This is a genomic window from Pirellulales bacterium (genome assembly GCA_035546535.1).
Classification (GTDB): Bacteria; Planctomycetota; Planctomycetia; order Pirellulales; family JACPPG01; genus JACPPG01.
The window spans coordinates 1-57671 of sequence record DASZWQ010000194.1 but is presented as its reverse complement, the minus strand read 5'-3'; the positions used below and the strand labels follow the sequence as shown (position 1 = coordinate 57671).

The window sequence follows — 57671 nt, the reverse complement described above, 5'->3', positions numbered from 1 at the left end:
CACCCCACCCGGCGGTGCGGTGACGGTCGATCTGATTCACGATCGCGAACGCGCGAAAGCGGTCTTGATTGTTCGCGATACAGGCATGGGGATCCCGCCCGACGATTTGCCGCACGTGTTTGAGCGGTTCTATCGCGGCGACAAATCGCGGCATCGCGAGAATCAGCCCGGCGGCACCGGCCTAGGCCTGAGCATTTGCCAGTCGATCGTCCAGGCCCACGGCGGCCGCATCGACGTTCAAAGCGTTTTGGGACAGGGAACGACAGCCACCGTGCAACTGCCGGCCGTGCCGCACGACCAGAATGCCGGTTGGGCCGCCGCTTACGCCGCGTCGCAGGCGTAGCGCAAGAGGGTTTGCTAAGGGCTCCGCGCCCCTTAGCCACTCATTTTGCGTCTAAACCACCCGCTCCGCCGCGCGGTCGATCGCCTGCTCTTCGGGTGCTTGCTCGCCGGCGGTCGAGAACATTTCGGCGATTACTTCCTCCAGCGGCGGATCTTCGACCGTCACGTCCTCGATCGCATGCCGGGCGAGGATGCCGCTGAGCATTTCGGCCACGGCCCGCCGCTCGACGCGCAGCTTCACCTTGGGCGCCTGCTGCTCGACGACTTCGCCGTAACGGGCAAGATCGCTCGGCATGCGGTCGTCGGCGAACAAGAGGGTCACGACCTTATGATTGCTGAAACGGTCGATAATGCCTGACAGCGAGCCGTCGTAGATGATCCGGCCGTGCGCGATGATCACGACGCGCTTGCACAGCGCGGCCACGTCCTTCATGTAGTGGCTCGTGAGCAGGATCGTGATCCGCCGCAACTGCTGATAATGGCGGAGGAACTGTTGAATGTTGTGCTGTGCGATGACGTCCAGTCCGATCGTCGGCTCATCGAGGAATAATACCTCGGGCGAGTGCAGCAGGGCGGCGATCAACTCCATTTTCATGCGCTCGCCCAGCGACAATTCGCGCACCGGGCGGCCCAGCAAGCGACCGACTCCCAGCAGGTCGACCAGCTCGTCGCGCGTGCGGGCAAAACGCTCGGGCTCGATCATGTAGATCTGCTGGTGCAGACGGAACGACTCTTGCGCGGGCAGATCCCACCAGAGTTGATTCTTCTGCCCCATCACCAGGGCGAAGCGTCGGCGATAGGCATTCTCGCGTTTCCAGGGGACGTGTCCCATGACGCGTGCCGAGCCCCCGGTGGGCGTGATCACGCCCGAGAGCAGCTTGAGCGTGGTGGTCTTGCCGGCGCCGTTGGGCCCTAGGAAAGCGACGAACTCGCCTTGCTCGACCGCGAGGTCAATGCCGCGGACGGCCTCGACCGTGCGGTATTCGCGACGAAACAGCCCCCGCATCGAGGCCACCAGCCCCTCGCGCTTCTGATAAACCCGATAGGCCTTCGACAGCCCCTCTATTTCGATGATCGCCATGCGTGGGGATTATAGGGGGGAGAGAGCGCAAAATGAATCGCGGGCGACAGCGCCACGCGGCCACTACACGCGTTGCCGGGACGCCAGAGCGGCCGCCTGCTCGCGTTGTCCGGTTTCCGGGATTTGGCTATAATCCCCCACCTGCGACGGCTGCGCCCTTTCCCTTTCTAATGCTTGGAGTACGAGCCACGAGCGGCATGCGAGTCGGGATTGGCCACGACACCCATCGGCTCGTTCCCGGCGGCCCGCTGAGGCTCGGGGGAATCGACGTTCCGCACGACCAGGGGGCGTTCGGGCACAGCGATGCTGACGTGCTTTTGCACGCCGTGACCGACGCGTTGCTCGGTGCCTGTGCCCTGGGGGACATCGGCGAGCTGTTTCCCGATACGGATCCGGCCAATCGTGGGCGCGATTCGGCCGATATGCTCTCGGTGGCCTACCAGCGGGTACAGACGGCCGGCTATCGGATCGTGAACTTGGATTGCATCGTGTTCGCCCAGCGGCCTAAGCTCTCACCCTATAAGGAGACGATACGGCAGCGGCTGGCTTCCCTGCTCTCGATCCCCACGGATTGCGTGGGGCTGAAGGCCAAAACCGGCGAGGCCGTGGGGCCCGTCGGCCGGCAGGAAGCGATCATGGCCGAATGCGTCGTACTACTTGAGAAATGCTGACCAAGGACCCTATCCACACGCCCGCCCGGCCCCATTCGCCGACCCCGAACATGTCGATCCGCGTCTACAACACGCTGTCGAAGACCAAGGAACCGTTCGAGACCGTCGAGCCGGGCAAGGTGGGCATCTACCTGTGCGGTCCCACGGTTTATAAGCCCAGCCATATTGGACACATGGTTGGGCCGGTGATTTTCGACGCCGTGAAGCGTTACCTGGTCTATTGCGGCTACGAAGTTACCTGGGTCGTCAACATCACTGACGTCGATGACAAGCTGATCGCGGAATCGAACGCCCGCGGCATGTCGATGGCCGCCCTGGCCGAGGAGATGACGGCCGACTACATGGACAACTTGGACGCGATGGGGATCGACACGATCGACCACTTCCCGCGCGCCACGGCCACGATCGACGAAATCATCAAGATTACGCAGACGCTGGTCGACAAGGGCTTTGCCTACGCCGCCGACGGGGACGTCTATTTCGACGTTGCCCGCGACTCGGAATACGGCAAGCTCAGTAATCGCTCGATCGAATCGCTGCACGGTGACGGTGGCGATATGGCCGGCCGCAAGCGCGCCGCGGCGGACTTCGCCCTGTGGAAAAGCGCCAAGCCGGGCGAGCCCGCTTGGGACAGCCCCTGGGGTAAAGGTCGCCCTGGCTGGCACATCGAGTGCTCGGCCATGAGCCGCAAGCTGCTGGGCGAGACGTTCGACATTCACGGCGGCGGTCTGGACCTGGTCTTCCCACACCACGAGAACGAGATCGCGCAGAGCGAGTGCGCGCACGGCAAGCCGCAGGCCAAGTACTGGATGCACAACGGCCTGATGCAGGCTTCGAACGAAGTCGGCAAGGTCGGCGGCCGCAACACCCGCGAGCTCGACGCCGGAGATCAGGCCGCGCAAGAGTCAGGCAAGCTCGGCAAATCCAAAGGCGCAAGCGCGTTCCGCGATCTTTTGAAGAAGTTCGCCGGCGAGACGATTCGTTACTTCGTCCTCAACACACACTACCGCCGGCCGATCGACTTCAGCGAGGAACGCATCGCCGACGTCGAAAAAGGCCTGACCGCGTTCTATCGCTTTTTCCAGCGTTACGAACGGGTCACAGGCGAGAGCTTTTACAAGCTGTCGACCATCACCGCGCGCCCCGCGGGGGACGAAGCGGCGAGCGACCCGGCGGTTTCGGCCGAGGTTCGCACGTTCCGCGATCGCTTTCTGGCCTCGATGGACGACGATTTCAACACCGGCGGCGCGATCGGCGTATTGCAGCAACTGCTGACTTCGCTGAACCGCTTCGTGGAAACCGCCGACCTGGAAGGCGCCGGCAAGCAGAATACGGCCGCCGTGGCCAGTCTGAAGGCCGGCACCCGCGTGCTGCGCGAACTGGCCGGGACACTGGGGTTGTTCCGGGCACCGCCGAAATCGCCGGCCGCACTGGAGGATAGATCCGGACCAGGCGGTGGACTGACAGCCAAATTGCTGGAACTTTTGATCGCGCTGCGTGCCGAGGCGCGGAAGGCCAAGAACTTCGCTCTCTCGGATCAAATTCGCGACCGCCTGGCGGCACTCGGCGTAACGCTCGAAGATCGCCCCGACGGTACTGGTTGGACGATCCAGAAATAGCCGGCAGTAGGCAGCGGGCAGAGGGCAGTGAAATGCACGAAGACACTATTCGAGCCCGCCCTGTTATTCCTTTACTGCCATCTGCCTACTGCCCTCTGCCCGCTTCCTTTCCTTCACTGCCTGCTGCCCTCTGCCGGCTGTCTACTTCCTCATGACTACCACCCGCACAGCGCCGCGCGTTCTGGGGATTGATCCCGGGCTGAAGGTGACCGGGTACGCGGTACTGGAAGTGTCGCCGCGTGGTCCGCAACTGTGCGAGGCAGGTGTGATCCGTGGACGCACGCGTGATTCGCTGGCAGCGCGTGTCAACGAGATCTTCGACGGCGTCGCCGACGTGATCGCTTCGTTCTCGCCGTCGTGTATGGCCTTGGAAGAGCTCTTTTCGCATTACAAGCGGCCGCGCACGTCGATCTTGATGGGGCATGCGCGAGGAGTTATCTGCCTGGCCGCGGCGCGCGCCGGCATCCCTGTCACGAGCTATAGCGCGACGCGCATCAAAAAGACCCTCACGGGCAACGGTCAGGCCGCCAAGCCGCAAATGCAGCGGGCCGTAGCCCGCGAGCTTGGTCTCACCGAAGCGCCCGAGCCGCATGATGTGGCCGACGCCTTGGCCGCGGCTCTATGTCATTTCTACATGCAGCCCGACTGGGCCGCGGTCGCGCGCCGGCGGGCTTGAAACGCGGTTTGCACGGTACCACGACGGAGCGACATAAGACCCGTGATTACGAAGATTACCGGCAAGCTGCTTTCCGTGGCCGAAGATGTGGCCACGCTACGCTTTGGCGCTTTCGATTTCGAAGTGTTCATCCCTGAGTTCGCCCGCCGACAGTTGCAAAACCGACTCGGCGAGGAAATCAGCCTGCACACGATCGACTACCTGGAAGGAAACCCGATGCAGGGGCGGATGACGCCGCGGCTGATCGGGTTTTTGAGCGAAGTCGAGCGCGAGTTCTTCGAGTTGTTTTGCTCGGTCGACGGCGTGGGCGTAAAAAAGGCGCTGCGGGCCATGGTCCGCCCGGTGCGCGAGGTCGCCACGGCGATCGAAGAGCAAGACGCGAAGCTCTTGGCCAGCCTGCCCGGCGTCGGCCCCGCTACCTCGGAGCGAATCATTGCCAAGCTGCGTCGCAAAGTGCCGAAGTTTGCTCTACTCGTGGCGCGCGAAGAAGCGTTCGAGACGATCGAGGAACACGACCTGGTGCAGGAGACGTTCCAGGTTTTGCGCCAGCTGGGCCATTCCGAAGCCGAAGCGCGGCGCTTACTCGACACGGCCCTGGCCGGCAAGAAGAAATACGCCGACGTGCAAGCGCTGCTGCAGGCGATCTATCAGCAGAGGCAAGGGAAGTGAATGACAAATGTCGAAATTCAAATGTCTAAGGAAACCCCAAAACTCAAATGTCGACGTCGGGCGGATCATTCGACATTTGAGATTTCGTGCTTCTTTCGACATTTGGCTTTAGACATTCGACATTCCCGCACTGTCGCTGCGTTTTGGTATACTCCGTGATCATCACGGAGGTCGTTTAGCGTGCGTGAGCCGATTCTCAAACCTGGTGCCGCCTCGGCCGCCGCGCCGGTCGCGCGCGAGCGCTTCGACGACGATCCCGAGGATCGCGCCCTGCGCCCGCAGCGGATGCGCGACATGGTGGGGCAGCGCGAGGTTTGTGCCCGACTGGCCATCGCCGTCGATGCCTCGCAAAAGCGCGGCGAGACGCTCGGGCATATCCTGTTCGACGGCCCGCCCGGTCTGGGAAAGACCACGTTTGCCATGGTCATCCCGCGCGATCTGGGCGTTTCGGTGCAGATTGCCAGCGGCGCGGCGCTGATGGCCCCCAAGGACCTCGTGCCGTACCTCACCAACGCCGAAGAAGGCTCGGTCCTGTTCGTCGACGAGATTCACCGTCTGCCCAAAGCCGTCGAAGAGTTCCTCTATCCAGCGATGGAGGATTTTCGCATCGACATAACGCTGGGCGAAGGGGTCAACGCCCGCACGATCAACATGCCGCTCAAGCCGTTCACGCTGATCGGCGCGACAACGCGGACCGGCATGCTGTCGGCGCCGTTGCGCGATCGCTTCCAGATGCGCGAGCACCTCGATTTTTACTCGCTGGACGAGTTGGCCGAGATCGTGCGCCGCAGCGCCGCGAAACTGCGGGCCGAGATCGACGACCAGAGTGCCCACGAGATCGCCGTGCGCAGCCGGGGGACGCCGCGCCTGGCCAACAACCGTTTGCGCTGGGTGCGCGATTATGCCACGAGCAAAGCTGATGGCCGGATCACGCACCAGGTCGCGCAAGCGGCCCTCGACATGCAGGGGATCGACTATCGCGGGCTCGACGGGCAGGACCGCAAGTACCTGGAAACGATCATCCGCATCTTTCACGGTGGACCGGTCGGCGTCGAGGCCGTGGCCCACACAATGAACACCGCGACCGACACGCTGGAAGACGAAGTCGAGCCGTTTCTCTTGCGCGCGGGCCTGGTGGTCCGCACCCCGCGCGGCCGCAAAGCCACGCCCGACGCGTACGATCACCTCAAGCTCGACCGCCCCGAGCCCGAAGATAGCCAGCCGCGGCTGTTCTAGCCGCAGAGGCGATCTTTCATCCGGGTGCCGCGGCTGGTCCGCCATGCGATGGCGCAAGGTGCAGTGCAAGACCCTACCCCGTGCGGTGAGAGGGGTTCGGACGACGATCTAATTTCCTCTCCCTTCGGGAGAGGCGGGAGAGGTTAGGTGAGGGGCGCGGTTAACGACGCCAGGATGGCGTTAGTTCGAGACGAGCTAAAGGAAAACGAACGACGCCGCAATAATTCGCGACCCGGCGAGACAACAAAAAGCCCCTCACCCTGTCGTCTCCCGGAGGGCGAGGGGCTGTTAGCGAATCGTTGACCGAAGTCGGAGCACTACGTCAAGCTGACCGTCACCGTCTTCGTCTCGGTGTAGGCGTCCAGTCCGCGTTCGCCGAGTTCCCGGCCCATGCCTGACATCTTGAAGCCGCCGAACGGCGCGGCGGTGTCGAAAACGTCGTAGCAGTTGACCCACACGGTGCCGGCTCGCAGCTTGGCGGCGATGTGGTGTGCCTTGGCGATGTCGCGTGTCCACACGGCGGCGGCGAGACCATAGAACGTGTTATTGCCGCGCTCGATGATCTCGTCGACGTCCTTGAACTTCAGCACCGACAAGACCGGTCCGAAGATTTCGTCCTTGGCGATCGACATCTCGTCCTCGACGCCGGCGAACAAGGTCGGCTCGATGAAGTAGCCGCGGTCGCCGTGGCGCTTGCCGCCGGTCAGGCACTGCGCGCCCTCCTTCTTGCCCAGGTCGATGTAGTGCATGATCTTGTCGAACTGCGCCTGGTCGATTTGCGGGCCTTGCTCGGTCGCCGGGTCGAGCGGGTCGCCGACGTGGCGCGTCTTGTTCATCGCCGCGATCTTGTCGACCACCTTGTCATAGACTTTTTCCTGCACGAACAGCCGGCTGCCCGCACAGCAGCATTGCCCTTGGTTGAAGTACAAGCCGAAGTGCGCTCCGGCCGCCGCGGCGTCGAGATCGGCGTCGGCAAAGACGATGTTCGGGCTTTTGCCACCGAGTTCGAACGTCAGCCGCTTCAAGGTCTGGGAGGCGTCGGCCATGATGATTTGCGCCGTGCGATGCTCGCCGGTGAAGGCCACCTTATCCACGCCGCGATGCTTCACGATCGAAGCACCCGCGGTCGGCCCGTAACCGGGCACGACGTTGATTACGCCGTCGGGGATGCCGGCTTCCTGCGCCAGCTTGGCCATGCGCAGGCAGGTGAGCGGCGTCTGCTCGGCCGGCTTCATCACGATCGTGCAACCCGCGGCCAAGGCCGGCCCCCACTTCCAAGCCACCATCAGCATGGGGAAGTTCCAGGGAATGATCTGGCCGACGACGCCCACCGGCTCGCGCCGCGTGTAAGTGAAATAGTTGCCGCGCACCGGAATCGTCTGGCCGTGGATTTTGTCGGCGAAGCCGGCGTAGTAGCGCAGGCAATCGATCGTCAGCGGCAGGTCCGCGGCACGCGAATCGCGAATCGGCTTGCCATTATCGAGCGTTTCGAGCGCGGCCAGATCATTCAATTCTTCTTCGATCAAGTCGGCCAGCTTGTACATCAAGCGGCCGCGATCGCGGGCGTCCATCTTGCTCCACGGTCCGCGCTCGAGCGCTTCGCGTGCGGCGGCCACGGCCAGGTCAACATCGGCCGCGTCCCCTTCGGCTACATTGGCGATCACTTGCTCGGTCGCCGGGTTCACGGTTTCGAAGGTCTTGCCGCTCTTGGCCGGCTGCCACTTGCCCCCGATGAAGCATTCCGTTTGACGAATCTTGGGCTGTTTGATCGTTTCCGTAGTGGTGGCCATGATCGACCTCCTGGGCGTGGGAGTTTTATGGTCAAGGGTAATGTGCGGCACGTGGACTCAAGAATTGTATCCCTGCCCGCAAGCTGCAACCAGTCAAGGGGATAGCATGGCGGGCCGTCTGCCTGCCGTCGCTTGACAGACGCGGTTGGCCGCCGTCAAATTTGCCATGGGGTGTCGGAGAGATTTCGGGGCAAATTGTAGGAGTTCGAACCGCTTGAAAGAGATCGAATACGCGGCCGCTCACAGCGTCGACGAGGCGGTTGGCCTGTTGGCCGCACGCGGCGATAAAGCCAAGGTTCTGGCTGGCGGGACCGACATTTTGGTGCAGTTGCGCGAAGGGCTGCGCGATGCCGACCTGATCGTCGACATCAAGAAGATCCCCGAGCTGATGAACCTGTCGTTCAGCCCGCAAAAGGGGCTGCACCTAGGAGCCAGTGTTCCCTGTTACCGCGTTTACCGCGACGCGGCCGTGGCTGCGGCTTACCCGGCACTGGCAGATTCGGCCCGCATCATCGGCGGCTGGCAAATTCAAAGCCGCGGCTCGATTGGCGGGAACCTGTGCAATTCGTCACCGGCAGCCGATTCCATCCCCGCGCTGATCGCTCTCGACGCGAAGTGTTTGATCGCCGGCCCCGATGGCCGCCGCACGGTGCCAGTGGCCGAATTCTGCACCAGTCCTGGGCGCAACGTGCTCAAGCGTGGCGAACTATTGGTGGCGCTCGAATTCGCTCCTCCGGCAGCGCACGAAGGCTCGCGCTACCTGCGCTTCATTCCCCGCAACGAGATGGATATCGCGGTCGTGGGAGCGGGCGCCTGGCTGCGACTCAATGCCAAGGGAGATACGATCGAGGCGGCGCGCCTGGGCCTGGCGGCGGTGGCGCCGACTCCGCTCCCCGCGACCGACGTGGCCAAGTGGCTGGTTGGCAAACCGGCCACGGCCGAAACATTTGCCGAAGGGGGCAATCGCGCGCGATTGCTAGCCAAACCGATCAGCGACATGCGTGCCCCGGCCGAATACCGGTTGCACGTCGTGGGCGTCATGGCGACTCGTGCTCTAACCGGCGCCGCCGAACGAGCCCGTGGCGGACACGTCGGCCACTCGCCCAATGGCAAAAAGTATTGACGACGTTGAAACACTAACGAGGCCTGACGATCTAAATCCCTCTCCCTCCGGGAGAGGCGGGAGAGGTTAGGTTAGGGGCGCGGTTGACAGGCGATAATCGCGCTCTTCGACGATGAAGCCTTTGTGGGTAGACAAGACCCTCACCCCGGCCCTCTCCCGGAGGGAGAGGGTCACAGCCTCAAGCGACCGACCACAACTTACCGAGGGATAGCCGCCCGTGGTGAAGAAAGCACACGTCTCGACGACGATTAATGGCGAAGCGATCGAGTTTCTTTGCGAGCCGCGCCAAAGCTTGCTCGAGGTTTTGCGTGACACACTGGAGCTCACCGGCTCGAAGGAAGGCTGCAACAACGGCAACTGCGGCGCCTGCACCGTCATGCTCGATGGCGTGCCGGTCAACAGTTGCCTGGTGCTGGCCGTCGAGGCCGAGGGCGCCAAGATCGGCACGATCGAAGGAATGGCCGACCAGGCGCACCTGCACCCCTTGCAGCAATGCTTCCTGGAAGGGGCCGCGCTGCAATGCGGGATCTGCACGCCCGGCTTTCTGATGGCGGCCAAGGCGCTGCTCGACCATAATCCGCAGCCTACGGAGAAAGATATTCGTTTCGAGCTGGCGGGCAATCTGTGCCGCTGCACTGGCTACGACAAGATCGTCCGCGCCGTGCAAGAGGCCGCCGCGGCTTTACAGGAGAGTTCACGCTGATGGCCACTGATACGCCTCCGAAAAGCAAGTCGAAAGAACCGGCCGCCACGAATGGTGCTGCCGCCAGGTACAAAGTGATTGGCACCCGGCCGGTGCGCCACGACGGTGTCGACAAGGTAACCGGCCGCGCGATTTACGGCGCCGACGTGCAGATGGCGGGCCTGGTGCATGGCCGCATACTGCGCAGCCCTCACGCGCATGCCCGTATTAAGTCGATCGACACGAGCGCCGCCGAAAAGCTGCCCGGCGTCGTGGCCGTCGCCACAGGGCGCGACTTTCCCAACCTGAAGGACAAGATCGCCGACCTGGGCGAGGGCGCGGTCAACCTGGCCCACTTGAGCGCCAACTGCCTGGCGCATGACAAGGCGCTGTACCGGGGGCACGCCGTGGCGGCGGTTGCTGCCACGAGCCCGCATGTGGCCGAAGAAGCGATCAAACTGATCCGCATCGAATACGAGCCGCTGCCGGCGGTGACGTGGGTGCTCGACGCCATGAAAGACGATGCGCCGCTCTTGCACGATAACGTGTTCACCAACGAGATGGGCAAGATCGGCACGACGCCGACCAACGTCTCGATGCACCTGCACTTCGAAAAGGGAGATGTGGGAAAGGGCTTTGCCGAAGCCGACCTCGTGATCGAGCGCGAGTTCAAGACCGCCAGCGTCCACCAGGGCTACATCGAGCCGCATGTTTCGACGGCGCTGTGGAATCACGACGGGCATGTCACGATCTGGACCTCGACGCAAGGGGCGTTTAGCGCCCGGGCGCAAACCGCCGAGCTGCTGCAAATTCCTGTCTCGCAGGTCACCGTGGTGCCCTGCGAAATCGGCGGTGGCTTCGGCGGCAAGATCACGGTCTATCTCGAACCCGTGGCCGCCATTCTCAGCCGCAAATGCGGCCGGCCGGTAAAGATGATCATGTCGCGAGCCGACGTCTTCGAAGGGACCGGTCCCACGCCCGGATCTTTCATGCGTGTGAAGCTCGGCGCCAAGAAAGACGGCCGCCTGACCGCCGGCGAAGCGTGGCTGGCCTATGACGCGGGCGCTTATCCGGGCGGCATGATCGGCCCGGGCTGCATGTGCGTCTTTAGTTGTTATGAACTGGCCAACGCGCGCGTCGATGGTTACGACGTCGTGCTCAACAAGCCGAAAACCGCGGCCTATCGCGCGCCCGGCGCCACGCAGGCCGCCTTCGCCTGCGAATCGGTGATCGACGAGTTGGCCGAAAAGCTGAACATCGATCCGATCGAGATCCGCCTGAAAAACGCCGCCAAGGAAGGGACCCGCCGCGTCGATGGGCCGATCTATCCGCGGATTGGGTTTATCGAGACGCTCGAAGCGGCCAAGAACAGCGAGCATTGGCGCTCCAAGCTCACCGGCCCGCATCGCGGCCGCGGCATCGCCAGCGGATTCTGGTTCAATATCGGGTTGAAAAGCAGCGCCGCCGCCAATGTCAATTCCGACGGCACGGTAACGCTTATCGAAGGTTCCACCGACATCGGTGGCACGCGCACCAGCATCGCCATGCAACTGGCCGAAACGCTGGGCATCGCGGCCGAGGATGTCCATCCGCAAGTTGCTGACACCGACAGCGTCGGCTACACCGACGTCACCGGCGGCAGCCGCACGACGTTCGCCACCGGCCTGGCGGCCTACAATGTCGGCCTTGATCTGCGCGAGCAGATGGCCGCGCGGGCGGCACTCTTGTGGGAGTGCAAGCCGGCCGACGTGAAATGGGAAGACGGCAGCTTCCGCGGCCCCGGCGGCAAAGCAATCTCGTTCAAGGAACTGGCCGGAAAGCTGAATCAAACCGGCGGGCCCGTCGTCGGCCGCGCCACGGTCGATCCCGAAGGACCCAGCAACGGCTTCGGCACACACATCGTGGATGTCGAGGTCGACCCCGATACGGGCAAGGTCACGATCCTGCGATATACCGCCATCCAGGATGCCGGCAAGGCGATCCATCCCAGTTATGTCGAAGGGCAGATGCAAGGCGGCAGCGTGCAAGGGATCGGCTGGGCGCTGAACGAAGAATACTTCTACGACGACTCCGGGCGTATGCGCAACGCGAGCTACCTGGATTACCGCATGCCGACGGCGTTCGACCTGCCGATGATCGACACGATCATCGTCGAAGTGCCGAATCCCGCGCACCCGTACGGCGTGCGCGGCGTGGGCGAAACGCCCATCGTCGCCCCGCCGGCCGCGATCGCGAACGCCATTGCCCGTGCGATCGGACGTCGCTTGCAAGAGCTACCCATGTCGCCCCCGAAGGTATGGAAAGCGATGCAGGAGAAGAAGTAGTCGGTAGCCAGTAATCAGTAGTCGGTAAACGAAATGAAAGTGCGTTCTCGATTAACATTTAGCCGCCATGCTTGCCCGGCGGGAGTCCGCTGACTACTAGCTACTGACTACCGACTACTACTTCCATGGCCACCGTATTCTTTCCGCCGCAGATGCGTGATCTGACGGGCGGTGTCTCGCAGATGACCGCCAGTGGTGGGACGCTGCGCGAAGTGTTGCGGCAGCTCGACGGCGAGTGCCCCGGCTTGTTCGACCGCGTGGTGGTTAGCGACGCGATCGCGCCCGGCCTGGCCGTTTCGATCGATGGCTCGATGACCTCACGGCTCTTGACGCCCATCCGAGCGACGAGCGAAATTCATTTCCTGCCTGCCATCGGCGGCGGGTGAGGGAAATCCTCGCATGCCGTACAGCCATTCGCTGGCCGAACGCGTCCGGACCGCGCTTGTGCGCGAACGGGGCATTACCGAGCGGAGAATGTTCGGCGGCCTTGGCTTTCTCCTGCGTGGTAACATCTGCGTCGCGCTCTGGCGCGACGGCCTTGTTGTGCGGGTCGGGCCTGACGCTTATCACGAAGCGCTAGAGTCTCCCTTTGTCGCTGAGTTCGACGTCACCGGCCGGCCGATGACCGGCTGGGTCGTCGTCGCGGGTGATGGACTCGACGCCGAGCAGGATTTGCGCGACTGGATCAATCGCGGGCTGGGATTCGTACGGTCGTTGCCCGCGAAGAAATCTAAATAGGTTTCGTGATGAATCAGGGAATCGCGAATGAAGGCATGCGGCGGCTTGAGCGAAGAGATTTTCCGCGCGCCAAGGCGGTGCTAGGCCGCGCGTTTTGCGATTACAACCTGATGGTTTATGCGCAGCCACGTGACAAACGCCGTGGACCTGCGGTGGCGCATCTCTACGGTGCCCTCTTGTGGGATTGCCTCGCGCGCGGCGAGGCGTATGCGAATGCCGATTTCACAGGCATCACCGCCTGGCTGCGGCCAGGCACCGACATTCCCAACTTTTGGCAGCAAGTGCAGGCCGGCATGTTGCGGCTGCCCCTGGGATTCGGATTGCGCGGCTTCCGTCGACTGCTCGATTACGACGAAGTCGGTCGGCGGATGCACCACCAGTACGCCGCCGAGCCACATTGGTATCTGGCGGCCATCGGGGTCGAGCCCGGCCAGCAAGGCCGCGGCATCGGCAGCAGCTTGATGAGCCCCATGCTGGCCCAGGCCGACGCCCAAGGAGTAGCCTGCTGGCTCGACACGCATCAGGAACAGAACGTCCGGCTTTACGAGCGGCACGGCTTTCAGGTTGCCGAGCGCACGGCGCCGCGCGGGCACGACATCCCCGTTTATGGAATGCTCCGCCCGCCACAACCACGAGCGTAGACACTGACGTCCGCCGCGCGGCCTTACGTGTGCCGCACAGGCTAAGCTCACAACTCGTACGTGATCCGCCCGCGCTGCTGAGCGCGCGAGATACGGTCGGTCGCGTAGAGCCCGGCAAGCACGAATTCGACGCACGAGGCCCGCACCGCCGGATCACTCGACGCGTTGACCTCGAAAGCCTTGTCCCAGGCGGGCGGCACGCGCTGCAACCGCTGGGCGTAAGCGGCCGATGGGAGCATGTCGCCAACTTCGATCTTCACGCCGTCGCCGAAGATCTTGGCGATCTCCTCCAGTCCGTGCCGGTCGACGTATTGTTCGAAGACGTTGCGGATCGCCTCGGCCACGATGGCGTCGAGCACTTGCCGCTCGGACATTTGATGGCTCCCCATCATGTCGAGTTCCAGTTTGCCCAGTGACGACGAGTAGATGTGCCCCAGGTCGCTGATCCGGGGGACCGCGGGTCGCTCGCCCAGCCGGGCCCCGCGCTGCCGGGCGCTCGCGACCAGGGTGCGATAGTTCGCGATGCTGAACCGCGCGCTCACGCCTGATTGATGATCGACGTATTTCGAGCGCCGGGCGACGATGCTGATCTCCTCGATGATTTCGCGCATGAAGTACGGGACCACGACGGGGAAATCGCCCTCCAGGTCGATGCCCGCCTCTTGCTGCATGATCTGGATGCCCAGGTCGCGCTCGAGCGGATAGTGCGTGTGGATGACCGACCCGATGCGGTCCTTCAATTGCGGGATCACCTTGCCGCTGCGGTTGTACGTCGCCGGGTTGGCCGAGAAGAGAATCAGCACGTCGATATCGAACTTCACCGGAAAGCCGCGAATCTGCACGTCGCGCTCTTCCAGGATGTTAAACAGGCCCACCTGAACCAGCTCGTCCAGTTCGGGCAGTTCGTTCATGGCGAAGATGCCGCGGTGCATGCGCGGAATCAGCCCGAAGTGCAAAGCCTCTTCGGCCGACATGCTGGTACCGCCGGCGAGTTTCGCGGGATCGATTTCGCCGATGATGTCGGCGAACTTGGTGCCGGGCGCCAGTCGTTCGGCATAGCGCTCGCTGCGTGGCCACCAACCGATCGGCACGCGTCCTTCGGGCGTTTCGGCCAGAAAGCGTTTGCAAACGCCGCTGATCGGGTGAAACGGATCGTCGTGCAACGGCGCCTCGGGAATATCGATGTAGGGAATCTCGTCGTCGAGGAACCGTACCAGGGATCGCATCAGCCGGCTCTTGGCCTGTCCCTTTTCGCCCAGGAACAGCATGTCATGCTGCGCGATGAGGGCCAGGTTGATTTCGGGAACGACCGTGTTCTCGTAACCGACGATGCCGGGAAACAGCTCCTCGTCCTCGGCCAGCCGGGCCATGAAGTTATCGTAGATCTCGCGCTTGACGGTTTTCGAGACCCAGCCGCTCTCGCGCAGCTCGTGCAAGTTGGCGGGGCGGACAGTCGAGGTCGTCATAGAGGTCTTTGCTCTGTGTAGGAAGTCAAAATGCTTGTTGGTCGCGTTCGCTGCGGCGTGCAGGCCACGCTTGTCGAGCGCGGGGATCTACTTCGTCGCGGCCTTGTACAGATTGTACGTGATGTGCGCCTGCCCTTGGTGATGCGGTTCGTGCCAGGCGATCACCTGCAAGGCCGTCCGCAGCGACCAACCGCGCTCTTTCAGCAGGCCATCGGGGATCACGTCGAGCCCATTCTCATCGAGCTGCCCGAGGGTCGCTAGCAGTCGTTCGCGCGTTTCGCCCAGCACGCGGCGAATGAAATCGGGCGTTGGTACATCGTCGTCGGGAGTGCTGCCGCCTTTGAAACGCGCGAAGTATTCGGCGTAAGCCGGCGGCTTCGGTTTGCCCAGGCGGTCGCTGGCGAACAGCTCCTCGGTAATGCCAATATGCATCAGTTGCCACCCGATGTGTGCCCGGCCCGGCCCCGGGCGCCAGGCCAGAACGGAGCGAGGGTTCGGCTCCGCATCGACGGTGGATAGTGTCTTGAGGGTGCGATCGCGGTTGAACTTGATCGTTTCAATGACGGTCGACAGCGTGCTCATGCAATCCTCCCTGGAACCGATTGTCTGAGGGGCGCTGCAATAATACCGCGACGGGCAAGCGTGGGCGAGCGGCCTTGCGGCTTCGGAATCCTGTCTGCACCTCAAGCGGTAAATGGCATCCGGACACTTTGCCGAGTATGCTTGGGCGCGCAGAAACACTCGGTCGCCCGCCCCGAATCACGGAGTCTTGATGATGAATCGCCGCATTACTCGAGCGCTACTGTACCTGCTGGGGGCCTGTTTGCTTAGCTCTTCGGCGCGCGGCGCCGAAACCGTCAAACTCTTCGACGGCCGGACATTAACGGGCTGGGAAGGGAACCTGGAGATGTTCCGCGTCCAGGACGGTGCGATCGTCGGCGGCATGTTGGACAAGCGCATCCCGCGCAACGAATTTCTGTGTACCACGCGCGAATACCGCGATTTCGAACTCAATGCCAGGTTCAAGGTGTTGGGCAAGGGAGCCAATGCCGGCATCCAATTTCGTAGCAAGCGGGTTCCCAACCATCACGAGGTATCCGGCTATCAGGCCGACCTGGGCGACGGCTGGTGGGGCTCGCTATACGACGAGTCGCGCCGCAACAAGATTCTGGTAAAGGCCGACCTGGACGCCGTCGACAAAGTGCTCAAACGCGACGACTGGAACGACTACCGCATTCTGGCCGTCGGCAAGCGGATCCAACTGTGGATCAACGGCCTGGCCACGGTCGATTACACCGAGCCGGATGATTCGATCCCGCAAACCGGCGTTATCGGCCTGCAAATCCACGGCGGCCCGCCCAGCGAAGCCTGGTACAAGGACATCACGATCGTAGAGAAATGACGCTGGTCGCGCTCGCGGTGTTTAGGGCTGCGAAGGTCGTCATTCGCCCTCTTTAATGCGCAAGGGGGCGAATTTGTTACATGCAGAGCGAAAAAAGAAATCACGATGGGTCGCTCTGCGGCGTCCGACGGCCATCGACGACTTGGTCAGCGGTGAGGAGCGCCGGGCAAGCCCGGCGGCTAATGTCGATAGGCGAACGTGCCCGCTTACTGACTACTGACTACTAAGGACCGACTACCGCCCCTTGGTCGGTGCGCTTTTGCTGGGAGCGGTCGGCGCTTTGCCCGGAGCGGCCGGAGCCTTGTCCGGCGCCGTCCCCTGAATCTTTGCCAGGGCTTCGGTCGCTGTGCGGCGGACTTCCTCGTGCGGATCGTCGAGCATCTTTTTCAAGAGCGGCACAGCGTCGCGTGCTTCCGGACCGAGATCGCCCAGCGCGCCGGCGGCCTGCACGCGCAGGATTTCATCCTTGGCGGTCACGAGTTTCGTGAGAACCGGAAGCGCCGTGGGCGCGAGTGCCCGATTCGTTGGATCGATCCGCTTGATCGCCCACACGCTGGCGATCGCCAACATCGGCTCCTTGCTGATTTGCTTCTGTAGCGCCGGCACCGTGCTCTTGGCGGTCGGTCCGATGCGCCCCAGGGCCAGCACCGCGGCGTATCGGCAGCCTGGGTCATCCTTCGACAACAGTCCGGCGAGTGCCGGCACGGCCTTCGCGGAATCGGGGCCGATCGCGGCGAGCGCGAGCGCCGCGTCGCTGACCAACTCGTTATCCTTCTCGTTTAGCAGGGCCGTGAGGCCGGGCGCCGCGGCCTTTGCCTCGGGACCGATTTGTCCCAGGGCTCGGACGGCGGCACTGCGCGTCTTTTCATCGGTTAGAGCGGCGGTCAGAACTGGCACCGCTTCGGCACCGACCGTGGCCAGCGCCTCCATGACATGTTCGATGACCGTGGGGTCCATCTCGTCGAGCGCCGCCTTGATGGCCGGCGTGAGTGAAGCGCCCGAACCGTCGATCTCGGCCAAGGCCCGGGCCGCGGTGCGGCTCAGTTGCGGATCTTCGCTGCGGATCGCCTCGGCGATGGCTTCCATCGCGCTGCGCACGGCCGCGGGATCGTCGGGATGGATCCGCGCCATCGCCCACACGGCCACGAGCTTGAGCGTGGCGTCGTCCGACTTGGTCAGCTTATCGAGGGCATCGGCCGCTTCCTGGGCACGCAACTTACCTAGCGCGAAAGCCGCCCCGTAGCGCACGGCCGGCTCGGAATCCTGCAATGCGTCGATGATCGCCGGCACGGCGGTCTTCGCGGCCGCTCCGCCGATCTGGCCCAAGGCGATGATCGCCTGCATGCGGACTTCCGGTTCGGGGTCCTTGACCAGTCCCGTCAGGGCCGGCGCCGCATCGGCAGCCTTGGGTCCGATCTCGGCCAACACGACCGCAGCCCAATGGCGCGAGGTCTTGTTCGATAGCGAGTCGATCAGAGCCGGAACGGCCATCTCGCCCATGTCCGACAGCGCGGCCATCGCCGACATGGCGACGTCGGGCTGCGCGTCGTGCATGACCTGCAACAGGCTGGGAATAATCGCCTTGGGATCAGGCTTCAGACGTCGCAGCGCCTGGATCGCGGCACGCCGCACGTGCGGTTCGTCGTCGACGACGCATTTGCTCATCGCGGCAATGGACTTCTCATCCGAGGCGCCAATCTTGCCTAGGGCCGCCACGCATTGCGTCCGCATGGCAGCTTCCTTGTCGCTCAAATGCTTCGCGAGCGCTGGCACGGCCGACGACGCATCGCGGCCGATCGAGCCAAGGGCCCGGGCTGATCGCCAACGCACGTCGGCATTGGCATTGTCGAGCGCCTTGGTCAAGGCGGGCACGGCCGCTTTCGCGCGCGGTCCTAACCGCGCCAGGCCGTCTGCCGCTTGTTCCGCCGAAGCGCCGTCGAGCGCGGCGGTCAGCTTCGCCACGTCCGGCTCTTGCGCCGCCAGCAACTGCGGCCAGGTCGCCGCAAAACAGAGGCAGACAACGAGCCAAATCAGGCGGCGCATAGGGTCACTCCGGGCACGAAGTTCCGAGATTTGAAACGGGGGCCTGCGCAACATAAGGACTCGACGTCGTCGAGCTTGATGCACGCATTTTTCGAGTATAAACTTGGGTATTTGGGAAGTCTATTGGAATGGACCGCCGGTATTTCGGTCGATTTCGTGCTAGATTCCCGGCCCGCAGCGGAACCTGATATCGGCGGTCGTCGCTAAGATCAAGCATCGCGCCCGCGGTCGACTGCAGGAAGCCCTTTTCGATTTGTCTTGAGAGGAAACGAGAAATGCGCCAGCCGATTAACACGATTGTAGGGACGTTGCTAATCGTCGCGGCCTGTGGAGCACCATGGGCTCGAGCGCAAAACCAGCCGGCTGCTAACCCCGCCACCAACATCACCGTGCGCAACGGCGGAGGCGGTTTCGGCGGAGGGTTTCTACCCTACGGCGGATTCGGCTATGGCGGATTTGGAATGGCGGGCACACCACAGTCGGCGGCCGAATTCGGCTTTGCCAGCATGATCGCCGCTTCGGGCTACGCGAATCTGCAGAACTCAATGGCCGTGCAAAATTATACGCTCGCGCGCAGCCAGGACATCAGCAACCGCATTCAGTGGACTAACGCTTACTACCAGATGCGGCAGGCGCATCGCGCCTATATTGCCGATCACACCCGACTGTCGATGGACGAGATCACGAAGATCGCCCACGATGCGGCGCCCAAGCGACTGGACGCCGAGCAATTGGATCCGACGACCGGCAGAATCCACTGGCCCATCATCTTGCAAGATCCCAAGTACATCGATGTCTGCGACGAACTCGAAAATCTGTTCAAGTCGCGGGCCACGATCTCTGGCTTCATCGGCGCCGAGAGCTATCGCGACATCAACAAGGCTTGCGACCGGTTGATGGGTCTGCTGAAGAGTAACCTCGACGAATACAGCCCCAACGATTTCGAGCAGGCCAAGCACTTCGTAGACAGCCTGCGCTACGAATCGAAATTTCCCGCCTCGGGCTGAGTGATTTCGCTCCGTTGCATGTCGCGATTCTCAACCGGTCGCAGCTTTCTGCGCTCTCCAAAGCCGGGGCACAGCGGATCTGATTCACTGAGACGACTCTGTGACCCAGATCTTTTGTTCACAGTCCTTACTTTATCCCTGCGCGCAAAAAGATCCCTTCCGTCGTGAACCGGCCAGCCTCGTCAGACAACATAATGACAGGCATATGGCTGAACCTGCACATCAGGTACTGACGGAATTGCTGGTCCTCCGCGCTCAGGCAGGGCACGCTGACGCGATCGGCCTGCTCGTGCGCCTTTGGCACGAACGCCTGCTGTGGCATGCGCAACGGCTCGCAGGGCGTGACGACGACGCCGGCGACGTTCTACAGGATGCCTGGATGGACATCGCCCGTGGATTGAACGGCTTGGAGGATCCGGCCCGATTCGGCGCTTGGGCCTATCGAATTGTGACGCGGCGCTGCGCGTTGGGAATACGTCGGCAACAGCGGCGACGCGAAGTGGAGCGACAGGTAGCCGCTGCGGATGTGTCGACAAACGACTGCGCGGCGACCGTCGATGCCGTCGACGACGTTCGCGCCGCACTGCGGCAATTACCTGGGGAGCAGAAGGCCATTTTGGAATTGCGATACGTCGAGGATTTCAACATCAGTCAAATCGCCGAGGCGCTGGGCATCGCCGCCGGCACGGTCAAATCGCGCTTGTTCCACGCCCGCGAACACTTGCGCGCGATTCTTGCGAAGAAGGAGATTTCATGAGTAGCGAAGACAAAATCATAGCGGCCTTGAATCGGTTGGACGACGGCCAGGACGTGGATACGTTGAGCGGAGTGTTGGCCGACATGACGCGGCGCCAATCGTTTTTTTTACGCGCGGCTCCGGCCGTAGGAATATTGGCCTTCATGGGTCTGGCCATTTTCGCGGTCGCGCGGTTTTTCGCCGTCCAGGACGTGCAAGCGTGGATTGGCTACGCGACGCTGTTCGTCGCCAGCCTAATCGCAATGGCGCTCATGAAGCTTTGGCTGTACCTGGTGTGGGTGCGCAACTCGCTGATGCGCGAGATCAAGCGTCTCGAGCTGCGGAGTCTGTCGAGCAGATCTCTATGACGTGCAGATCGGCCGAGCAGAAAAAACTACTCGCCGGCGTCGCGCGGGATCAGCAGCCGGATCACGCCATCGAGAAATCTGGCCAGGCGGTCCGATGCCACAAGCGCGTCCTCTCTCAGCCTCAGCATGTCCTTGGCGCTTCCCGGTCGGCGAAACAATGTGCCCGCCGCGGCCCCCAGCCGGCCAGCCGTCGTTTTCTGGGTGATGAGGCTGTTCAGGTCCTCGGGCAGCTCGTCATCGACGGCGTCGCTGATCACGCGCACCGAGAGAAAGCGCACCTTGTCCTGCCGGCAGACCTCACCGACAGCCCATGATTCCATGTCGACGGCCAGTGCCTGGTGTGCTGCGCCGAGAGCTGCTTTCTCGGCCGGCTTGCAAATCAGTCGATCGACGGTCAGCAAGCGCCCGACGTGGACCGAACGCGAAGACTCCCTTTGCAAATCGATCGAAAGCCGTGCGCCCGAAATATCGAGAATCTCGTTGGCCATGACGATGTCGAAGCGCCGGAGCTGTGGCTGCAGACCACCAGCGAAGCCGGCCGACACGATCCATGCGGGGCGGTGCCCGCGAATGAGCGCTTGGGTGCCGCGCGCCGCGGCAGCACGTCCCGCGCCGGTCAGCACCACGGCGATGCGGCGGCCATCGAGCAAGCCCGAGCGCACCAGGAAGCCATCGCCTTTGGTGGTCACGACGGTTGCGAGCAAATCCTCGGTGCCGCCCGACTCGGCCGACAAGGCGAAGACGATGCCTACGTCGCACGGCAGATCATCTGCGTGGGCGGTCGCTTGGGCGCTAGCGCGTGCGGACAGCTCTTCTTGCACCGCGCCACGAACCCGATCGCGCAGGTTGGCCTGAGCTTGTTGAGCGAGCCAGCCACGCAAGAGCCAGGCGAGATTCACAGCGGGATTCCCTCGTAGCGGAGCAAAGAGTGCGCACGGTGCGCGCGACGAGAAAATCGTACCATAACCGCGCACGGCAAGCGCCCGGCGCGGCGGCTCGGCTGTTTACGTCAACTGCCAGAGGGCCATTTTCAGCGTGTCGCCCAGGCGCTTGTTCACGCCCAGCACGGCGGCCGGCTCGAAGCCGCAGTGGACCATGCAATGCTCGCAGCGCGGGTCGTTGCCCCGGCCGAGCTTGCTCCAATCGGTCAACTGCACCAGGTCGTCGTAGGTCTTATGGTGCGTGTCGGTAATCAGGTAGCAGGGGCCTTTCCAACCGCGGATATTGCGGGTGGGATTGGCCCAGGCGGCGCATTGCAATTCGCGCTCGCCGCGGAGGAATTCCAAATAGATCGGCGACGTGTTCAGCTTGAACCGCTTCAGCAACTGCTTGGCCTCGCGGAATTTCTTGTGGACGTCGTCGCGGGTCATGAAGATCTGTTGCGCGCCGTCAGGATTCGTGCGCTGCACGGCGTCATAGCCGTAGGCCGGCGACATCATGAAGCCGTCGACCCCCAACTCGGTCAGGTAAGCCAACAGAACGGCGATTTCGTTCATGTTGGTTTCCTTGTAGATCGTCGTGTTCGTACACACCAGGAAGCCGTGCTCCTTGGCCACCTTGATTCCGTCGACGGCTTCTTCGAAGACGCCCTTGCGCTCGACGGCCAAATCGTGCGATTCTTCCATGCCGTCCAGGTGGACGTTGAAGAAGAATCGCGGCGTCGGCTTGAAGCCGGCGATCTTCTTGCGGATGAACATGCCGTTGGTACACAAGTAGACGTGCTTCTTGCGCTCCAGGATCTTGGCCACCAGCTCCTCGATGGCCGGATAGATCATCGGCTCACCGCCGCAGATGCTGACGATCGGCGCGCCGCATTCGTCGACGCTGGCCAGGCACTCGTCGACCGTGAGCTTGTCCTTGATCGTGCTCACGTACTCGCGAATGCGTCCGCAGCCGGTACACGTCAGGTTGCAGGCGTGCAACGGCTCCAGCATCAGCACCAGCGGGTACTTGTCTGCGCCGGCCAAGCGCTTGCGCAGCAGGTACGACGCCATCGTGCGTGTCAGCGAAAGCGGAAACCGCATGGTGCACTCCTGATCGAAAGACGAAGTAGGTCGTTGCCACTCGCGGCGCTTGATTAAGCGGCGGCCGTCGCATTGAGCGACGGCAAGTCGACGCGCCCACTTGTGCCCATGGCCTTGGACCATTGCGCCAATGCCATGAGCGGGAAATAAATCGGATACCAGTGATAGCGCAAATAGAAAACCTGTGGAAAGCCAGTGCCGGTGTATTCCGGTTCATCCCAGGTGCCATCGTCACGTTGAGTCTCGATGAGGTAGCGAATGCCGCGCAGCACGGCTGGGTGATCGTGCAAGCCCGCTGCCACAAGGCCTGAAACGGCCCAAGCCGTTTGCGATGCCGTGACGACTCCCTGTCCACGCAGCGAGGGATCGGCGTAACTGTCGGGCGATTCGCCCCAGCCGCCGTTTTCTTGCTGATAAATCAAGAGCCAGCGGGCTCCGGCCTGCATGGCGGGGTCGTCGCCCGGCACGCCCACGGCGGCCATTCCGTTGAGCACCTGCCATGTGCCATAGATGTAATTCACGCCCCAGCGGCCGAACCAGGCACCGTCAGATTCCTGCGTCCTGCGCAGATAAGCTACGGCACGGTCCACGGCAGGCTGCCCTACGCGATGGCCGAGTTGACCGAGGGATTCCAAGACCCGCGCGCTCAGGTCGGGCGTGCTGGGGTCGATCATGGCGTTGTGGTCGGCAAACGGCACGTAGCACAGGAACTCGCGGTCGTTGTCGCGGTCGAAGGCTCCCCAGCCGCCATCGCGATTCTGCATCGCGACGACCCATTGGCTGCCGCGCTCGATCGCCGCGGTGGTTTCCTCCAACGTCGGACTGGCATCGTCGCGGCTCGAAGCTTTTTGCGATGCGAAACGTGTGCTCGCGACGCCACTGGTCGATGTCGGCAGCGAGGCGAACTGTTCCTCGAGCGCCATCAGCACCATCGCCGTATCGTCGAGGTCGGGATAATGCGAGTTGGCGTATTCAAAGCACCAGCCGCCTGGTTCGGCGCGCGTGGTTTTGGCCCAGTCACCTTCTTGTCGTATTTGTCGGTCGAGCAGCCAGCGAATGCCCGAGGTGAAAGCCTCGTGCTGTGCCGATAGCCCGCTGGCGGCCAAGGCACGCAGCGTGATCGACGTATCCCACACCGGCGACTTGCAGGGTTGCAGCCGGATCATGTCTCCTTCTTCGATCAACAGGCCATCGAGCCGCTCGTAGCAATACTTCAATTCCGGCGAATCATCCGTGTAGCCCAGGCAGCGTAGCGCCACGATGCTCCAGATCATGGGCGGAAAGATCGCGCCAAGCCCGTCGCTACCGTGAAAGCGTTCCAGCATCCATTGCTTCGCGGCTTCGAGAGCCTTCTTGCGCCGCGGCAACAAGTTCCAGCGCTGGCAAAAATGCATCGCCTTGTCGGTCAGGCGGAAGAAGCGGTCCCAGCTAAACAGGCCGGTACCCCCTTTCAGGCCGGGGCAGCGCACCGGAGGGAGATTTTCCGGGCCGTTCAGGAACAACTCGCGGATACCCAGTTCGGGATCCAGTTTCGCGACCGGTTGACAGGCCGACATCACCGACAGCGGCACGAGCATCGTCCGCGTCCAGGCGCTGACCGAGTACAGATTGATCGGGAACCAGCGCGGCAGCAGCATCACCTCGGGTGGCACGGCCGGGCACTCGTCGTAAGAGATCTGGCCCAAGAGCGCCAAGTAAAACCGCGTGAAGCTATTCACCGCATCGGCGCCGCCATTGGCGAGAATCGCCTTGCGGGCCCGCTGCATGTACTCCGCTTCCGGGTCGTGGCCGGTCATCTTCAGCGAGAAATAGGCCTTCACGCTGCCGCTGATGTCCATCCTGCCGCCGGGATACAGCGTCCAACCGCCACAGGGCAATTGCCGCGAGAGAATGTATTGGGCCGCCTTGCGCGCCACGGGCGTGCGGTGTCGGCCAAGATAGGCCAACACGCACAGGTATTCGCTTTCGAGGATCGTGTCCCCCTCGAGTTCGGCTACCCAGTGGCCGTCCGGGTGCTGCTGGTCGAGTAGCCAACCTTGCGTGCGCGACATGGCTTCGCGCAATTGCTCGGCGACGCCTTCGTAAGAAGTCAGCGGCTCGACGTCGTTTGCCGCCCGCCGCGCGTCAAATCCTGCCGTGTTACCTGTTCGAACGTTGAGGCTCGCTTCCATTCGATGCTGCTCTCGCTACCGGGCGATACTTCCATGATCCGCCGGACCGCTGACGCGGTTGAAGGGGCAGTCTACGTCACTGGAAAGCTCCGGACAATATCAGTGATGAGAGCGTCCTGGCGATGCGGGCAGGAGCGAAATCATTTGCCAGCACTGCTAGCAGCGGCCACCGGAAAGATCTGATAGCGCAAGGGGCGCTGCTGTTCGTCGACCAGCGGAAGCGCTTGGGCGAGCACACCGGTCCGCACCAATTCGTCGAAGAGCGACGGCCGTATGTAATCGGTAAATCCATAATTGCCGGGTGAACGATAGCGTTCGATTTCGTTCCACGCGACCGCGACATAAGTCACGCCAAGTTCGGCGAGGGCCAGGCGCCGCTCGTCGGTCGTGCGCCCGGTCATCAGCGTCTCGAAGCGGTCGCGATCAAAGACCGTGTTGTAGAGAACCGGCATCCGCAAATCGAACACCTCGGCGTCCGCCACGGTGAGAAGGACGTCATCTTTCGTCAGCTTGTCGTTCAAGAACTGATGTCCGACCTGCACGCGCTCGGGATCTTCGAGCAATCGTTTGGTGCTGACGAAGTAGGAAATGTCACCGGACCCACCGCCAACGATCAGGACTAAATCGAGCGCCAGGCAGCCGGCGATCACGGCCTTCACCGGCCATCGCCAGGGCACGACCGCTCCGGGGCTGACCGCCAGGCCGGCAAGGAAAGCCAGCACTGGCATCGCGGGAATCCAGAATCGATCGATGCGGTGCGTGAACAGCCACCAGACGGCGAGTATCACGAGCGCATACGCCGCCAGCCCGAGGCCCAAGCGCCGATAGCAGCTCGTGGCGACGCCCAGAATGGCCAGCGGCAGCATCAGCGGATTAAGCCAGGCACTGCGCCAAGCGATGTTGGCCGTCGACGCCATCAGTTGCCCAGGGGCAAAGCCGGGAGGGCGGTGAGCGCGCCGCCATTGGGCATCCAGCTCGGCGTCCCGCGTGCGACCGTCGAAAATGCGGAACGCCAGGGGATAGACCGGATTGTCCGCAAGCACCCAGTTTTTCACGAACCATGGTCCGCAGGCCAGGCAACCGGCGATCGCAAAGGCCGCGACGGGCCGAAGCCAGTCGAGCGGCGAGAGGCGTTCGGCGTCAGTAGTCGTAATGTTGCCGACCTGCACGCGCGCCTGCCGCCAGGCACGAACGGCCACTACGACGCCGGCCGGGATGAGAACGTACAGCACATTCGGATACTTACAGGCGGCCGCCGATCCGGCGAGGAACCCGGCCATCAACAGTCGTAAGGAATCGGCAGCGCGGTTCTCACGCCACCAGATGATGACCGCGTAGACGGTACCCCACAGATAGAGGGCCGAAAAACCTTCGACGAGCCCCAGCGTCGATACGCGAACGATCCAGGGGGTCGAGATGTACGTGAGCGCCGCGAGGACGCCGGCCGTCGTGCTGACGAAACGCTGACCAGCCGCAAACAGGCCCAGCATGGTCAGCGGGGCGGCAAGAGCGATCATGGCCTTGCCGACGAGTCCGCCGAACCACCAATCGCCGGTTACGACCATTGCCGCCAGCGGCAGCATTTCGCTTCCCAGCGGCATGTTGCCGTAGACGTTGTGCGGCAGAAAGGAAATCCGGCCCGACTGATAGAATTCTTTGGGAACCTGGAGATGGTATTCGCGGACGTCGAACTCGGTCGGCGTCAGGGCTCCGCCGATCGTGATTGCAATCACAAAGGGTGCTGCCCACCACAGCCAGCGCCGCGCGTCCGGGTCGACATCGACGTGGTTCGCGTCTTGCTGGCGAGCCGCGCGGAAAGGGCGCATCTGCCACAAGCGCATCAGCCCCCAGGCCGCGGCGCCAAGGATGGGCGCGAGAAACAGCGCTCGATAGGGCAGACCGCCGGCCAATCCTACCAGCAGCGTGTAGAGTGACACGATGCCACAGCCGGCGCAGGAGGAGAAATATGCCTGCTCCAGCTTCGTAAGACCGGCGAAAGCGCCAATCTTGTTCAGGACTGCAAAGCCCACAAGTGCGCATACGGATAGGAATACCGCGGCGGGCAACAGCACGCCCAGCCGATCGCCCAGGGCGAATTCGGCCGGCTCTCCAAACCACTCGGTGGCGGCCTCGTCGGGAAGCAGCAAGATGTGCAGAATAGCCTCGGCGCGCGAAGCGCCGCCCAGGTCGGGCAATCGCGCGAGAAAGAACAGCAACAGATAACCGACCACGAGCGCGATCGCGATCGTTGCGAGCCACCGGGCGCGCGGAGACACGTTTTCCGGTGCCCGACCGTCGCGCCGCCGGCGGCTGTCGCTCTTCGGCCTTGTCATATCGACGCCGGCACTATTTCTTCAAGTACCGGTCGAACCAGGCAGTTACCGCGTCATATTGATTCAGGATCCCGGGCCACCACGAATGGCCGCCGCCCGGCTGCACGATCAACTCGACCGGCAGGCCGACGGCTTCGCACTTCGCCTTGAAGATCTCGGACTGCTGCAAGGGTACGGTCTTATCCTTGTCGCCGTGGATTAACAGGATGGGCGGGTCATCGGTCGTGACGTGGTAAATGGGCGAGATCGAACGAAGCTGTTCTTCAGGCTCTTTCAACTCGCCGAACAAGCTCTTGAGAAAGCCGGGCCGCTTTTCTTCGATCTCCTTCCACCCGGCTTCGCTCCCCCAGTTGATCATGTCGGTGGGCGGGAACCAGGCGACGATCGCCTGGACACGACTGCTCTGCTGTTCGACGACGTCTTTGGAATCCTTCTTACCGTCATCGCCGGTCAGCCCGACCATCAACGCCAGGTGACCACCCGACGAGCCGCTGGTAATGCCCAGGCGCGCGGGATCGACGTGATAATCGGCCGCGTGCAATCGCACGAAGCGCACCGCGCGGCGGATGTCCTCGACCATCTCGGGCACGAAGTAGCGCGGCCCGCTGCCATGCCGGGTGACAAACAGCGTATGCCCTCCCTTGAGCAGTCCCTGCACCCAATGCTCGCGCTTGCGCGGTTCTTCTTCGGCCGGCACGTTCGATTTGCGCGATCTCCATCCGCCGCTGGAAATGAGGATGATGCCGATTCCCTTGGCATTTTCCTGCGGCGTTAGAACGTCCATCGTCAACGCCAAGCCATCCTTGTGGCCGTATACGACGTCCTCGATGGCCGTGCAGGGAACCGTCTTGGAATCTTCGGCCCACGAACGTCCGGCGAGCGAAAACAGGATCGCCAATGCGGCGACAAGCTGACTGCGAATCAAAGGTGACCTCCCAAAAGGTGACATTGCGTCACGAAAGTAAAGTGGCATATAGGAAACGGGTGGGCGATAGCGCCGGCGCGCTCAAAGTGTCTTCAGGTACTCCATGACGGCCTGCTTTTCGTCCTCGGCCAGGTCGTCGGGAAAGGTGTGGCCCGCCGCGCTTTTGCTGGACAGGCGCGTGTCGAAATAACGACGCTTCTCGGCCGCGTCCTTGGCCGCCGCAGGCAGATCGTCGAGAGTTGTTACTTCCAGACCGACGCGCGTCTGGTCGTAGCCGTCTTCGGTGCGCAGCCAGACGACAGGGCGCGAATCAGAATGAAACAAATGCCATAAGGTCGGCACCGAGCCATTGTGCAGGTACGGAGCCGAGGCCCAGACGCCATCCAGCGGCGGAGCCACGTAGCCCTCAGGCTTTTCGACGGCAGTGCGTTTTCCGTCCTCGCCCAGCCAGCCGACCCCAAAACGACGGCGATGTTCCGCTGGCATGCCGGTCAAACGCACCGGGTCGGTGTTCACGACATCGATGGGCACGCGCTTTTCAGGATATTCTCCGGCCGGCCCGTAAGTGCCATGACATTCCGCGCAGGCGCGGCGAAAAATCGGTTCGCCCCGGGCGGCAAGCTCCTTGTCGATCTCGAACGGATATTTCGGCGCCTCAAGCGATTCGATCCAGGCCAGGATGTCGCGAAAATCCTCTTCCCATCCCTTGATCGTGGCCGAGTCATTTTCCGGGTAGAGCGCGAACTGCATGATCGTGCGCGGCGACTTCTCGGCAAAGCCGTCGATATACAATCGCTTTTTCTTCTTCACGTTCCACAAAGGGGGCGCGTCGAGGTCGTGATGCGCAAAGGGTGGCATCTGCGCGTCGAAGTGAACGTTCATGTCATCGTCGCGAAGCGCCGTGAGCTGAATGCTGAACACTTGCGCGTCGATGGTGCCGTTGCTTGCGCCCAAGTAGGCCGTCAAACGACTCAACTGCCACGGCGCGGGCTTGCCGCCGGCCAGCATCCACGCGCGCATCACTTCGTGCGTGAGTGTCGTGAAGGCGAAGTGCGAGTTGCCGAGGCCCGGCATCGAGCGGCCCGCGACCTTGCCGCCGTGGCACGACAGGCACGTCAACGACCATCCGCCGCGACCGTCGCTGATATAGGCCATCGGAATGCCGGCCGGATCCTCGGGTGCCTCGATCAATCCGTAACGCGAGAGGGCCATCTTGCGCCGTTCTTCGGGGGTCGCCTCCTTGGCCGCACCCTGCAGAGCCGAGGGCCAGGCCCGCCAGATATTGTCGAACGCCGAGGCTGGAAATTCCGCAGGCAGGTACGGCTTGCCGCGCAGCAGTTGGTAACCGCGCGCGGCGGCGTCCGCGTCCGTCGATGCAACCGCCCGAGCGATTGGTCCCTTCGCATCGCACCCCGCGGGCTCATCGGCCGAGCAGCTAGCGACATGCGGAAAAAAAGTCGCGAGAATGAGGAATGTGCCGACCGCAGACAGATTTCGCGCCCGGAGTGACATAACTTCAATCGCCCCCATCCTTGGTCGAGAGTAGCAGGCCGCGACAAGCGCCAAACGTCGTCGGCTTCAAGAAAAGTAGCGCACGCAGAACAATTTATCATAGTACGCGCCCCCAGGCGTTCGATAATAGCGACCGCCGCACCGCGGTCGTGAAGCAGCGACCGTCGAAGCCGGGGAGTTCGAGGCGACTGGCAGGACAGCCTTTCTGTCCGGACACCCGGGACGGTAGCCACAAGTTGCAACCATGCAAGGGATTAACGCGTTCCGCTCGATGGCGGTGGGCGGCCAGCAAAGGCCCGAGATTAACTTGACTTAGCCCGTGGGCCCCTCGACAATCATGCCAGCGGGCCGCGCGACGAGAATTGCGACAGCCTCTCACGACAGTCGGACGAAGATATGACCCGTGCCGTCATTCACCATTTGCTGACCTCGGCGTTAGCGGTCGTGGTGATTGTCGTCAACGGGGCCCCGCAATCGATCGGCAGTTGCGCGAGCCAGCCCACGGCCAGGAAATGCTGCGGCTGTTGCAAGTCTCACGGTGCGCAGTCTCACGGGGCTGAGCCCAAAAGCTGCTGCGCCAAGCGAGTTGCGCAAACAGCGGGCGCCGCTAAGCCGCACTGCTGTTGCTCGAAGAGCCCGGCCCGGCCCGCGGCTCCGGTGCCGACCGACCTCCAGGAACTAGTCAAGCAAACGCTTCTAGCGATCCAGTTCGACGCGATGAGCTCCGGCTCGACGGTCTGCGACACGTCGAAAACACTCGAGCGACGAGGGGCTGAGGATATCACGGCGCCCCCCGCGCGAGTTCTCTTCTCGGTCTGGTTGATCTGATTCCGGCAAGCGCGACAGTGACATTGCGCGCCGGCGGCAAGGATCGGTCCTTAACCGCGGTTGGGCTGTTGCGTTCGCGCTCTCGATGGGTGATCATGCTCTCGTCTTGCGGGATTTGACAAGACGCCTAGGACGGTTTTACTCAGAACAGTTCTTCGCTTTTGATTGAAAGGATATTTTCATGAAGACTCGTATCGCATTGGCGGGCCTCGTTGCTTCGGCCCTGTTGTTGACGCAAGCCCTGATCGCCGCTGACAACGCGGCGGACGCCACCTTCAAGGCCAAGTGCCCCGTCTCGGGCAAGGACGCGAAGGAATCGTCGACGCTCACGTTCATGGGCGGCAAGGTTCAGTTCTGCTGCGACAACTGCCCGAAGGCTTTCAAGGCCGACGACAAGAAGATGGCCGCCAAGGCCGCTCTGCAGATGTTGGGCACCGGCCAGTTGAAGCAGACCGCTTGCCCGATCAGTGGCAAGGCGTGCAATCCCGAGCAGACGGCGATGATCGACGGCGTGAAGGTCGGCTTCTGCTGCCCGAATTGCAAAGGCGCCGTGGAAAAGGCCGACGATAAAGTTGCCAAGGCCCTCGGCGGCGATCTGGCCAAGTGCTGCACGGCCCAGACCACCTGCCCGGTGAGCAACAAGCCGATCAACCCGGCCGCCTCGGTCGTGTATCAGGGTCAGAAGGTTTACTTCTGCTGCGAAAACTGCCCGGCCGCCTTTGAGAAGGATCCGGCGAAGTTCGCGTCGAAGCTGCCGCAACTGGCCAAGTAATGAGTTGTCGGACGTGATTTGTTACTAAGAAGCGGGGCCTCCTCTCTTTAGCGAGGGAGGCCCCGCCTTTATCGCTTCCTGGCTTGCGCCGGTCGAACCGCGTCTCGCGTCGGATCGTAATTGTAAATATGTGGCTCTCTGCGCTACGCCCTGGCATTCATGTGTTGCTGGCTGCGGCCACTTTCATGGCCGGGGTTGGTCCGACACGGCATTGTCAGGCGGGACAGCGTTCTTGTTGCACTCCTCGGCAACCAGTTGAGCAAGTGGCGCGGCGAAGCTGCTGCCACAAGACGCCTGCCCAGCGCGAAGGCACGGCGCAGGCGGCGGTATCTACGCCGGCACAATCAGCGCCGCTCCCTTGCCGCGAGTGCTGCCGTCCCAGTGATCCCGTCACCCGCCCGGTTGCGTCGCGCTTCGAGACTCGCGACGAGCATAATCCGCTGGCGGTTGTCGCCGCGGTAGATCGTCTGTGGTGCCCCGGCGGCGAGGGCGTTCGGTCGTTCGTCGATGGGCCCACTGCCTTCGATTCTTCGCATCCACCGTTGCGGGTTCTCCTTTGTACCTGGCGGAACTAATCGTCACTCGGTGCCTTCGTTTGGCCTGAGTTGAAGTTTGGTTTTGTCATTTCACTAAGGAGTTTTTCCATGTCTAGGAAACGCGTTTTCGTGTGTTGCTGCGCGCTGGCTGTAGTGGCCGTTGTGGCGCTGTCGGTAAGCACTGGTGTGGCTGCTAGTGGCGCCGCCCAGGCCACGGCTCCGGACTGCTGCGTAAGCGGCGCGGTATGCTGCGCTAACGGCGGGAGTGCCTGCTGCCTCGGCGGCGAAAAAACGCTGGCCGCCAAGGCTGGCTCGACGGCGACCGCCAAGAGCTGCTGCGCCGCCAAGGCTGCCTCGAAGGCGGCTGCTCAAAGCTGCTGTGCGGGGTGCGCCACCGATTGCTGTGGCGCAAGCTGCTCGGCATGCTGCGGTGACGCGTGCGAGGCTTGCTGCCCGCAATGCTGCACCGCTGCGAGCAGCCGTTGCTGCGCGCGTGGCTGAGAGAGTCGTCGACGAAATGGCTGATCGTTTCGATTTTCCAGGCGGGGCGCCCAATTTGGGCGCCCCGTTTTTGTTTGCGGTGTGCAGCGCATGCGGGACGCCTGCTGCCATTCGATGTGCGTTCGGACGAGAGTGCTAGCAAAGCGTTCCGCACGTCCTAATGCGATGGGCACGACGTCGGGTTTTGCTCGCCTTGGCCGCGCAACTGCCCTTTGTCCGCACTATCGCATTTGCCATACTTGGCCGCCGATTTTTGTGACAAATCCCCTCCGTGCAGGATGTTAGCGGTGAAAATCTTCTTCTCGGTCGGCGAGCCGAGCGCCGATTTGCACGGCGCGAACTTGATGCGCGCCATCCGTGCCCGGCGCCCGGATGTAGCGTTCGTCGGCTACGGCGGTCCGCTCATGGCCGAGGCGGGTTGCGATCTGCATTGCGATCTGACGGCGCTAGCCGTGATGTGGTTTTTGCGCGTGTTGTTGAATTTGCACAAGTTTCTCGATCTGGCCAGCCGGGCGGACCGCTACTTTCGCCACCAGCGTCCGGACGCGGTGGTATTGATCGACTACCCCGGCTTCAACTGGTGGATCGCCCGCCGCGCGAAAGCGCACGGCATTCCCGTCTTTTATTACACGCCGCCACAGATTTGGGCGTGGGGAAGCTGGCGCGTGAAAAAGATGCGCCGCTTCGTCGACCACGTGTTGTGCAGCCTGCCGTTCGAAGAAGCATGGTTTCGGCAGCGCGGTTGCAACGCCACCTTCGTCGGCCATCCGTATTTCGACGAGGTGCGGCGTCAAAAGCTCGATCCCGATTTTCTTGCCAGACAGCGCTCCCAGCCGGGCCGCCTGGTGACGATCCTGCCCGGTTCGCGCACCCAGGAAGTCGAACAGAATCTTCGTTGGTTCTTGCGCGCGGCAGCCTTGGTTCGCAAGGCCGTGCCCGAAGCGCGGTTCGCGATCGCGAATTTCAAGCCTCATCAGGCCGAGCTGGCCCGTCACATGGTTGCCGGCACGGACTTGCCGGTCGAGATCCACGTCGGCCGCACCCCCGAACTGATCCATCTGGCCGAATGCTGCATGGCCGTGTCGGGCTCGGTCTCATTGGAACTGCTCTACCAGAGCAAGCCCACGGTCATCCTGTACTGGATCAGCCGGGTGGCGTACTTCGTGCAAGGTTTCTTCCGCCACGTGAAGTACATCACCCTGGTCAACCTGTTGTCGAGCAGGTCTCCCTTCGGCCCCGACCTGACACCCTACGATCCCTACCGGGAGAACGGCGAACGCGTGTTGTTTCCCGAGTATCTCACGTGCGAGGATCGGACCATCGAAATCGCCGCGCACGTCGTGCAATGGCTTACAAACGAGTCGCTGCGTAGCGAGCGCGTGGCGGAACTGGCCGAGCTGAAGGCTCGGGTCGGTCACGGTGGCGCATCGCGCCGGGCGGCAGAATACATCCTGCACGTACTCGATCGTCCTACGACGGCGCTGCCGCGACCCCATTTCCAGCCGGGCATGGTCGTCGCGTCGAGTGGCGGCTGGTCGGAAAACGCGCCCAAGGGCCGGCTACAAAGCTGAGGGCTCCCGGCCAAACGCTCGCCTGCCCCCCCTTAGGGGCCTGCGTGTGACCTGTTATCATCGGGTTCTTCCCCGCGGTTATTGCCTGGGGCTCGAACCTGCGACCACCGGATCGACCGTCCGGTACTCTATGGATCACCTTCCTGCGATCGTCAGGGGGTACCCGCGAGGTCGGGCTTTCAGGCGTGCAAGGCGCGCGTGCCGATCCTCGGCCCACGCTGACTGTTTTCACCAGCAAATTCCATGGCCGTCGACAAGTCGGAAATCCGGGTTCGTCGCATGTTTGGCGAGATCGCCGGCCGCTACGACTTTTTGAATCATTTGCTGTCGCTGGGCGTCGACCATTACTGGCGGTGGCGCACCGTGCGGCGCGTGCCGCCGACTTCGACGGCGCCGATCCTTGACCTTTGCACCGGGACGGGCGACCTGGCCCTGGCCTACTTACGTGCCGGCGGTGGCAAAACCGCTGTCGTGGGGGCCGACTTCTGCCACGAGATGCTCGTCGTCGGCGAGGCGAAGGCCCGTCGCGCAGGCGCGAACGGCCAGCTCAGTTTCCTGGAAGCCGATGCGCAGCGGTTGCCGCTGCCGGACAATCATTTCCAGATCGTTTGCGTCGCGTTCGGCCTGCGGAACATCACCGATACCGACCAGGGTCTGCGCGAGATGGCCCGGGTTTGCCGTCCCGGCGGTCGCGTGGCGGTGCTCGAGTTCTCGCAGCCGACCTGGCAGCCGTTTCGCGCCATTTACGGCTGGTACTTCCGCAACGTGCTGCCGCGCATCGGGCAAGCGCTCGCGCGAAACGCCTCGGATGCCTACAATTATTTGCCAGAAAGCGTGGGTGAGTTTCCCTCGGGCGAGGCGCTGGCTGAGCGGATGCGCGGCGCGGGCCTTTCGGACGTGCGGTATTTTCCACTGACCCTCGGCGTCGCCACTTTGTACGTGGGCGTGAAATGATGCGCAACGTGGTCTTGGCCATCACCGGCGCCAGCGGCGCGATCTACGCTGTCCGATTGCTGGACGTGCTGGTCGCGACGGGCTGCGATGTGCAATTGGCCATCAGTCCCGCTGGCCGCGCTGTGCTACGACAGGAATTGGGACTCGAAGTCAACGTCGAAGAGTTCCGTCTCGATAGCATCCTGCCGACGCGCAAAGAGCTGGCCGCGCTCGATCGGTTCCAGCAACTGCGCGAGCTGATCGGCGTGGATGCATGGCAATACGACGGTGCGAGCGGCGGAGACGCGAATCGCTCCGCGACCGGCCGCGTGCATTACCATCATTACCAGGATTTCTTTGCGGCAATCGCCAGCGGCTCGGCCCGCACCGACGGCATGGTCGTCTGTCCGTGCTCGGGCGGAACGCTGAGCGCCATTGCCCACGGCGCCTCGGGCAACCTGATCCATCGGGCAGCGGACGTGCATCTCAAGGAGCGCCGCCGGCTGATCCTGGTACCGCGCGAGACTCCACTTTCGCTAGTGCAATTGGATAATATGCGCCGCGCGGCCGAGGCCGGCGCCATCGTCTTGCCGGCCATGCCCGGCTTTTATCACGGCGTGCATGCAATTCGCGATCTGGTCGATTTCGTCGTCGCGCGAATTTGCGACCAGTTGGATATTGAGCAGCGTTTGATCGCGCGGTGGGGCGAGTCGTGACCTTTCTGGCGAATGCGCGTATGCAGCGACTGCGAATGATCCTGGAAATGATCCGCTTCAGCCATACGGTGTTTGCGCTGCCGTTTGCGCTGTTGTCGGCAGTCATGGCCTGGAACCTGTCGGCGCACGAAACGCCTGGCACTTCGTGGCACTGGCAAGAAGTCGTGGGCATCATCGCCTGCATGGTGTTTGCGCGGAGCGCCGCGATGGCGTTCAATCGCCTGGCCGATCGGCGGTTCGATGCCGAGAACCCGCGCACGGCGATGCGACATTTGCCGGCCGGATTATTGAGTGTGAAGAGCGTGACCGCCTTTGCCGTTGCCTGCGCCGCGGCCTTCATCGCCGCGACGTTGTTGTTCTTGCCCAACCGCTGGCCGATCTACCTTTCGCTGCCGGTGCTCGGGTTTTTGCTCGGCTATAGCTATACGAAACGGTTTACGGCGCTCGCGCATTTCTGGCTAGGCGCGGCGCTGATGCTGGCGCCCGTGGCCGCGTGGATCGCCGTGCGCGGCGAGCTGGCGTGGCCGCCGGTGGTGTTGGGAGCCGCGGTGCTCTTGTGGGTGGCCGGCTTCGACATTATCTACGCGTGCCAGGACGTCGATTACGACCGCGACCGCGGATTGCGCAGCGTCCCGGTGCGTCTGGGCGTGCCACGGGCACTGCGGCTGGCGGCGGCGTGCCACCTGGGAACCGTTGCCCTGTTGTTTCTGCTGCCGATTGCGTATCCGCTGTTGGGATGGATTTACCTGGCGGGGATCGCGGTCGTGGCGCTACTCTTGATCTATGAACATTGGCTCGTGCGGCCCGACGACCTGACGCGCGTGAACATGGCATTTTTCAATGTGAACGCCGTGATCAGCATCGGGTTGTTCGTCGTGGCGGCCCTGGATTTGTACATGCGATAGGACGTGCGGGATGGCGCCGACCGGCGGCATTTGCGACGGACGACCTGACTGCTAAATTGAGGCTGCCTGACAAGTCAACCGTGAAGGAGCCGACGCCGCATGGGCGTCCTGCAAGAAACGATGATCAAAGCCGTTCCGCCCACTCTCGAATCGATCCGCGCCAAAGTCGAAGCTGGCGAGCGTCTGTCGTTTGACGATGGGATGTTTCTCGATAGCCCCGTCGTGCCCTTGAACGAGGTGGGAGCCCTGGCCAATCTGGTGCGCGAGCGGAAGAACGGCCATTTCACGTACTTCAATATCAACACGCATCTGAATCCCACGAACGTCTGCGTCTATCGCTGCACGTTCTGTGCGTTCCGTTCCGATTTGCGCGACCCGAAGGGGTACGCGATGAGCGACGAGCAGATTCTCGAGCGCGGTCGCGAAGCATTGGAAAACGGCTGCACCGAGATGCACATCGTGGGCGGCCTGCATCACCAGCGCAAGTACGACTGGTACCGCAACATCATCGCGATCTTGCACGCCGCTTATCCGCAGTTGCATCTGAAAGCATGGACGGCGGTCGAGATCAATTGGTTTCAACATCTGACCGGCATGTCGATGCAGGAAATCCTGGCCGATATGCGCGCCGCAGGGTTGGGCAGCATGCCCGGCGGCGGAGCCGAGATTTTTCATCCCGAGGTCCGCGACCAGATTTGCGAACACAAGGCCGACGCCCAGAACTGGCTCGACATTCATCGCACCGCGCACGAGCTGGGCCTGCGCACGAACTGCACGATGCTCTACGGCCACATCGAGAATTCCTTCCACCGCATCGACCATTTGATCCGGCTCCGCGAACTGCAGGATCGAACCGGCGGATTTCAGACGTTCATCCCGCTGGCCTTCCACCCTGATAACACCGGACTAAGCCACATCCGCAAGCCGTCGAGCGTCATGGACCTGCGCACCATGGCCGTCAGCCGATTGATGCTCGACAACGTCGATCACATCAAGGCGTATTGGATCATGCTCGGAATCGGCACGGCGCAGGCCGCGCTCTCCTACGGCGCCGACGACCTGGATGGCACGGTGCGTCACGAGCTGATCTATCACGATGCGGGCGCCGAGACGCCGGAAGTTCTCACCGTCGACGAAATCAAACGCTTGATTGTCGAAGCCGGCCGCGAACCGGTCGAACGCGACACGCTCTATCACCGCGTAGAGCGGGCCGACGGCAAGTGGAAAACCGCCGAAGCGATCACGGCGGCACGGTAGTGACCTCGTACTTTTCCGCGTAAAGATCGTCCACAGTTCTGCGGCGGTTCCTTGACACTAGTAGTATACGCATGTATACATTCGGTCGTGGCGAGTGTCAAGCGTATTATCTTCGCGCCAAGGAAGGAGGCGCGATCATGGCTCAAAGTTCGTCCATTGAATGGACCGAAGCCACGTGGAATCCCGTTACGGGCTGCACGAAAATCAGTCCGGGTTGCAAGCATTGCTACGCCGAGCGTATGGCGCTTCGGCTGCAGGCGATGGGTCAGGAGCGATATCGCGATGCGTTCAAGCTCACGCTGCAACCGGACACACTTCAGACTCCTCTTAGTTGGAAAAAACCCCGTGTAATTTTTGTTAACTCGATGAGCGACCTATTTCATCGAGACGTTCCACTCGATTACATTCGTCAGTGTTTTGAGGTGATGGAAGCTGCCAAGCAGCACACGTTTCAAGTTCTAACCAAGCGGCCGGAGCGCGCCGCCGAACTGGCGGCCAAGCTGCCTTGGCCATCAAATGTGTGGATGGGAACTAGCGTAGAGCGTGCTGATTACACATGGCGTATTGGACGTTTATGTCAAGTACCGGCGGACATACGGTTTCTCTCGGTCGAACCGCTGCTCGGTCCGATTCCTCGGATTCCATTAAGCGGAATCCGATGGGTTATCGTTGGCGGTGAATCTGGTCCTGGCGCGCGGCCAATGTCTGCGGAGTGGGTTCGTCAAATTCGCGATCGATGCTTGCGGCTCGAGGTCCCATTCTTCTTTAAGCAATGGGGTGGCGTACACAAAAGCCGCGAGGGCCGTGATCTCGATGGTCGAACTTGGGATCAGATGCCAGATATTCGAGGCGGAAATGGCGTCGAAGAAGAAAGATCGCTGGGATGAACTGTGCCAGCTCGTTGCTCAAAACGATGGTCTACCAACCCGTGACGTCGGCCTCTGGACCGAGGAGAAACTCTGGTTTTGGAATCGGTACGTTGATATCGCCACGAGTGCCATGGTTGGCCATCCGGCATGGCCGAGGGGTTTGGTGTACGTCGATCTGTTCGCAGGCCCTGGAGTCTGCACGATACGCGATACGAATCGGCGCGTGCCAGGATCTGTTCTGGTCGCTGCAAATGCGCCGAAGCCGTTCCAACGCATTATTGCTTGCGAATTGGATGCCGCTTTAGCTGACGCATGCGCAAGGCGCCTGGCGGCGAGTCCGGCGGCAGGTCGGTTCAACGTTATCACAGGAGATTGCAACGAGCGAATTCATGAAATTGTTCGGACGATACCTGATGGTGCACTGACGCTTGCATTTATCGACCCGCCCGGCCTGCATGCACATTTCGAAACGTTGAGAGTTTTGGCCGCAAAGGGGCGAGTCGATTTGCTGATTCTCTTCGCTGATGCAGTCGACGCTCTGCGGAACGTAGACACGTTCGAAGTACAAGAGGATTCTCGCTTAGATTTGGTACTTGGTCCGGAATCTAAATGGCGGGAACGAAGAGAAGAGATGAACAAATGCAATGCAGACTCGCTTCGGCGGCTGCTCGCATCTATTTATCAGGATCAACTTCGAAGCCTAGGGTACACCGTGTTCGGTGAAAGGGTGATGAGATTCCGGAATGGACCGCTCTATCGCCTCGTGTTTGCCTCAAAGCACGAACGTGGTCTTGAGTTTTGGGACAAAGTTACGCGAAAAGATAAGGGCGGCCAGCGCGGCTTGTTTTAGTCGCTTCTCAGCCGATGTTTCCCAAATCCAGCACCTGCCCGTAGCGCACCAGCACCATGCGTCGCAGGCGTTCGTGTTCCGCTTTGGACAGGCCCGGGTCTTCGGCCACCAGTTGTTGCGCATCGCGGCGGGCTTCTTCCAGCACGGCGGCATCGGTGCGCGGATCGGCGACGCGCAGTGGCGGCAGGCCGTGCTGCTTTGTGCCGAGCAGATCGCCCGGCCCACGCAAAGCGAAATCGATCTCGGCCAGTTCGAATCCGTCGGTCGAGCCGACAAACGCTTCCAGACGCTTTTCCGATTCGGGTGACGTCGGCTCGGCGAATACGCAGCAATAGCCTGGATAGGCGCCGCGGCTCACTCGACCGCGTAACTGGTGAAGCTGTGCCAGGCCGAACCGCTGACCGCTTTCAATGGCCAACAGCGTGGCGTTCGGAACGTCCACGCCCACTTCGACGACCGTCGTCGAGACAAGTACTTGAATGTCGCCGCTGCGGAAACGCTCCATGACGGCTTCCTTTTCGCCAGCGCTCATGCGGCCGTGGATCAAGCCGAGCCGGAAAGCTTCGAGCGGACCGCTCGCCAGCGATTCATACGCGGCCTCAAGGCTCGTAGCGGCGACGTCGGCCGAGCTTTCCACCAGTGGCACCACGACGTAACCCTGTCGCCCCTCGCGCAGCTTGCGGCAAAAGAAGTCCCACCATTGGTCGCGCTGCTCGGGCGTGGCCAGATAGGTGCGCACCACTTGCCGCCCCGGCGGCGCGTCGCGCATGGTCGAGACGTCGAGATCGCCGAACAGTGTCATGGCCATGGTGCGCGGGATGGGCGTGGCAGTCATCACCAGGTAGTGCGGATCGAGCCCCGCTTGTTTCAGGCTCGCGCGTTGTCGCACACCGAATTTGTGCTGCTCGTCGATTACCACGAGGCCGAGCTTGGCGAACTCCACATCCTCTTGCACGATGGCTTGAGTGCCGATGACGAGATCCAACTCGCCGGCGGCAAGTTTTTCGAGCGTTGCCCGGCGCTCCGCGGCCGTAAGCCCGCCGGTTAACAGGCCCCATCGTACACGACTGGCCGTCAAGAATTGTTCGATCGTTGCGGCGTGTTGTCGGGCCAGGATTTCTGTCGGCGCCATGAATGCCGCTTGCTGCCCGTGCGCAATCGCCAGCAGAATGGCATAGACCGCCACCACGGTCTTGCCGCTCCCCACATCCCCTTGCACCAGTCGATTCATCGGATGGGGCCGGGCGAGATCGACGGCGACCTCGGCGATGACCTGGTTCTGCCCGGCCGTCAGCTCGAAGGGGAAGAGTCGGCGGATCCGCGCGTCGATCTTTGCCGTCGCTTCCAAGGGAGGCGCCTGGCGCTGTTCATGTTGCGCGTAGCGCTTGAGCGCCAGCGCCAGCTGCATGACTAGCAATTCCTGGTAGACCAGCCGCCGCCGGGCCCGCGCCAACGATTCGCGCGTTGCCGGCGAATGAATCTGCTCGATGGCTTCACGAATGGGCTCAAGACCGTGCGCCGCCAAGTATTCCGCGGGAAAAACCTCGTCCAGATGCTCGGCCAGGCTTTCGACGACACCGCGCACGATGCGGCGCATCGCTCCCTGCCGCACACCTTCCGTCAGCGGGTAAACAGGTAGCAGTTTTCCGCGCGGGTCGCCGTCGTCCCCTTCAAGGTATTGCAGATCCGGGTGTACCATCTCGTAGATGCCACCGCGGAAACGAACCTTGCCCGATAGCAGAAGCTCCTGGCCGGCGGGTAGCCGCTTGGCCATGAAGGGCTGATTAAACCAGACGGCACGAACGTGCCCCCCCTGGCAACGGATGAGCGCGCCCAGGATCGTTCCGCCCGACGAGGTATTTCGCTGGTCAAGCTCAACAACCGTGCCGTGCAGGCGGACGAGCTGATCGTCCTGCAACTGATCGACGCTGGCCAGGTCGGTCAAGTCCTGATAATCGCGCGGGAAAAAGAAGATTACATCTCGCGCATTTTCAAGCCCCAGTTTGCGCAACAACTCGGCGCGCTGCGGTCCCACGCCCTTGAGAAACTGGACGGGCGTGAGAAACGCCTCGGCCGGCGATTTGTCTTGCGTCGACGACATCGCCTTATTCTAGCGACCGGATTGCCGGGAAATCAGCGAAACTGTTGATAGGCGGCGACGGCCAACTCGTCGCAGCGTTCGTTTTCGGGGTGCCCGCTGTGTCCCGCGACCCAGGTGTACTTCAACTGGTGCTTAGCGACCAGCGCATCGAGTTCGCGCCACAGCTCTTCGTTCTTGATCTCGGCCCAACGCTTTCCCTCGCGTCGCCGCCAGCCGTTGGCTTTCCACTTGGGCATCCACTCGGTGAGCCCTTTGCCGACGTAGACACTGTCGGTAAAAAGTTCAACGCTCGTGGGCCGGGTGAGAGTCTCCAGCCCACGCACCACGGCCGTCAATTCCATGCGATTGTTGGTCGTGATGGCCTCGCCGCCGGACTTTTCGATTTCCTTGCCCGACGCCGGATGCCGCAAGATAAAGGCCCAGCCGCCGGGCCCGGGGTTACCGCTGCACGCGCCGTCGGTGAATAGTTGGACTTCGACGGTGGTGTCAGACTTGGACATGGCGAGGAATCGCGAAAAGGAGAAGAAGGACGGGGTGCCGCCAAATCAAGTCATAGCCGAAGCAGCTTACGACCGCGCGGCGCCAGCCTCGCTGGCCACCGGTCGGAGGAATTCACCGCTCTCGGCCGGCATCGTGGTCGGAAGGGCCGAGGCGAATTGGACCTGCTCGGGCAGGCTCCAGGGTAAGCGCACCGTGAACTCGCTCCCCTTTCCCAATTCGCTCTTCAGCGAGATTTCCCCGCCCAACAATTTACAAAGTTCTTTCACGATCGATAGCCCCAGTCCCGTGCCGGAGAATTCGCGGGTCATGGCGTCGCCGCCGATGAGGACGGTATGCCCTTGGCGGAACTTTTCGAAGATCGCGACCTGGTCTTCCTCGGCGATGCCGACGCCCGTGTCCGTGACCACCATTAGCAGATCGCCGCCAGCGTCGCGCCTGGCGGACACGACGATCCGCCCCCCCTCGGGCGTGAACTTGATGGCATTGGACAGCAGGTTATTGAGAATCTGCTGGACTTTGCTCTGATCCTGGTGCAAGTCGGGCAGATTCGCGGCGACGTCGACCTCGAGGTCGATGTTTTTGCGCTCGGTCAGCGGCCGGGCCATGTCGCACTGCGAACCGATGACGTGCTCGATCGGGAAATCGGTCAGGCGGACTTCCATTTTTCCGCTTTCGATTTTCGCCAGGTCGAGAATGTCGTTAATCATGTCGAGCAACATCTTGCCCGACTTTTGGATGTTCTGCACGTAGCGCTTCTGACGATCGTCGAGCGAATCGATCGAGCCCAGCACGTCGCTGAATCCGATGATGCTGTTCAGCGGCGTGCGCAGCTCGTGGCTCATGGTGGCCAAGAAGTCGCTTTTCAGACGGTTCATCTCGAACAGCCGCATGTTCATCTGGGCCAGCTCGTCGACTTTGCCGTCCAGGTCGAGGTTCAAATGGCGCAATTCGCCCTGGGCGGCCATCAGGTGGCGCAACATGCGATTGAAGGCCACGCCCAGCTCCTCGAATTCGTCGGCCGTGTGAATGTCGGCCCGCTGTTCGACATTGCCGCGGCTGACGGCATCGCTGACATCACGCAGATGCTTGAGCGGTTTGACGATCACATAGCGCACGATGACGTACGAGGCGACCATCGCCAGGAACACGGTGAAGATGGCGGTGCTCAAGAGAATCGCGCGGTTCTTGGCCAGATCGACCCGCGTAGGATCATTGGGGATGTCCACGCGCGCGACCGAAATCAAATCGCCGGGCTTCGGCGGACGACCATACGACACGCCCAGGCTGCCAAGACCAGCGACCGACGTGGCCGGATCGCCGCCCATGGCGCTCGCGGCCGGACGATGGCAGACGATCGTGCATGAGTCCTGCACGCGGATCGGTTGATAGTAATGGTATTCCGAACCATCGGCTGAGAACCGCTCGTCATATTCCGGCTCGCCGTCGGAGGGCCGCGAATTCATGAATTTCTCGATCAGCCGCTTTTCGAAAGCGTCCACAGGCTTCTCGATGGCCGGCGCGGAAGTGAGCCCTATGAAGCGATAATCGTAGTCCTGCTGTTCGAGATCTTCGCTGAACAGCGGGACGATCTTCTTGAACGCCTCGCTCGTCTCGAGCTTCTCCCAGTGGGTGCGCGTGAGCACCGTGTCGACGATCAAGCGTCCCTTGCCGGGGTTCTGCTTGTAGACCAGCCCTTCGGTCTGCTTGCCGTACCACCAGAAGCTGCCGGTGATCAACAAGAGCAGGCAAGCGCCGAACAGAAAGCGGCACTTCCGCTCGAGGCTGGTCTCGCCCAACACGCGTTTGAATGATCGATACGACATCGACTCGCTCGAACCGAAAACTACCCCTCGGCCTATTGATCATTGTAAGTGGTCGAGTTTGGCAGGGCCAAGGTCAATCGGGGGCCGGATTGCCGCAGAAAAGTGAGAAAAACGGGCCCTTGCGAGGGGCACGATGCGAGAAGATGGTTGGTGCACGAGCGGCCGGACGATCCTACAGCATGTCAAGCGGATCGACGTCGGCGATCCACTGCACGTCGTCCGCCGGTGGCAGTTCTTCCTGGGCGCGGCGGATCGCGGCGCGCAATGCCTCGGCGTCGGTGCCCTGCAATTGCAGTTGAAAGCGGTACTTGCCGCGCAGCTTGGCGATGGGCGCGGGAGCCGGCCCCAGGATGCGGGCGCCCGACGTCTCGGGCATAAGCGACCGCGTGGCGCTTGCCGCAATAGCCGCGGCAAACTCCTGGGTGATCGTCTCGCGCGTTCCGCGGACTACGACGCGCACCATGGCCGCAAATGGCGGATAGCCCAGCATCCGCCGCAGCGGCAATTCGCGGTCGGCGAACGCCGCATAATCGTGCCGCACTGCGGCCAGAACGGCCGGATGATCGGGGCTGAACGTCTGCACGAGGACCCGGCCTCCCCTGGCGCCGCGGCCCGTCCGTCCGGCGACCTGCACGAGCAACTGGAACGTGCGTTCGGCCGCGCGGAAGTCTGGCAAGTGCAGCGCCGTGTCGGCGTTAACCACGCCGACCAAGGTCACGTCGGGAAAATCCAAGCCCTTGGCGATCATCTGCGTGCCGAGCAGGATGCGCACCTCGCCACGGCGGAACGCCGCGAGCGCGCGTTCGTGGCTGCCGGGCGACTGCATGGTATCGGTATCCATGCGCAGAGAGGGCATCTCGGGAAAGCGCGAGCGCACTTCGGCTTCCAGCTTCTGCGTACCCAAACCCCGATAGCGGATACCCGGCGAATCGCAATGTGGGCAGACATGTGGCGCCGCGATCTCGTAGTCGCAATAGTGGCAGAGCGCGATCGCCCGTTGCCAATGATGCGTGAGCGCGATGTCGCAATGCGGGCAGCGGACGACTTCGCCGCAGGCCGGGCATTGCAAATGCGTCGAATAGCCGCGCCGGTTCAGCAGCAAAATCACCTGGCCGCCGTCAGCCAGCGATTCTTGCATCGCCAGCCGCAAGGGACGACTGAGCGCACCCGCCGCCGGCCCACGCTCGAACTCGTTACGCAGATCGATCGTGCGCACGTCGGGAAGCGGGCGATCGAGCACGCGGCGCGGCATCTCGACCAGTTGATAGGTGCCACTTTTTGCTAATTGCCAGCTTTCCAGCGAGGGAGTGGCCGAGCCCAGCACCAGCGGCACGCGCTCGGCCCGCGAGCGCTCGATCGCGACATCGCGCGCGTGATACCGCGGGGCACTGTCTTGCTTGAAGGATGCCTCGTGCTCTTCATCGAGCACGATCAGCCCAAGGCGCGGCACGGGAGCGAATATCGCGCTGCGCGCGCCGACCACGACTGGAACTTCGTCACGCGCGATGCGCTCCCAGTGCCAGCCGCGCTCGGCGTCGGTCATGTGGCTGTGCAGGACGGCGACCTCGCCGAAGCGAGCCCGAAAGCGCTGTTCGGTCTGCGGCGTCAGGCTGATCTCGGGCACGAGCACGATCGCCTGCCGGCCGTACGAGACGACTTCCTGGATCGCGCGAATATAGACCTCGGTCTTGCCACTGCCGGTAATGCCATGCAGGACGATCGTTTGCTGTTGCTTGGCTTCCAGGGCCGCCATGATCGCGGCCAGGGCGCGCTTTTGATCGTCGTTGAGCGGGTGATTTTCCTCGCGCTCGGCCTGTGGCTTCGCATAGTCCTCCTGACGAATCCTCGCCACGTCGGCGCGAATCAGCCCTTTGCGGCGCAGCGCTGTAATCGGGGCCGAAGTACAGGAGAGCGTCTCGATCAGTTCCGATTGCAGAACCGGTTTGCCCATCGCTACCAGGTGCCGCAATATCTGCAGTTGCTTGGCCGGCAGACGCAAATCCTCGAGCCGAGAAATGGTCTCGGGCGGGACGGACAGAATCGTGGCCCGGCGCGTACCCGCCTGGTGTCGCACGGCGGCTGGCAGCATGGTGTCGAGCGCCTGCGTCCAACTGCACAGATAACGCTCGGCGATCCACTGGCTGAGCCGGAACATGGCGGGACTGAGCAGGCATTGCTCGTCGACGATCGCCGACAGCTCCTTCAATCGGCGGTGTGACGTTTGCTGCGACAACCCCACGCAGTAGCCGATCCGGGTGCGATTGCCATGGCCGAGCGGGACGCTCACGCGGCAACCGACTTGGACCCGGTCGCGCAAGCTATCCGGCACGCGGTAATCGAGTGGCTCGGTCGGCCCGATCGACAATAACACCGACGCCACGAGCGTCTCGCTCGAATCGTCCAACTCCCAATCGGGCGCGGCGCTGTCGAACAATTCTTGCTGGTGGCCGGCTTTCAATCTTGTCTTCCCGCGCGAGGAGTCGCTCGTCAGTGGTCGTGAACAGGTTGCTCCGTTACGATACGGCACTGAAGATTTTACGCTTCCCGGAGCTTGCGAGCCCTTCAAAAGGGCTGGTCATGACCGTTTGGTGTTCGATTTCAATATGGGGCTGCCGTCGGCGTCCTGCAACCGCCCCACGAGGTGTCAACGAATGCGACTAGGCTTGCTCGGTGGCTCGTTCGACCCGGTCCATTATGGGCATCTGCTGCTAGCAGAATGTTGCCGAGAACAATGCGGGCTCGACGAAGTTTGGTTCCTGCCGGCGGCCACGCCGCCGCACAAGCAGGGGCGGTCGTTGACCTCGGCCGCCGAGCGCATGGAGATGCTGGAACTGGCGATCGGCGGGCAGGCAACGTTTCGCGTCTGTCGCGCGGAGATCGACCGGGGCGGCGTCAGCTACACCGTCGACACACTGGCGAGTTTGGTCGAGGAGGATACGTCGCGACAACTCTTCTTCCTGCTTGGCGCCGACTCGCTCGATGATTTGCCGCATTGGCGCGAGCCGGCCAGGATATGCCAACTAGCGACGCTGGTCGTTGTGGGGCGTCCAGGGGCTCCTGCGCCCCATTACGATGTGCTCGCGCCGATCGTCCCGCCGGCGCGGCTGGAAGGAATCCGCCGACACCAGGTCGAAATGCCTCCGCTAGGGCTAAGCAGCAGCGACATCCGCCAGCGCGTGGCGGCTGGTCAAAGCATTCGCTACCGGACCCCCCGGGCCGTGGAAGCCTACATCCAAGCGCACAAACTGTATGGAACGCCCGAAGTCAGTCGGCCGGAGAGGCACGGCCAGTGCTAACGGTGCGAATCTCGAAGCCGCAGGCACCGGCGGCGTCACGCAGCGTGTCGCTCGTCGAGAAACTGTTGCACGGCCGAATCGATTGGCGCCGGTTGATGAGAAGTTGCGTCGTCTTTGCCACGCCGCTGGCCTAGCTCGCGAGATAGCACGCCGGCGACAACGTCTAATTGGTCGAGCGGGCTACTGGCGAGATCGAGAAACAACCATTTCTCGCCTTTGATTTCGCAGCCGGCTCCTGGCCCGTCCAGCCAGTCTTGGCGGACGCGATAACCGAGCCCTTCGGCCGCACGGAGCGCCCTTTCCAGCAACTCGACTGTGTGCATCCCAGCTTCTCCAAGCCGCCTGGCGAATCCTTTCCGGGGGCGACCGCGACGCGGGGCGGATTATAGCGGCTTGCGTTTCAGTTGCCCAGTCGAGCACGACGATAGGAACCAAGTAATTAACTCTTGACGGATCAATGAGTTAGTCCTTCAGGCGGCGCAAGCCAGCGAAACCGGCGCGACGGGAAAAGGGCTTCCGTATGTGCGGCATCGGGCCGCGGCACGCCCGGCGCAAAACGGGTCGACTTTATCGACCGAAGGTAAATCCATGGGCGGTGGGAAAGAAGCAAATCTGGAACAGCAGGTCGCCGTGCTCAAGGAGCGCTTGGCCCAAGCGCAAAAGCTGACGGCCCTCGGCGAATTGGCCAGTACCACCACGCACGAATTCAATAACGTTCTCACGACGATCATCAATTACGCCAAGCTGGGTTTGCGTCACAAGGACGTGGCGACGCGGGAAAAGGCCTTCGAGAAAATCCTCTCGGCGGGCACGCGCGCTGCCAAGATCACGAGCACCATTCTTGGTTTCGCGCGCAACCGCACCAACTCGTTCGAAGCGACCGACATGGTCAAGCTGGTGGAAGACACGCTCCTGCTTTTGGAACGCGAACTGAACAAGTATCGAGTCACCGTCGAGAAGTATCTCGAACCGGTCCCCCCGGCGCTGACGAATCCCAACCAGATCCAGCAGGTGCTCTTGAACTTGCTGATCAACGCCCGGCAGGCGATGCCCCAGGGGGGGCGCGTCGTCATCAAGCTTTCGCATGATCTCGAAGCTGGCACCGTGGACCTGCTCGTCCGCGATACGGGCTGCGGCATGACTCCCGAGGTCATGCACCGCATATTCGATCCTTTCTTCAGCACCAAGAGCGGGCCCGACGGCAGCGGCAAAGGGGGGACAGGTCTCGGCCTGTCGATGTGCCGCGAGATCATCGAATCTCATCACGGTCGGATTCGCGTCGATAGCACGCCGGGCAAAGGGACGGCATTTACGCTGAAGCTGCCGGTCGCCCAGGACGCGTTGCCGCTAGGATTTGCCAGCCAGAGTTCGCTCGCAACTTCCCCGGCGCCGGCCTCGCCCGCATCTTAGTGCGGCATGGGCTGAATGGGGATGGGCGTAGCGCACTCGCCTGGGCCGGGCGCTCCTAATCGCTTCAGCAAGTCGGCAATCATCCGCTGCTCGAGCACGGCGTCCCGCCCCAGCGGAATCCACCCGAGTGTGAACGGCTGAGGGCCGATCGGGCCGCGCGCGCGGCCATAAGTGGGGAAGCTGTCGAGCGTGGTCGTCGGACCTTGCGTCTGATCGTTGTAGCGATCGAGCGAGTCGTCGTTACGAAACGTCGCATCGCCCGCGTTGGCATGGTCGGGACGCCGCAGATCTTCCAGTTCTTTGTACACTGCGACATCGACCATGTAGCCGCCGTTATCGGTCGGCACGACCTGGATGAGCGCGCGGCGGCGAATCGTCTGGTACGTAGATTCCAAGCGCTCGTAAAAGCCGACGGAATCTTTGCGCCACGGTTCTAATAACGTGGCGCCAAGCTCCGGAACGGTGTCGATGCGTCCGAGGGTCAACATATTGTCGACCAGGCGGACGCGATCTTCCGACTTAATGTCGAAGTAGTCGTCAACGACCGCCACGAGCTGATCCCAGAAAACATCACGGTCAATCGGCGGCGCAAGCACTGGGTTGGGAAACAGCGGCGGTGGCGTCTTAACCGTGGCGCAGCCGGTCAGCACTGCAAAGAGCCAGATTGTGCAGACGACGTAGCGCATAGTCTTTCCCAGGTCGCTAGGGCGCGCACCGCAAGGCGCCAAAGGCTGGCTCGATTTCGAAGGAACTGCAAGAAATGCGTCTGAACGACTCGGAATAGGCCGCGTAGTCTGCCGCATGGGGAGGCCGCCGGCAATATCATCCTCAACATGCCAGCACTCCGCTGGCCTTCAGATTGCGCGATTCTGGTAAAACAGGAGGCTTGGCGGAGTCCCTTCATCGACGTCGGACGCCGCGAAGTCCTAGGAGTTTCACGCCTCCTGCTATCGACCATCCCGACGGGAAACTCCAGCCGTCGCGGCTGGCAAGGGGAAGCGTCGGCGATCGATCAGGCCTGCACTGGGGGACAGGGTAGCTCGATCGTGAACGTGGTGCCGCGTCCGACTGCGCTATCGACGCGAATCCGCCCCTGATGATCGTTGATGGTCCCGTGGACCAGGCTCAGGCCCAGCCCCACCCCTCCGTTGGTTCGCCGCATCGTAAAGAAGGGATCGAAGATGTGCAGGAGCGCCTCGCGGGCGATGCCTGGCCCGTCGTCGGCAATGGTCACCTCGTAATGCTTATGGCAGGCCAACGTGGCGACACGAATCGTGATCGGACGTTGATGCGACTCGATCGAGTTGCGCAAGACATTAGTGAGTGCTTGCTCCAAGGCGATAGGATTCATGAGCACCGTCCCCACGGACTTACCCAGGGCGGTAATCACTTGCGCGCCGCGTTCCGCCGCATACGCTTGCGTGCGCCGCACCGCATCATTGACAACCTCGTTCAACGGATGCAGGGACTTCTCCGTGGGTTCCTGCCGGGCGAAGTGCAAGACGTTCTTGACGATCCGCCCGCAACGCTGCGCGTCGGCCTTGATCCCTGCCAGGCATCGCACTACGGATTCGGAGTCTTGAGCATCGTGCGCGGCCATCGCCATCTCGGCTGCGAGCAGGATGGTGCCGACGGGATTGTTGATTTCATGCGCGATCCCGGCCGCCAGCGTGCCCAACGATGCCAGCCTCTCCGCCGAGCGCAGCGTCTGTTGCGAGGCTTCCAAGGCGCGGGTCCGCGAACGCACCAGTTCTTCCAGGTTTTCTCGGTAGCGGGCCAGCTCCTCTTCAGCCGCGCGTCGCTCGGCAATATCTTCAAGAATGCCGATGTATCGCTGCGGATCGCCGTCCTGACCACGCACCAGTGCCGTTGTCAGCCGGCCCCAGATCACGCGACCATCCTTGGTCAGATGCCGTTTCTCGCGGGTGTAGTAGGGAATGTCACCGCGGGTTAACGCGGCCATCTTGTCGCGGCCCTCGGCGAGATCATCGGGGTGGGTAATGTCGTAGGGCGAGATGGTCATCAACTCGGCCTCGGAATAGCCCAGCATTTCGCGCAGCGCGCGGTTGGCCCTTTGCACGCGCAATTTGCTGTCCAGCACTACCATCCCGACAGGAATCGACTCGAAGGCCATGCGAAAGCGCTCTTCGCTTTCGGTGAGCTTCAGTTGGGCCAGCTTTTGATCGCTGATGTCACGGATTAGCGTCAGCAGCGTGCGCACCGTGCCGTCGTCGGACACTTCGGGAATGTGGCGCGATTCGAAATATCTAGGTTCAGTCGATCCTTGCCATACAAAGTCGCTTTCCACGGTTTGCGCCGTGTCGAAGGCGCGGTGACGGTCGCGGTCCCAAACATCCAAAAGCTCGTCGGGAAAATTCAACTCGCGGCTGTTCTTGCCCAGGAATTCCTCGCGCGGCAAGCCAGTAATCTCCTCGACGCGCCGGTTCACGTACAAATAGCGTCCCGCGCGATCGACTCTGGCAATGATGTCGGGCACGTTGTCGGCCAGCGAGCGCATTTCGTCGTCGCGCTGGCGTAGCTCTTGCTCGACGCGCTTTTGCGGCGAAATGTCGTAGCTGATTCCCAGCACTTCCCGTACCTGGCCATGTTCGTCGAGCATAGGGACGTAGTGCGCGATGTAATGCGCAGTCCCGAGCGGGCCGCTGAAAGAACACTCGGCCCTCTGCGGCAAACGCGTCTCGATAGCCTGGCACAATAGCGGCAAATAAATTTGCGTGAATTGGGCCGGTAGCAAGTCCTCGTCACGGTAGCCGATGGCCTCTTCTTCCGTGCGGCGCAGCAGCTGAGCCATCGTCCGATTGATGTAACGAAACCGCCGCTGGGCATCATAGATAACGCACGGCGTTGGCAAGCTATCGAAGATCAGGCGAAATCGTTCTTGCGAGGCTCGCAGGGCATCGTCGACTGCTGGCGCTTGCTGAGAGAAGCTATTCATGCAAATGCCTGTATTTTCCATGCACCAAAACCCGAATTCGGTTCGGTCAATGTACTCCGACGCGCGGAAATTTTCATGTAGCGTATCCCTTCTATAAGCGATTCGAACGCAAGATGGGGTCCAGTGCATCCACTGGCGCGCATCGACCCGGTACGAGCACGTGCTTTGTTCTGGCGAGAGCCTTCACCAGCTGCGCTCACAATCTGGCAAGCATGCCCCGCCGCGTTCGAAGGCTCGGAGGAATCGGGCCGGCTCTAACGGATGTTCGGGGCGGGCGCGACGCAAAACCGCTGCGCCAAGGGCTTGCAGGCGCCGGTCGCCGACAGCAAGGTCACGATCAGCGGCGTAAAATAGGTAGTCCGGCCAACGCGGCACTCGTCGCGGGTCAGCATAGTCCAGCGTCCCTCTTCAGGGAGGGTGAACGAAAGCTGGTGTGCGCCGACGCCAGGCGACGAACGAAGCAGATTTTTGGGAGATGGATTCGATGGCGGAACTGCTTAATAGCAATCCCGCGAGCGGCGGGCCGGGCATTCCGCCACGCTGGACGCGCGCCAACAAGGACGGTGTCGGTACCGCCTACTCCGATCTCAGCCGCGTGTGGTTCACGATCTCGCGCGGGACCGTCAATGAAGTGTCGTTTCCGACGATCGATCGTCCCCAAATTCGCGATATGCAGTTACTCGTCACCGACGGCGAGACCTTCTTCCACGACGGGCGAAGGCATGCCAGTCACCAGGTCGAGGCGGTGGCGCCGCACGCACTCGGCTACCGCATGAGAACGCACTGTCCCGAGGGGCGCTACACGCTCACACGCGAGGTCATCAGCGATCCGCACCGGCCCTGCCTGTTGATGCAGGTCCGGCTCGACGCGCCGGACGAGATTCTTCACAAGCTGCAACTATACGTGCTGCTGGCGCCCCACTTGGACGTCGGCGGCTGGAGCAACAACGGCAATGTCGCCCTCACGCCCCAGGGACAAGTGCTGACCGCGCACAAGAACGGCATCTGGCTGGCCCTGCAAGCGACCGTACCGTTTACGAAAACCTCGTGTGGGTACGTCGGCTCGACCGACGGCTGGCAGGACCTGGCGCGCGACTTCCACATGGACTGGCAGTTCGACTCGGTGACCGATGGCAACATCGCTCTCACCGGGCAATTGGATCTCAGCGCTACGAACGAGTTCACCATGGTGCTGAGCTTCGGCTATAGCCTGCACCAGGCGCTGGTCGCGCTGGCGCAGTCGATGAGCCAGCCGTTCGACGATCATCGCCAACGGTTCATTGAGCAATGGAGCCGCGCGGCTGACCATTTGCGCTGCGAGCCGGTGGCGCAGGCGGGTGATGGCGGGAACCTGTACCGAATGAGCCACTGCCTGATTCTCGCCCACGAGGACAAAATCTACGACGGCGCCACCATCGCCTCGCTGAGCACTCCGTGGGGCGAAGTGATGAGCGACGACGACCTGGGTGGCTACCACCTGGTCTGGACGCGCGACATGTGCAATAGCGCTACAGGCCTGATGGCGGCCGGTCACCATACGCCGCCTTTGCGAGCGCTGATCTACCTGGCTTGCTCGCAATGCCCCGATGGCGGCTTTTACCAGAATTTCTGGATCAGCGGCGAGCCGTACTGGCGGGGCGTGCAATTGGACGAAGTGTCGTTTCCCATCATGCTCGCCTGGCGCCTGCACGAGGCGGGCGCGCTCGATGGCTTTGATCCCTGGCCTATGGTCCGCATCGCGGCGGGCTACCTCATCGAGCACGGTCCAGCGACCCCGCAAGAACGCTGGGAAGAAAACGGCGGATACTCGCCATCGACGCTGGCCTCGAACATTGCCGGCCTGGTTTGTGCCGCGTGCTTTGCGCGCGAGCGCCGCGACGAAGTGACTGCGCGCTTCCTGGAAGACTACGCCGACTTTCTCGAATCACACGTCGATCGCTGGACCGTCACCACCGCAGGCGAGCTGGTGCCAGGCATCCGCCGACACTTCATTCGCATTCACCCCGTGGCGCCCGGTGACCCGCACGCGGACGAAGATCCCAATCATGGTTGGATCGAACTCCGCAATCAGCCCCCCGGGGCGCCTGCGGGCCATCCAGCGAAGAATATTGTCGACGCCGGTTTTTTGGAGCTAGTCCGTTATGGCATCCGCGCGCCGGGCAGCGATTTGATCGAAGACTCCTTGCGTGTGATCGATGCTACGTTGCGTGTCGATACGCCATACGGCCCTTGCTGGCACCGGTACAACAACGATGGCTACGGTCAACGACTTGACGGCGGCGCCTTTCAGGGTTGGGGACACGGTCATGCCTGGCCCCTGTTGACTGGCGAGCGTGGGCATTACGAGCTGGCTGCGGGGCGCAGCCCCACCCCGTACATTCACGCGATGGAAAAATTCGCCACCGCCACCGCTCTGTTGCCGGAACAGGTTTGGGACCAGCCGGATATTGCGCGGTCGCTACTGTTCTTCGGCCGGGAGACCGGCGCCGCGATGCCGCTCGTGTGGGCGCACGCTGAATACATCAAGCTGGTGCGTTCGGCGGCCGATGGTCGAGTCTTCGACCTCCTGCCGAAGGTTGCCGAGCGCTACTTGTCCGTAACCTCGCGGGAACCGATCGAAATCTGGAAGTTCAACCGCCAGCCGCGCTTCGTGGCGGCGGGAACACGGCTGCGCGTTATCACGCGCACACCGTTTCGTTTGCATTGGACTGTCAACGAGTGGCAGCCTGCCATGGATACCGACTCCACGCACACCTCGGTCGGGCAAAACTTTGTCGACATCCCCGTTGCCGAGGGGCAGAAAGCACCGGTCCGCTTCACGTTCTACTGGCTGGATGCCGGTCGCTGGGAAGGGCGCGATTTCCTGGTCGAGATCGCTTGAAGCAGCTCACCGACGCGGCTTTCAAGTGCCCGTCGTCGGCCCGCGTGTTTTGGCCACGTGGCCCCTGCTCTACTGTCCTGCCCCGACGACGGGTTCTTGGGCCAGGCCGACCGTCCGATCGTAATCGACAGACAGCGTGACGGTCTTCTCTTGCCAACTGACCGAAGAGCGCATCGCCGGCGCGGCAGGAACCTTCGACGCTCCTGGGCGAGTAACCTCTGACGCGGGTTGCAAGAGATGTAGCCCAGCCAACAGATGTTGCACGCCGATCGAATCGCGCGGGATCCGTATCAATACGAGTGGCAGCGCGGCATCCGCCCCACTCGGCAGCGCGGCGAATTGCGTCGTTTGGCCGCTCTCACGGCTGATCCGCACGCTGTCGGTTGCGGTGCGGAAACGGACCCGCTCCCAATGCGTCTGATAGGTTTTGGACGCGGCTGCCAGGAAGTCGTTGAGCGTTGCGTTCACGACCTTGGCTGAATCCCCCAGCTCGCGGTCGAACGCGGCGCAAATGGCTTCGACCACGTGCTCGGAACATTCCTCTTCGGCCGCTTCGTGACTATCGGCCACCTTGCGATGCGCAACGCGCTCGGCAAATTTCCCCAGCAGCTTCGGTTGCTGGCGCGCCGTAATCTCCTTGAAGATCATGTCGCTTTCGGCCGTGCAGGTGGCCGGCAAGCTCGTCACGCCGGCAGTGTCGAAGAATAAGCGTTTCACCGCATGAAATGTCACGGTGGCGTCGCTTTCGATTTGCACGCGATGCGAAGTCCCCGAGCCCTCCAGTCGCGCCACGCCGTTCACATGCACGTCGATCGCGGCATGCCGATCATCGGCCACGGGCACGATCGTCAGCTTTCCCTCGACATGGGCTTGCCCGTGCACCGGGATATTCAAGAGCGTGTCTTGAAATGGTCCGTCGACGACAAGGTCGCCCGGCCGCGCGTAGCTCAGTGCCTCGGAAGAGAGTCGACAGTCGAAGTCGCCCAGCAACGACAGCACTGCGAGGGCCGTCTTCGTTCGCTGTTGTAAATGTTCGCCACACGCTGAATTGGTCCAGCGAACGCCCAGGACAAGCTTGCTTCCGCTCGCCGGGGTGGCGTGCTTGCTGCCGTCCGCGTCCACGGCCGGCTCGGCCCCGACAGTGTTTGTCTGCCAGAGCAGCGTGGCCATCAGGAGAATGCAGCAGCATGCGATGGAGTTGGCTCTCGACCCGTTTGCGGAGCTAGACAGGGACCGCGTAAGGGCCCAGGAGGGGAACATGGGACGCCTCGACTCTGTTTGGTGCAAATGCCCTGTAGGCGTTTGCGACTCTCCATTTATTTCCGTCGACATTCGACGGTTCACAAAATGTTAGATGCAACTCCTGACCGCAAAGTCACCACACTGGCTTCGCATTGGTCGCTGGCGGCCGCGGCGAAAGTTGATTCCCAGGCAATGCAAACACAATGCCATCGCGCAGCGCGACCCCCGCGGGTTACCCGATGCAACGTAGGAAGAGCAAGCAATAGAAGAGTTAAAGACGTGAGACGCGGCAGCGGAGATCTGCTGCATCTAAATTCACAATAAGCACGACTTGAAAAAAAGGATAGAGCCGGCTGCGCTTTTTCGAGCCATGGTGTCGCCACACTTCGTGACGCGATTCACAAGCCGACTTCTCGACAGGGATCGGTGTGAACGAATAGCACGGCACGCGCTTGGCGTCGGCGCCCGCGCACAGAACCCCCCGCGCGCACTCTCTTTGGATGCGAAGTGATTGTGGCAGAGAACTGCCGCTACTTAGCCGCCGCTTGCTGCACGGCAGGCTGCGCCGGCGTTAAACCGGGCGCGGCTTTGAAGGAGGCAATGAGCGCCCCGTCGGCCGCGTTCCAGACTCGCACTTCGCCATCGAAGCTGCCAGTGGCCAGGCGCTTCGTGGCGTCGTTATACGATAGGGAATAGACCCAATCGGCGTGCCCCTCGTAGTTGCGGACGTGCTTCCGCTCGCCGGCTTCGAACTGGCGGGCCGTCTTGTCGGCCGAGCAACAATAAACCTGGCCGCCTTGGATCGTGATGTCGTAGACCTCCTGACCGAAGCCGGCGATCTCGCCCACCTTGGCCGCGTCGGCTGTCTTCCAGACGTGGATCTTTTTGTCCCGGCCGGTGGAAAATACCTGGCTCGAATCGGCGTTGAAGGCAACGCCAAACACCTGCTCGCCATGGCCAGGGTACGTGAGCAGCGATTCCCCCGTCGCGGCATCGAACAGCTTCGCCGTCTTGTCCCGGCTGGCCGAAGCGAGGCGGGTGCCGTCATGGTTCCAGGCCACGGCCATGACCCAATCGGCATGATCCTCGATGACCCGCTCTTCCTTGCCGGTGGCGACGTCGTAGAGGCGAATCGAACGATCGGCCCCGCAGGCAGCCAGTTTGTTGCCGGCCGGGTTGAACGCCACGCCCCAAGCCACGTCCGACATCGAACCCAGCTGCCGCACGATCGCGCCGTCCGCCGGGTTATAGAGCGTGACTTCGCCCGACTGCCCCGGCATCCCCCCGGCAGCGGCCAGTAGATTGCCGTCCGGGCTATAGGCCAGACCGAGGGTCCGCTGCGGCACATTCTTGATCCTACGCAGCAGGGCGCCGCTCGTGGGATTCCAGATCGTGATCTCGCGGTAGCCGCTGGCGGCCAGTTCCTGACCGTCGGGCCGGAAGGCGAGCGCCGTCACCGGTACGGCCACGCGATAGCTTTCGGGCGGGGCGGGATGCGGCTGCCGCGGCACGATCGACGCCAAGAGCGCCTTCGGATCGGGCGAGTCGAATTTGGCGCCCTCTTCGATCCAACGGCGGACCGTGGCCACCTGCTCGGCCGAGAGTGGGTCGCCATCCTTCGGCATGCGTTCGCCTGTGTCTTCCGAGGCGATGAGCCGCAACAACTCGCTCTCGTCGGGCTTGCCGGCTGTCACCGGCGCGGAGCTGCTGGCGCCCGGCTTCGACAAGAGTTCAAACGACGTGATCTGGTAGTCCCCCTTGGGGTCGCCCGGGCCGTGGCAGGCCTGGCACTTCTGGACAAGGATCGGCGCGACGTCTTTTGTGAAACTGACGGGAGCAGGCGCCGCGGCGGCAGGTTCGTCCGCGCGAGCGGCCTGCTGGCAAGTCCACAGGCAGCCGCTCAGCAGGAGAAGTGCGGAAAAGAGTCGCATATTTCTAACCTCGCCTCGGATTCGATCCGGTCCAATTCGTGGGGGCTCTCGGAATGGCGTTCCGTCGTGAGCCCTTAGTTCGAGTTTCGCAGTTTAGGCCGCCAGAGCGGCCGTGTTTTCCAGGAGGTCGAGGACTTTTCGGCTACCTTGGCCGCCGAGTCCCCATGAGGAAACTTGTTCGCGGAGGCTGCATCGTCGCAAGGTGCCCAGCAT

Annotated in this window: 48 protein-coding genes (1 of these 48 running past the window's edge); 28 read left to right on the top strand and 20 right to left on the bottom strand. The window is 62.4% G+C overall.

Annotated features, from left to right (window positions below):
- A protein-coding gene (locus VHD36_22750; GenBank protein HVU90169.1) for an ATP-binding protein crosses the window boundary here: on the top strand, nt 1–343 show its final stretch. The gene continues 1115 nt to the left of window position 1, outside the view; only the last 343 of its 1458 coding nucleotides appear in the window; its start codon lies off the left edge, out of view; its stop codon occupies nt 341–343.
- 51 nt (nt 344–394) lie between these two features.
- On the opposite strand, the gene VHD36_22745 is transcribed toward VHD36_22750, so the two are convergent.
- Nucleotides 395–1423 (bottom strand): ABC transporter ATP-binding protein, encoded by a 1029-nt coding sequence (locus VHD36_22745; protein HVU90168.1) that lies wholly within the window; start codon nt 1421–1423, stop codon nt 395–397.
- 197 nt (nt 1424–1620) lie between these two features.
- Here VHD36_22745 and ispF point away from each other — a divergent pair, with 197 nt between their 5' ends.
- From ispF to ruvB, 5 genes are all read left to right on the top strand, one after another.
- Complete coding sequence (gene ispF, locus VHD36_22740; GenBank protein ID HVU90167.1) at nt 1621–2094, top strand: 2-C-methyl-D-erythritol 2,4-cyclodiphosphate synthase; 474 nt, start codon at nt 1621–1623, stop codon at nt 2092–2094.
- A gap of 50 nt (nt 2095–2144) precedes the next feature.
- Nucleotides 2145–3713: a cysteine--tRNA ligase gene (cysS, locus tag VHD36_22735; protein ID HVU90166.1), complete on the top strand. Its 1569-nt coding sequence runs from the start codon at nt 2145–2147 to the stop codon at nt 3711–3713.
- A 151-nt stretch (nt 3714–3864) separates the two neighbouring features.
- Nucleotides 3865–4389 (top strand): crossover junction endodeoxyribonuclease RuvC, encoded by a 525-nt coding sequence (gene ruvC, locus VHD36_22730; protein HVU90165.1) that lies wholly within the window; start codon nt 3865–3867, stop codon nt 4387–4389.
- 42 nt (nt 4390–4431) lie between these two features.
- The gene (gene ruvA / locus VHD36_22725; GenBank protein ID HVU90164.1) at nt 4432–5058 is read left to right on the top strand and encodes a Holliday junction branch migration protein RuvA; all 627 of its coding nucleotides are present in this window, start codon (nt 4432–4434) and stop codon (nt 5056–5058) included.
- A 180-nt stretch (nt 5059–5238) separates the two neighbouring features.
- A complete protein-coding gene (gene ruvB / locus VHD36_22720) occupies nt 5239–6294 on the top strand; it encodes a Holliday junction branch migration DNA helicase RuvB (GenBank protein ID HVU90163.1) in 1056 nt (351 codons plus the stop codon).
- A gap of 317 nt (nt 6295–6611) precedes the next feature.
- Here the strand turns inward: ruvB and VHD36_22715 are convergent, their stop codons facing one another.
- Nucleotides 6612–8084, bottom strand: coding sequence for an aldehyde dehydrogenase family protein (locus tag VHD36_22715; GenBank protein ID HVU90162.1), 1473 nt, complete (start codon nt 8082–8084; stop codon nt 6612–6614).
- A 214-nt stretch (nt 8085–8298) separates the two neighbouring features.
- Here VHD36_22715 and VHD36_22710 point away from each other — a divergent pair, with 214 nt between their 5' ends.
- The 6 genes from VHD36_22710 (at nt 8299) to VHD36_22685 (ending at nt 13592) form a co-directional block, all read left to right on the top strand.
- Complete coding sequence (locus tag VHD36_22710) at nt 8299–9207, top strand: xanthine dehydrogenase family protein subunit M (GenBank protein HVU90161.1); 909 nt, start codon at nt 8299–8301, stop codon at nt 9205–9207.
- A gap of 217 nt (nt 9208–9424) precedes the next feature.
- Nucleotides 9425–9910 (top strand): (2Fe-2S)-binding protein, encoded by a 486-nt coding sequence (locus VHD36_22705; GenBank protein HVU90160.1) that lies wholly within the window; start codon nt 9425–9427, stop codon nt 9908–9910.
- On the top strand, nt 9910–12213 hold the full coding sequence (locus VHD36_22700; GenBank protein ID HVU90159.1) for a xanthine dehydrogenase family protein molybdopterin-binding subunit: 2304 nt from the start codon (nt 9910–9912) through the stop codon (nt 12211–12213). Before VHD36_22705 ends, VHD36_22700 begins: the two co-directional genes overlap by 1 nt.
- Nucleotides 12214–12338: 125 nt before the next feature.
- On the top strand, nt 12339–12599 hold the full coding sequence (locus VHD36_22695; protein ID HVU90158.1) for a MoaD/ThiS family protein: 261 nt from the start codon (nt 12339–12341) through the stop codon (nt 12597–12599).
- Between the two features lie 13 nt (nt 12600–12612).
- Nucleotides 12613–12951 carry a TfoX/Sxy family protein gene (locus tag VHD36_22690; protein HVU90157.1) on the top strand — a complete coding sequence of 113 codons (339 nt, stop codon included), beginning with the start codon at nt 12613–12615 and terminating at the stop codon, nt 12949–12951.
- Between the two features lie 35 nt (nt 12952–12986).
- Complete coding sequence (locus tag VHD36_22685) at nt 12987–13592, top strand: GNAT family N-acetyltransferase (protein ID HVU90156.1); 606 nt, start codon at nt 12987–12989, stop codon at nt 13590–13592.
- A 47-nt stretch (nt 13593–13639) separates the two neighbouring features.
- Here VHD36_22685 and VHD36_22680 read toward each other — a convergent pair whose 3' ends face one another.
- Nucleotides 13640–15058, bottom strand: coding sequence for a magnesium chelatase (locus VHD36_22680; protein HVU90155.1), 1419 nt, complete (start codon nt 15056–15058; stop codon nt 13640–13642).
- An 87-nt stretch (nt 15059–15145) separates the two neighbouring features.
- The gene (locus tag VHD36_22675; protein ID HVU90154.1) at nt 15146–15640 is read right to left on the bottom strand and encodes a DinB family protein; all 495 of its coding nucleotides are present in this window, start codon (nt 15638–15640) and stop codon (nt 15146–15148) included.
- A 190-nt stretch (nt 15641–15830) separates the two neighbouring features.
- Here VHD36_22675 and VHD36_22670 point away from each other — a divergent pair, with 190 nt between their 5' ends.
- Complete coding sequence (locus VHD36_22670; GenBank protein HVU90153.1) at nt 15831–16460, top strand: DUF1080 domain-containing protein; 630 nt, start codon at nt 15831–15833, stop codon at nt 16458–16460.
- Nucleotides 16461–16694: 234 nt separating this feature from the next.
- Here the strand turns inward: VHD36_22670 and VHD36_22665 are convergent, their stop codons facing one another.
- Nucleotides 16695–18503: a HEAT repeat domain-containing protein gene (locus VHD36_22665; GenBank protein HVU90152.1), complete on the bottom strand. Its 1809-nt coding sequence runs from the start codon at nt 18501–18503 to the stop codon at nt 16695–16697.
- A 275-nt stretch (nt 18504–18778) separates the two neighbouring features.
- Between VHD36_22665 and VHD36_22660 the strand changes: the two genes are divergently transcribed.
- The 3 genes from VHD36_22660 to VHD36_22650 all read left to right on the top strand — a co-directional run bounded on the left by VHD36_22660 (nt 18779) and on the right by VHD36_22650 (nt 20614).
- Nucleotides 18779–19510, top strand: a complete 732-nt coding sequence (locus VHD36_22660; protein ID HVU90151.1) for a hypothetical protein — start codon at nt 18779–18781, stop codon at nt 19508–19510.
- Nucleotides 19511–19610: 100 nt separating this feature from the next.
- Nucleotides 19611–20267 (top strand): RNA polymerase sigma factor, encoded by a 657-nt coding sequence (locus VHD36_22655; protein HVU90150.1) that lies wholly within the window; start codon nt 19611–19613, stop codon nt 20265–20267.
- The gene (locus tag VHD36_22650; protein HVU90149.1) at nt 20264–20614 is read left to right on the top strand and encodes a DUF6768 family protein; all 351 of its coding nucleotides are present in this window, start codon (nt 20264–20266) and stop codon (nt 20612–20614) included. Before VHD36_22655 ends, VHD36_22650 begins: the two co-directional genes overlap by 4 nt.
- A 26-nt stretch (nt 20615–20640) precedes the next feature.
- Here the strand turns inward: VHD36_22650 and VHD36_22645 are convergent, their stop codons facing one another.
- The 6 genes from VHD36_22645 to VHD36_22620 all read right to left on the bottom strand — a co-directional run bounded on the left by VHD36_22645 (nt 20641) and on the right by VHD36_22620 (nt 29579).
- Nucleotides 20641–21513, bottom strand: coding sequence for a hypothetical protein (locus VHD36_22645; protein HVU90148.1), 873 nt, complete (start codon nt 21511–21513; stop codon nt 20641–20643).
- Nucleotides 21514–21618: 105 nt separating this feature from the next.
- A complete protein-coding gene (gene hpnH, locus VHD36_22640; GenBank protein ID HVU90147.1) occupies nt 21619–22638 on the bottom strand; it encodes an adenosyl-hopene transferase HpnH in 1020 nt (339 codons plus the stop codon).
- Between the two features lie 53 nt (nt 22639–22691).
- Entirely contained in the window at nt 22692–24809 is a 2118-nt protein-coding gene (locus VHD36_22635; GenBank protein ID HVU90146.1) for a terpene cyclase/mutase family protein, read from the bottom strand.
- A gap of 140 nt (nt 24810–24949) precedes the next feature.
- The gene (locus VHD36_22630; GenBank protein ID HVU90145.1) at nt 24950–27142 is read right to left on the bottom strand and encodes a hypothetical protein; all 2193 of its coding nucleotides are present in this window, start codon (nt 27140–27142) and stop codon (nt 24950–24952) included.
- Between the two features lie 13 nt (nt 27143–27155).
- Entirely contained in the window at nt 27156–28067 is a 912-nt protein-coding gene (locus tag VHD36_22625) for a prolyl oligopeptidase family serine peptidase (protein ID HVU90144.1), read from the bottom strand.
- 81 nt (nt 28068–28148) lie between these two features.
- On the bottom strand, nt 28149–29579 hold the full coding sequence (locus VHD36_22620) for a cytochrome c (protein ID HVU90143.1): 1431 nt from the start codon (nt 29577–29579) through the stop codon (nt 28149–28151).
- 396 nt (nt 29580–29975) lie between these two features.
- On the opposite strand from VHD36_22620, the gene VHD36_22615 reads away from it, so the two are divergent.
- The 9 genes from VHD36_22615 (at nt 29976) to tcmP (ending at nt 39317) form a co-directional block, all read left to right on the top strand.
- Complete coding sequence (locus VHD36_22615; GenBank protein HVU90142.1) at nt 29976–30407, top strand: hypothetical protein; 432 nt, start codon at nt 29976–29978, stop codon at nt 30405–30407.
- 181 nt (nt 30408–30588) lie between these two features.
- Nucleotides 30589–31179, top strand: coding sequence for a YHS domain-containing protein (locus tag VHD36_22610; protein ID HVU90141.1), 591 nt, complete (start codon nt 30589–30591; stop codon nt 31177–31179).
- Between the two features lie 1324 nt (nt 31180–32503).
- Nucleotides 32504–33787 (top strand): lipid-A-disaccharide synthase, encoded by a 1284-nt coding sequence (gene lpxB, locus VHD36_22605; GenBank protein HVU90140.1) that lies wholly within the window; start codon nt 32504–32506, stop codon nt 33785–33787.
- A gap of 243 nt (nt 33788–34030) precedes the next feature.
- Nucleotides 34031–34741 (top strand): bifunctional demethylmenaquinone methyltransferase/2-methoxy-6-polyprenyl-1,4-benzoquinol methylase UbiE, encoded by a 711-nt coding sequence (gene ubiE / locus VHD36_22600; GenBank protein ID HVU90139.1) that lies wholly within the window; start codon nt 34031–34033, stop codon nt 34739–34741.
- A complete protein-coding gene (locus VHD36_22595; GenBank protein HVU90138.1) occupies nt 34738–35436 on the top strand; it encodes a flavin prenyltransferase UbiX in 699 nt (232 codons plus the stop codon). The genes ubiE and VHD36_22595 overlap by 4 nt, the downstream gene beginning before the upstream one ends.
- A gap of 20 nt (nt 35437–35456) precedes the next feature.
- The gene (locus VHD36_22590; GenBank protein ID HVU90137.1) at nt 35457–36341 is read left to right on the top strand and encodes a UbiA-like polyprenyltransferase; all 885 of its coding nucleotides are present in this window, start codon (nt 35457–35459) and stop codon (nt 36339–36341) included.
- 99 nt (nt 36342–36440) lie between these two features.
- Nucleotides 36441–37598, top strand: a complete 1158-nt coding sequence (mqnE, locus tag VHD36_22585) for an aminofutalosine synthase MqnE (protein HVU90136.1) — start codon at nt 36441–36443, stop codon at nt 37596–37598.
- Between the two features lie 137 nt (nt 37599–37735).
- A complete protein-coding gene (locus VHD36_22580; protein ID HVU90135.1) occupies nt 37736–38485 on the top strand; it encodes a phage Gp37/Gp68 family protein in 750 nt (249 codons plus the stop codon).
- Nucleotides 38454–39317 carry a three-Cys-motif partner protein TcmP gene (gene tcmP / locus VHD36_22575; GenBank protein HVU90134.1) on the top strand — a complete coding sequence of 288 codons (864 nt, stop codon included), beginning with the start codon at nt 38454–38456 and terminating at the stop codon, nt 39315–39317. The genes VHD36_22580 and tcmP overlap by 32 nt, the downstream gene beginning before the upstream one ends.
- A gap of 7 nt (nt 39318–39324) precedes the next feature.
- On the opposite strand, the gene recG is transcribed toward tcmP, so the two are convergent.
- The 4 genes from recG to priA form a co-directional block, all read right to left on the bottom strand.
- The gene (recG, locus tag VHD36_22570; GenBank protein HVU90133.1) at nt 39325–41418 is read right to left on the bottom strand and encodes an ATP-dependent DNA helicase RecG; all 2094 of its coding nucleotides are present in this window, start codon (nt 41416–41418) and stop codon (nt 39325–39327) included.
- A 32-nt stretch (nt 41419–41450) separates the two neighbouring features.
- A complete protein-coding gene (gene rnhA / locus VHD36_22565) occupies nt 41451–41918 on the bottom strand; it encodes a ribonuclease HI (GenBank protein HVU90132.1) in 468 nt (155 codons plus the stop codon).
- A 66-nt stretch (nt 41919–41984) separates the two neighbouring features.
- Nucleotides 41985–43742, bottom strand: coding sequence for an ATP-binding protein (locus VHD36_22560; GenBank protein ID HVU90131.1), 1758 nt, complete (start codon nt 43740–43742; stop codon nt 41985–41987).
- Between the two features lie 172 nt (nt 43743–43914).
- Entirely contained in the window at nt 43915–46200 is a 2286-nt protein-coding gene (gene priA, locus VHD36_22555) for a primosomal protein N' (GenBank protein ID HVU90130.1), read from the bottom strand.
- 193 nt (nt 46201–46393) lie between these two features.
- Here priA and nadD point away from each other — a divergent pair, with 193 nt between their 5' ends.
- Nucleotides 46394–47038, top strand: a complete 645-nt coding sequence (gene nadD, locus VHD36_22550; protein HVU90129.1) for a nicotinate-nucleotide adenylyltransferase — start codon at nt 46394–46396, stop codon at nt 47036–47038.
- 35 nt (nt 47039–47073) lie between these two features.
- Here the strand turns inward: nadD and VHD36_22545 are convergent, their stop codons facing one another.
- Nucleotides 47074–47361, bottom strand: coding sequence for a hypothetical protein (locus VHD36_22545; GenBank protein ID HVU90128.1), 288 nt, complete (start codon nt 47359–47361; stop codon nt 47074–47076).
- Nucleotides 47362–47626: 265 nt separating this feature from the next.
- Here VHD36_22545 and VHD36_22540 point away from each other — a divergent pair, with 265 nt between their 5' ends.
- A complete protein-coding gene (locus VHD36_22540; GenBank protein ID HVU90127.1) occupies nt 47627–48448 on the top strand; it encodes an ATP-binding protein in 822 nt (273 codons plus the stop codon).
- Here VHD36_22540 and VHD36_22535 read toward each other — a convergent pair.
- Both VHD36_22535 and VHD36_22530 read right to left on the bottom strand, forming a co-directional pair.
- The gene (locus VHD36_22535; GenBank protein HVU90126.1) at nt 48445–49134 is read right to left on the bottom strand and encodes a hypothetical protein; all 690 of its coding nucleotides are present in this window, start codon (nt 49132–49134) and stop codon (nt 48445–48447) included. The two genes, VHD36_22540 and VHD36_22535, sit on opposite strands and share 4 nt — an antisense overlap.
- Nucleotides 49135–49460: 326 nt before the next feature.
- Nucleotides 49461–51404, bottom strand: a complete 1944-nt coding sequence (locus VHD36_22530) for a PAS domain S-box protein (GenBank protein HVU90125.1) — start codon at nt 51402–51404, stop codon at nt 49461–49463.
- A gap of 484 nt (nt 51405–51888) precedes the next feature.
- Here VHD36_22530 and VHD36_22525 point away from each other — a divergent pair, with 484 nt between their 5' ends.
- Entirely contained in the window at nt 51889–54285 is a 2397-nt protein-coding gene (locus tag VHD36_22525) for a glycoside hydrolase family 15 protein (GenBank protein HVU90124.1), read from the top strand.
- A gap of 69 nt (nt 54286–54354) precedes the next feature.
- On the opposite strand, the gene VHD36_22520 is transcribed toward VHD36_22525, so the two are convergent.
- Both VHD36_22520 and VHD36_22515 read right to left on the bottom strand, forming a co-directional pair.
- On the bottom strand, nt 54355–55455 hold the full coding sequence (locus VHD36_22520) for a hypothetical protein (GenBank protein ID HVU90123.1): 1101 nt from the start codon (nt 55453–55455) through the stop codon (nt 54355–54357).
- A 602-nt stretch (nt 55456–56057) separates the two neighbouring features.
- Nucleotides 56058–57458: a c-type cytochrome domain-containing protein gene (locus VHD36_22515; protein ID HVU90122.1), complete on the bottom strand. Its 1401-nt coding sequence runs from the start codon at nt 57456–57458 to the stop codon at nt 56058–56060.
- Nucleotides 57459–57671: the final 213 nt, after the last annotated feature.

Bases quoted from the DNA above. Each gene is read 5' to 3' on its own strand.
- VHD36_22560 (HVU90131.1), bottom strand. From the start codon at position 43,742: ATGTCGTATCGATCATTCAAACGCGTGTTGGGCGAGACCAGCCTCGAG.
- VHD36_22715 (HVU90162.1), bottom strand. From the start codon at position 8,084: ATGGCCACCACTACGGAAACGATCAAACAGCCCAAGATTCGTCAAACG.
- ruvC (HVU90165.1), top strand. From the start codon at position 3,865: ATGACTACCACCCGCACAGCGCCGCGCGTTCTGGGGATTGATCCCGGG.
- VHD36_22690 (HVU90157.1), top strand. From the start codon at position 12,613: ATGCCGTACAGCCATTCGCTGGCCGAACGCGTCCGGACCGCGCTTGTG.
- VHD36_22670 (HVU90153.1), top strand. From the start codon at position 15,831: ATGATGAATCGCCGCATTACTCGAGCGCTACTGTACCTGCTGGGGGCC.
- nadD (HVU90129.1), top strand. From the start codon at position 46,394: ATGCGACTAGGCTTGCTCGGTGGCTCGTTCGACCCGGTCCATTATGGG.
- VHD36_22665 (HVU90152.1), bottom strand. From the start codon at position 18,503: ATGCGCCGCCTGATTTGGCTCGTTGTCTGCCTCTGTTTTGCGGCGACC.
- VHD36_22695 (HVU90158.1), top strand. From the start codon at position 12,339: ATGGCCACCGTATTCTTTCCGCCGCAGATGCGTGATCTGACGGGCGGT.
- VHD36_22620 (HVU90143.1), bottom strand. From the start codon at position 29,579: ATGTCACTCCGGGCGCGAAATCTGTCTGCGGTCGGCACATTCCTCATT.
- ispF (HVU90167.1), top strand. From the start codon at position 1,621: ATGCGAGTCGGGATTGGCCACGACACCCATCGGCTCGTTCCCGGCGGC.
- VHD36_22540 (HVU90127.1), top strand. From the start codon at position 47,627: ATGGGCGGTGGGAAAGAAGCAAATCTGGAACAGCAGGTCGCCGTGCTC.
- VHD36_22590 (HVU90137.1), top strand. From the start codon at position 35,457: ATGCAGCGACTGCGAATGATCCTGGAAATGATCCGCTTCAGCCATACG.
- VHD36_22660 (HVU90151.1), top strand. From the start codon at position 18,779: ATGCGCCAGCCGATTAACACGATTGTAGGGACGTTGCTAATCGTCGCG.
- tcmP (HVU90134.1), top strand. From the start codon at position 38,454: ATGGCGTCGAAGAAGAAAGATCGCTGGGATGAACTGTGCCAGCTCGTT.
- VHD36_22595 (HVU90138.1), top strand. From the start codon at position 34,738: ATGATGCGCAACGTGGTCTTGGCCATCACCGGCGCCAGCGGCGCGATC.
- VHD36_22700 (HVU90159.1), top strand. From the start codon at position 9,910: ATGGCCACTGATACGCCTCCGAAAAGCAAGTCGAAAGAACCGGCCGCC.
- VHD36_22685 (HVU90156.1), top strand. From the start codon at position 12,987: ATGCGGCGGCTTGAGCGAAGAGATTTTCCGCGCGCCAAGGCGGTGCTA.
- VHD36_22610 (HVU90141.1), top strand. From the start codon at position 30,589: ATGAAGACTCGTATCGCATTGGCGGGCCTCGTTGCTTCGGCCCTGTTG.
- VHD36_22615 (HVU90142.1), top strand. From the start codon at position 29,976: ATGACCCGTGCCGTCATTCACCATTTGCTGACCTCGGCGTTAGCGGTC.
- cysS (HVU90166.1), top strand. From the start codon at position 2,145: ATGTCGATCCGCGTCTACAACACGCTGTCGAAGACCAAGGAACCGTTC.
- VHD36_22520 (HVU90123.1), bottom strand. From the start codon at position 55,455: ATGGCCACGCTGCTCTGGCAGACAAACACTGTCGGGGCCGAGCCGGCC.
- VHD36_22515 (HVU90122.1), bottom strand. From the start codon at position 57,458: ATGCGACTCTTTTCCGCACTTCTCCTGCTGAGCGGCTGCCTGTGGACT.
- VHD36_22680 (HVU90155.1), bottom strand. From the start codon at position 15,058: ATGACGACCTCGACTGTCCGCCCCGCCAACTTGCACGAGCTGCGCGAG.
- hpnH (HVU90147.1), bottom strand. From the start codon at position 22,638: ATGCGGTTTCCGCTTTCGCTGACACGCACGATGGCGTCGTACCTGCTG.
- VHD36_22525 (HVU90124.1), top strand. From the start codon at position 51,889: ATGGCGGAACTGCTTAATAGCAATCCCGCGAGCGGCGGGCCGGGCATT.
- VHD36_22745 (HVU90168.1), bottom strand. From the start codon at position 1,423: ATGGCGATCATCGAAATAGAGGGGCTGTCGAAGGCCTATCGGGTTTAT.
- rnhA (HVU90132.1), bottom strand. From the start codon at position 41,918: ATGTCCAAGTCTGACACCACCGTCGAAGTCCAACTATTCACCGACGGC.
- VHD36_22535 (HVU90126.1), bottom strand. From the start codon at position 49,134: ATGCGCTACGTCGTCTGCACAATCTGGCTCTTTGCAGTGCTGACCGGC.
- VHD36_22545 (HVU90128.1), bottom strand. From the start codon at position 47,361: ATGCACACAGTCGAGTTGCTGGAAAGGGCGCTCCGTGCGGCCGAAGGG.
- VHD36_22650 (HVU90149.1), top strand. From the start codon at position 20,264: ATGAGTAGCGAAGACAAAATCATAGCGGCCTTGAATCGGTTGGACGAC.
- mqnE (HVU90136.1), top strand. From the start codon at position 36,441: ATGGGCGTCCTGCAAGAAACGATGATCAAAGCCGTTCCGCCCACTCTC.
- VHD36_22630 (HVU90145.1), bottom strand. From the start codon at position 27,142: ATGACAAGGCCGAAGAGCGACAGCCGCCGGCGGCGCGACGGTCGGGCA.
- VHD36_22530 (HVU90125.1), bottom strand. From the start codon at position 51,404: ATGAATAGCTTCTCTCAGCAAGCGCCAGCAGTCGACGATGCCCTGCGA.
- recG (HVU90133.1), bottom strand. From the start codon at position 41,418: ATGTCGTCGACGCAAGACAAATCGCCGGCCGAGGCGTTTCTCACGCCC.
- ubiE (HVU90139.1), top strand. From the start codon at position 34,031: ATGGCCGTCGACAAGTCGGAAATCCGGGTTCGTCGCATGTTTGGCGAG.
- VHD36_22635 (HVU90146.1), bottom strand. From the start codon at position 24,809: ATGGAAGCGAGCCTCAACGTTCGAACAGGTAACACGGCAGGATTTGAC.
- VHD36_22580 (HVU90135.1), top strand. From the start codon at position 37,736: ATGGCTCAAAGTTCGTCCATTGAATGGACCGAAGCCACGTGGAATCCC.
- VHD36_22675 (HVU90154.1), bottom strand. From the start codon at position 15,640: ATGAGCACGCTGTCGACCGTCATTGAAACGATCAAGTTCAACCGCGAT.